The sequence below is a fragment of the Lactobacillus sp. ESL0246 genome (assembly GCF_003692965.1).
GTDB lineage: Bacteria > Bacillota > Bacilli > Lactobacillales > Lactobacillaceae > Lactobacillus.
The window spans coordinates 1-57,671 of record NZ_REHC01000006.1 but is presented as its reverse complement, the minus strand read 5'-3'; the positions used below and the strand labels follow the sequence as shown (position 1 = coordinate 57,671).

The following is a 57,671-nucleotide window of genomic DNA, read 5'->3' as shown; positions in this document are numbered from 1 at the left end:
TTTGAACTAATCCTCTTTCTAATTCTCGTGTATCAACAGAATTATCATTATTAGTAGCGGTTAAGCCTGAAATAGGACTGGTTACATAGTGACCATTTTTTAGTAAAACGGTATAACCATTATTACCTGTATCCGTTGTTTGATAAGTCTTGACGCTCGAGCCTGATGATGTCTTGGCATTATTAGCTAAACTTGAATTCTTTAAGTTTCCACAAGCCGTCAAGCTCAGCAGCGTACCCAAAATTGCAATTATCTGCAAATATTTTTTCAATTTACCTGTTCCCCTATTCAACTTGAGCAATTGCCTCTTCTTCAGTCAATAACGTTACTCCTAATTTTTGTGCCTTAGTATATTTTGAACCGACATCTTTGCCATAAATAACATAATCAGTTTTACCAGAAACTGACCCTGTTACTTTAGCCCCTAATGCCTGCAATTTTTCAGTAAATTGACTACGTGTATAGTGCTCCAAGGTTCCCGTTAAAACTACAGTCTTATTTTTAAAGTAATTAGCTGGGATCTCAGATACTTGTTCTTTACTTTCACCAAGATAATCCATATTAACGCCACTAGTTTGCAGATCCTTTATCAGATCCACAACCTCTTCTTGAGCAAAATATGTAGTCAATGATTCCGCAATTGTCATGCCTATTGTAGCGATTCCTGTAATATCCTGCACGTCTGCTTCCATAATCTTTGCTATATTTTTAAAATTTTGAGCAATCAATCTAGCTGCCTTTGCACCAACATGGTCAATTCCTAATCCAGTTAAAAGCAATTCAACTGAATTATTCTTGGACTTATTAATCGCAGTCAACAAATTATTAATAGATTTTTCTTTAAAATGATCTAATTTTTTTAAATCAGTAGCTTGCAAATGGTATAAATCCGCTACATTGTGGACTAAATTTTGCTTAATAAGTTGGCGAACAATTTTAGGTCCTAATCCGTCAATATTCATTGCCGGTCGTGATGCAAAGTGCGTGATACCTTCTTCTATTTGAGCTGGACATGACGGATTAACACAACGCAAAGCGACTTCATCTTGCAAATGAATCAGCTTTTCACCGCAAGACGGACAATACACGGGAATTTGGTACTTTATAGTGTCTGCTGGTCTCTTAGCTATAATAACTTGTGATATTTCAGGAATTATATCACCAGCTTTATGTAGTACCACGGTATCACCTATACGAACATCTTTTTCTTTTAATAAATCCGCATTATGTAAAACAGCATGAGAAACGGTAGTTCCTGCCAACTGAACCGGATCCATGATTGCTGTTGGCGTAACTACTCCTGTTCGTCCCACCGTCCATTTAATTTCTCGAACTATGGTTTCTTGTTCTTCTGGAGGAAACTTATAAGCAATTTCCCACCGCGGAATTTTTACTGTCGCTCCCAGCTGATTTTGCCAATTCAAATCATCAACTTTAAGAACAATTCCATCAATTCCATAGGCTAATTTGTCCCTTTTAGCTGTATACTCATCGATAAAATCAAAAATTTCATCTAAAGTTGCCAATTGACGCCCAGTTTGATTAGTATGAAAACCCAAAGTAGCCAATTTTTCGATTGCTTGATGTTGACTAGTTATTTGTTTTGGAGGATTAACCCAGGTATAAATAAATGTACTTAAATTACGTTTTTTTGTAATTTGTGCGTCTAACTGTCGTAATGACCCCGCTGCAGCGTTACGCGGATTAGCAAAAATTGTCTCGCCATTTTCATCACGCTCTTCATTCAACTTTGCAAAAGCTTGTTTCCCCAGATAACACTCACCGCGTACTTCCATTGTCAGTTTCTCAGGCAAAGTTTGAGGAATATCTTTAATGTATCGCGCATTAGCAGTAACATCTTCACCCACGCGCCCGTTTCCACGAGTTGAAGCACGCATTAATTTACCATTAGTATACTCTAAGTTAATTGATAGTCCATCAATTTTTAATTCTACGTTGTAAACAACTGCATGACCTAACTGTTTTTGAACACGTTGATCAAATTCCACTAATTCTTTTTTTGAAAAAACATCCCCCATAGATAACATCGGGACTTGGTGTGTGACTTTTGAAAGCTCACTATCAAGTTGACCACCCACGTGCTGAGTGATTGAATCTGAACTGATTAATTGGGGAAATTCTTGTTCTAGTTCAACTAGTCGATTATAGTTTTGGTCATAAATATAATCTTCAACTTTGGGCGCGTCTTTTGTATAATACGCATCAGCCCAATCATTAAGTTTTTCTCTAAGTACGGAAACTTCTTTTTTGGCCTCATCAAGAGTTAAATCTGCCATTTTCTTTCTCCTGATAAAAATTATTATTAACTATTATTATACCTTTTTAATTGGAGCAAATGCCGCTAATAGCCGCTTGATTCCTTGATCTTTAAAGGCAATATCTAGTTCCATATCTTCACCTTTACCACTAACCTTAGTCACAACACCTCGACCCCATGCCTTATGCTCAACTTGATCGCCAACATTCCAACCTTTTTTCTCAGCTCCAATTGCTCCTGCTGCTTTAACTTTAGGTGTATAAACTTGTGCTCGGGCTCGTTCATCTATATTTGCAAAAGGAGCAGTCTGAACGTGAAAATCTGGATTGGTAATTCTCTCAGAAACAGAACTTTCCAAATTAAGGTCAGCCTGATCAATTTCTTCTAAAAATTTCGATGGTTGATTATTTTGCATGCGTCCATACATCATTCGTGAATAAGCGTTAGTTAAAAATAACTGTTTTTGCGCCCGCGTAATTCCAACGTAGGCCAATCTTCGTTCTTCTTCTAATTGATCATCTTCTAGCAAAGCCCTTGACAAAGGGAAAAGTCCATCTTCCATTCCAATTAAAAAAACAATTGGAAATTCTAGTCCTTTTGCAGCATGAAGGGTCATCAATGCGACTTGATCATTATTATTTGCTAAATCATCCTGATCACTTAGTAGCGAAACTTCTGCCAAAAAATCACTCAGTGCGCTAGTATCATCACTAGCTTCATACTGATCATCAAATCGCTTAGTAACTGATAAAAATTCATCTAAATTTTCTAGTCTAGTTTCAGCTTCAATAGTTTTTTCGTCTTTGAGCGCTTTTGTATAACCAAAATCTTGGAGAATCTTTTCTGTTAAGCCAGTCACACTATGACTTTCAGCATAGTTAATTGCATCACGAAGTTTTACACCAAAATCACTCAACTTATCTGCAACACGAACCGATAGCCCAGCCATACCTATATGATTAAATGTATCAAGTAAAGACAACCCATTCGTTTGCGCAAATGAAATGAATTTTTCAACACTTACATTTCCAATCCCACGTTTAGGTGTATTGACAATTCGGTTAAAACTCAGTGTATCACTAGGATTAGCTATCAGTTTAAGATAAGCCATGATATCCATGATTTCTTTACGATCATAGAATTTATGTCCTCCTACAATTTGATATGGGATATTTGATTTAACAAATGCTTCTTCAACTGTTCTTGATTGTGCATTGGTTCGATACAATACAGCAAAATTACTATAAGAAAAATGAGCTTTTTCAGTTTTTTCTTGAATTTTGCTAATAATAAAATGAGCTTCATCTTCACCACTCTGGGCACGATAATACGTTATCTTTTCGCCATCACCTTGGTCTGTCCAGAGCTTTTTAGCTTTACGATTACGATTATTCTTAATTACCGCATTAGCTGCAGATAGAATATGCCCGGTTGAACGATAATTTTGCTCTAACTTAACTGTTTGAACACCATCATTTCGATAATCTTGCTCAAAATTCATAATGTTTTCCATATTGGCCCCACGCCAACCATAAATTGACTGATCCGCATCACCAACAACACAAATATTTTTATATTTGGCTGCTAATTTGTGACATAATTCATATTGAGCACGATTAGTATCCTGATATTCATCAATTAGTAAATAACGAAATTTATTTTGATAATAATGTAAAACGGTCTCATCAGTTTTAAATAAAACCAATGTCTGCATAATCAAATCATCGAAATCCATTATTTGATCATGTTTCAATCGCTTTTGATACTCATGATAAATTTGCGCCGCGACCTTTTCAAAGGGCAATGTTTTATTAGCTTCAAACTCATCGGGTGTCAATAAATCATTTTTAGCATTAGAGATGGTTGATAATACACGCTTAGGTTCATATGTTTTAGGATTAACATTTAATTCCTTTTCAATATGTTTGATTAAGGTTAATTGCTCAGCCGAATCAGCAATTGAAAAATTGTTATTATAACCGATTTTTTCAGCGTCTCGACGCAAAATACGGACACACAGAGCATGAAAAGTCGACATCCATATGTCTGCTGCTTGTGACCCCAATAATTTCTGCTCACGCGCGCGCATTTCGCTAGCCGCCTTATTAGTAAACGTGATTGCCAAAATATTCCACGGTAAGACACCTTTTTTTTCGACAAGGTAGGCGATTCGTCTGGTTAAAACAGATGTTTTTCCCGAACCGGCACCAGCAACAACTAATAGTGGTCCTTCGGTGGTTTTAACGGCTTGCTCTTGCTGCGGATTTAACCCAGCCAAAATTGATTCTTCGCTCATTCTGATTCCCTTCACAAAATTTCTATAGCTCTTATATTGTACCAAAGATAAAGACGGTATTCGGAATGGTTTGTCTTTTATTTATCAAATCGATCTAAATGATATTCTTCTATCAATTTAATCAATTTATTTGCATAATTGGGATCAGTAGCATACCCATCCTTAACTAAGGCTTTGGCCTGCGTTTGATAGTCTTTAGATGCTAATACATGTCGATATTGGTGGGCATTCCAACTTGTGCCTTTTTGAAAAAGTCGTGCATGAGCTCTAATTGATGCTTCATATGAATCATAAATTTGAAACCTGGCTTTGACAACAATCCATTTACCTTTTTCGTATTCCTTAGTTATTAAAACTGCGGAAGTATTGGGATTAGTACCTTTAACCCCAAACAAATTATTATACTTTTGCGATAAGCTACTTTGGCCATAATCACTTTCAAGACATGCCTGAGCAATCGTAATACTTGGCAAGAGAGCAAATTCTTGATCTACTTCTTGAGCAATTGGACCTATTTTCTGAATAAATGCCTTATGTTCTCTAATGACTTTGGCCCGAGCTTGCTGGCGAGCAATCTGTTCTTGTCTAAGTTGTTCTGATTGAATTGCTTGTCTGCGATAATACCGTATAGCAATAAACAGAATAATCAATAAGAATAAAATTATAAACACATGAATAATGATCAGCCAACTGGGTTGCTTTTTGTTCTTCCGTCTTTTTACCATGAAATATTCCTTGCTTTTTTAATTGTTACTTTAAGTATAACCTCTTCAACGTTTAAATTATGGAATGTAATTAATTTTTAAAATAAAAAAAGCATTCAAAAATTAACTACTGCTTAAAACTTGAGCACGTAGCATTTTGAATGCCAACATTAATAGACAAAAAAAGGAGCAATAGCTCCTCTAAATAATGCGGGCAAGAAGACTCGAACTTCCACGATCTAAAAACGATCACAAGATCCTTAGTCTTGCGCGTCTGCCATTCCGCCATGCCCGCAAGTACATTCAATACTATAGCGCAAAATTTACTTCAACACAAGTTTTTATTGAACATTTTTTTAAACACTAATTAACCATTTGCTCATTAACATAACGAGCGTATAGGGGATGATTTTTTAACAATTCATGATGCGTTCCATGACCAGTTATGTAGCCATGCTCAATGAAATATATTTGATCAGCATTAACAATTGTTGCTAAGCGGTGAGCAATAACTAACGTTGTTCGATTAGACATCAATTGTTCTAGAGCCTGTTGAACTTTACGCTCAGATTCCGAATCTAAGCTTGCAGTTGCTTCATCAAGCATTAATATCTGCGGATTGCGCAAAAATGCCCGTGCAATTGCTAATCGCTGTTTTTGTCCGCCAGATAATTTGATTCCACGTTCACCAATTTGTGTGTCTAACTGTTGTGGGAACTCACGAACAAAGTTAGCTGCATAAGCAAAATTAAGCCCTTGCCAAAGATCATCATCACTTAATTTTTGCGATAACCCATAATTTAAATTTTCACGAATACTACCTGAAAAAATAGCACTATTTTGTGATACATAACCAAGTTGTTCACGCCAAGCTTGTAAATCAAGTGATTGAATATCACGTCCCTGAATCATAATTTGGCCTGAATCAGGTTGATAAAATCGTTCTAATAACGAAAAAATTGTCGACTTTCCTGCTCCACTCGGACCAACAAAGGCTATGACAGAATTAGGTTTAACAGTAAAAGAAATTGATTGTAAAACCGGTTCACCTACCTGATAACTAAAATTAATATTTTCAAAAGATAATGTTTGATTACGTAAAGTACAGCCATCTTGCACAATACTTACCTCTGGCTGCAAACGAAAAATTGCTTGAATTCTTTCTGTAGATCCGAGAGCCTTTTGAATTTGGGAAAAGAAAGCAGCAAAATTTGCAACAGGTGTGATCACATTAAACAAGTAAAGCAAAAATGCAACCAAAGAACCACTAGTCAAAGTTCCTTGACCAACACGAATAATTCCAAAAGCAAGGATACCAGCAAAAGCTGCCATCATTAGGGTCGTCATCATTGGTTGTAAAATCGCTTCAACTCTGGCATCCAAAATTCCAATTTGAAATATCTTTTCAATTAATTTATTGCCTTCTTGACGTTCATAATTTTCACCATTACTTGCTTTAATTAGCCTAACTTCTGCTAATTTTTCACTAACTTCTCCATTGAATCTGGCCGTTGCAGCCTGTAATTTACGTCCTAAGCGTGTCATAATTCGTCCAACAGGAAGTAAAACTAAAGCAACTATGGGAATAACAATAAACATTAAGGCTGCTAATTGCCAATCCATGACAAATAAAATCACTAATGAAAAAATTAACTGCAATGCACCAGTTATAAAGTTGGGAAACTGTGCTGCAATCACGTCTTTAATGACTCCAGTATCATTGACAAGTCGTGAACTACTTTCACCTGCCTTATTTTCATCAAAGTAAGAAATTGGTAATCTTAATAAATGTGCCCATAACTTCTCTCGTAAAGTTTTCACGACACTTTCACCAAAAAAACGCAAAAGATAGCCACCAATTGTTCCTAGAATTAATTGAAGAACAAAAATAATTACAATCAGCCAAAGAACAAAAAAGTTAACCCTATTCCATTTACTCGTGTCCACTAACTTTCTCGTTAAAAGCGGTAATGCTAAATTGGTGACACTCGTAATTAAGCTTAATGTTAGTCCGGCTACAAAGAGCGACTTTTTTAGTTGTAATTTGCTTAATAATTGCCAAAAACTTCGCAAACTAACAAGCTTGGTCTCCTTTTTATGCGCTTTAAACGCCATAACCTATCTCTACTTTCTTTTTCCGATTTAAACAAAAAGTTTTTCAATTCTGAAAAACTTTTTTATTAATTAACTTTCTTTATCATCTTTTCCCCAAAACTTTTTCCAAAAGTCTTTGTCATATTGATTCATTCGTTCCCCAGAACAATATCTATCTTTAAAACCATGGTGATTAAATTGACAGTGAAAACCATTAGAATTACGTTCCGACATCCGATGACGAATAGTTTCAATTTCTTCCTTTGAAAATTCATGATGTACTGCTGCACTGCGCCATTGTCTAAACGCCTTCATCCGAAAAGTTGGATCAACAAATTTTGGGGCTTGATGCTTAAAGTCATCATCCCAGCCATTAGCAATTTTTTCTAATTTTCGACTAACCTCAATTTGTTCCTCCTCACTCAAGCCAGAGAAAAATGATGAAGTATCATATTCCTGACTTATTTTTTCTAATTTTTCAGCTTCTTTTTTGCCTAGCGCAGTCAAATAAACCCGCTTTACTCGTTTATCATTTTCATCAGTGTTACGTTCAATATAACCTTTAACTTCCATTTTCTTGAGCAGTTCGGCCAAGGAACCTGGTTTTAAAGCCAAAATTTCTGCTAAATAGTTCTGGGTTAAGCCATCTTCAAGCTTAAGAACCGCTAGAACACGTTTCTGTCCGGAAATTGGTTGTTCGCCTTTAAACATGTAATAGCGACCTGCCCGCATAATAAAATAAAGTTGTTTCATTAAATTATCACTTGTTTGACTCATTATAAAATCTCCTTTTCCATTTAGTTAGGTACCTAATCTTATAATTAAATTATAGTTTCTTAATAAATACATTGTCAAACAAAATCATACAAATTATTTAAGAGTAAGTTGAATTAATTTACCACCACAGTTTCCACAAACATAGCGCCTTAAATTGATCCGGCGCACTCGCATAAAGTTTTGTCCACAATCTTGACATAAATAAGCATAACGCACTTTTTTCGTACGCCGTAATCCAATATCAGGAGTAAACTGATAACCACCTACTTGATTAAGTAAAACTTTAAAATCACGGTCTCGATGGTGGTATCCTTTGCCAGCTAGATGAAGATGATAATGAGTTAATTCGTGCTTGATAATTCCAATTAATTCATCACGATATTGTGGTAGCAAAAAATGGGCATTAATTTCCAAATGATGATCGTTTAAATGGTAGCGTCCTCCGGTTGTGGTCATTCGGTGATTAATTTTAACTTGATGTGAAAATTTTTGTCCAAAAAACCTAAAAGAAATTTCTTTGACCAACTGTTCTAATTCATACTGTGTCATTATCTTAAAAGCCTAGCATAAAGTGATGCTTCTTTTGGTGTTTTAATTCTTGCCTTAAGTGCCGTTACAAGCTTGCGCTTTAGCGGCTTTTCTCCCTCCATCCAAGTTCCAGTAAAAACATGAATTGTTTTCGAAGCTGCTGATGGATTGCATAAAACACCGTCAGGATAGAGGTGAATGCCTTGTTTCAGCATTTGCTCTTGATTATTTGGCTGCGCACCGTACTTAGTTTTTAAAATTGTAGAAACAGAGAGAGTATTCACACCGGCAAGCTGATTGCTACAATCAAATACAAAGTTACGATTATCATAATAATCAACCATATCTTTAAGGAGCGGATGCTTTTTTTCAGCACCAAAAACTGCAGTAAACGGATTATCCTTGTTTTCAAATCCAGCAAAAGCACGATCAACAAGTAACTCTTTCAGATTGTCTAAGACCAAAACGTCAGTATCAAGATAAATACCACCATATTCATAAACGGCTTTGGCACGAATATAATCAGATACAAAGGCCCACTTTTTTGCCTGATAAGCTTGCTCAATATACTTATTTTCATGAAGATCAAAATTATCTTCAGACCATTCCATAAATCGATAATCTTGTAAATGTTTATGCCACGTTTTCATGCAACGTTGAATATTTTTGGGTTTCGGATTCCCGCCAACCCAAACATAGTGAATAATTTTGGGAATCATTTTAACTTCTCCTAAAAATTTTTTTGAACAATATTATGATATCCTGATTAAAATCAAGCTTCATCAAAAACATCAAAGTAAAATACAAGCAAGCCATAATAATTGATCTTATTGCCATATTTAAGAAAACTGATGTCACAATTTGTGGTATAACCATTCCAACTATTAGCACAATCACAGAAATTAAAAAATATTTGGGAACTTCTCTAAAAGAGTATTTAAAATCATACCCATCGCGTACAATCCATAACCGCAAAATTAAAACTATCAATTCGGTCGCTAATATGGCAATCATCGCGCCCGTGGCTCCATAATAGCGATCAAGAAAATAACTCAAAATCACTTCCAAAATTGCGCCAACAATTACTGGTAAGGCATAGTCTTGATCACGATGATTAGCAAGTGCAAACTGATTGGCAAAGACTCCACCCATTGGAATCATAATAATTGTTAATGAAAAAAAGAACATTAGTGATGTCATTGGAATATACTTAGCACCAAAGAAAAATGGAACAAATTCTTTTGTATTCGCCATAATAATTACTGCAAACAAGGTTCCTAGCATTACAGTCGCTTCCAGTGATTTTTTTAAAATTATTCGTTGTTCTTCCTTACTTTCACTTGCCATTTTGGGCATAATAACCAAAGAAATACTGGTAACTATCCCTAACACCATGTTTGAAATTCGCTGTGAATTATCATAAAAAGCAACTTGAGTGGAATTTTGAAACAACCCGAGAATCGGTTTATCAAGTGATGTATAAACTTGCGTTGCTATTTGAGGAATCAATAAAGTAATGATTGCCTTAATTGTTGTCTGAAACTGATAAAAATGTTTAACCGGTACACCAATATAACGATGGATATCAAACCAAAAAACAAAGGATCCCAGCATCGTTGAAATAGACATTATCAACATATATTTCCAAAGGTCGTCTGGCTTTTTTACCCATAATAAAATTAGCACAACAGAAACCAGCTTAACAGCTGTGTTCTTTAAAACCACTCGTCCAAATTCCGCTAATCCTTGAAAAAACCACGATATATCAACCTGTGCTGAAATTAAATATGGAACCATTAATAATAAGTAATTCCAATATTTAATGTGGAAAAAACTTACGACTGTGATTAGAAATACAATTGTCACTACGCCAGCAATTGCTTGAAAATACCACAATCCCCAAAACGCATCTGTCAAATCTTTTTGATTGCCGCAAGAGCGCACTTGCGAAATAGTTCTCATTCCAATATATGACACAGATAAAGTACAAAAAATCATCAAAAATTGCACAATATTGTTCACATTACTATAAATACCATATGTTTTAGGACCCAAAATTCTTGACAGATAGGGTACCGTAATTAGTGGAACTAAAACGAGAAAGATCTGATAAACAGCATTATATAAAATATTTAAAAAAGTTCGTTTCACAACTTTCCTCTAATCTTTAGTCATCATCTTAAAAATGGCATCGCAAGCCGAAATGCCTTGAACCTGATTTGTTAAATTATACCAATAATGTCGTTTTGTTTGATAATTATTGGGAGCCGATAAAGCAGCTACCAACTCTTTTTGACTTTTAACACACGGTCCTGGTACTACCTCAGTGTAAGGACCTATTAGTAATCCTCGTTTCTTTTGATATTGTGCCAAAAAATTAGTAATAAAAATTATAGGGCGATCAAACGCAAGATAATCAAAATAAATCGAAGAAAAATCGGTGATTAAAAATGAAGTAGAACCAAGAAGTTCATACAAATCACATTCATGTTCAAACAAATAATCATCATTGAGGAAGGCAATTTGGGAATATTGACTAGTAAAATTTCCGACTAGCTTCTGCTCATACGGATGTAATTTAACCAATAAATATTGATGCTGCCTTTTTAAATTTTGATTTAACGACTCAATGTCAAAATCCGGTAACGCAAAAAAATTACCTGCTTTAATTTGATTTATTATTTGACTATCTTCAAGTTCATAGCGAAATGTCGGCATATAAATCCCAATCTGAGCTTGATCATCAATTTGCTTAAATAAGTCATACAAAAGTTGCTTTTTAGTGATCACTGGATTTTTTAAGGCATCAGTACGAGGAAAGCCGACCTTCTGATACTTACTAGTATCAATTGCGCAACATGCACTCATCATAGTTTCATATAAGTCAGAACTTGAACAAACAATATCCACATTTTTTTGCCATAATTTTACATTGCGCAGATCAGCTTTTCGATCAGTATTATTTGCCATAATACCCATTCGTTTAAGTGGAACACCATGCCAAAATTGCACATTTATTTGCCTAGAATGAATTTTAAATGGCTGATGAGTTGTTACAATAAATTTAGCCTGTCCAATCTTACGCCAAATTGAAAAGGGCAAATGTGAGGAGGGCCACGGCTCTACAACAGTGACTTTATATTCCGGATGATTTTTTTGAAGATACTTCGCAAATATATAACCATTTGATCCAGATCGACCAGCACCATTCAAGATAACGACACTTTTGTTATTGATGCGCGTAAAGCGAGCAACTAGTTTCATTAGGTTTAAATATAGACGAAACAAAAATTTTTTCATTAATAAACTTTCCCAATCCTTATTCTAATTCCAAATTATAAGAAACAACAGACTTAACTCAAGCTTTTTAATGTTGCTTATTACTTTTTTAGCAATTGTAAACTAGTATGGCATGATTCAGATGTAATCTTCAAAATCATTGAATGTTTTAATTACCAGATTCTAATAGTATTGTCTATTTACTACTATATTACCCAAAAAACCAAAAGATGAAATACTAGAAAAGCATTTTTTATATTTACTACAGTTGTAAGTCTTTAAATTGTTAAATTTATCAAAACCAGTTTTTTAACTTTCTTAATTAAAAGATACTTACTGAGTTAATAACAAACAGAACCAAATCTATTAGATCTAGTTCTGTTTGTTATAGTCCAATTTATTACCACCGAACTCGATAAATACGACTTCTCGTTGTAGTCCCAGCAGAATTATGATACGAAATTGTCAGGTATAAATCATTTTGAGCAATTACTTGGATACTTTCAAGCTCCGTTGCATAGCCTGGAATATCAATATCTGCATTATCAAAATCTAAAATTTCCCACTCACGCATATTTGATTGTCCCCAAACACCCCACGGCATTTTAATAATTCTTCTTGGCTTTTTACTGACGCCACCTTTTACTGGACCATACTCACTTGAAATATAAACATTATTATTATCATCCAAATCAAATCCTTGTAATGAGCCAATTTTACTCTTAGCAGTAATATGCTTAATATAAAATTCACTTAAATATGGTATTTCGCCCAAATTAACATAACTACCATCTGTATCATCGAGAGCCTGATTAATCTCGTTTAAATCATATAAAATAAAATATCCATTATCACCTTTAATAAGATTATCTTTTTTTCGATCAACTGTAGCTAACAGAAAAGTTTTATATTGCGGTGAAATTGCCGCATCAAATCTTAGAAAGTCTTTTCCCGTGAACCTACTAAATTCATCTATTCCACTAGTATCATCAACTTTTAACCCCCGTCCGGCTCGGTTAAGATAAGCGAGTCGAGAAAATTCTGTATTACTAAAATGTTGATTTTTAGAAGGAATTTCCACTCTTGCAAGTTGTGTAGACCAGCCAGCTTGATTTTTTTTAGTACCAATAAACCATTTGCTTTTTTGATTAGCATACATAAATGTCTGTGTATGACCACCAGCAATTTTTGATGCACTGAAAACTTTTTTAAAAATAGGATAGCGACGTTTTTTTGCACGATAGACATAATTATGCGGGTCGTATTGATTGTTATATTGCAAAGCATACACATACTTACTGCCGATATTGCCTTTTTGAATAACGTTATTATGCAAACCTTGAAATTTGTTAAAAATTTCATTAACAATTGTTAATGAGAACTCCGAATTGTCGAGTTTAATTGTGGCTCCCTCTTTTCTAAAAGAAACATCATCGCAAATGCAAGCAAATCTATCGCCTACTCTAAACTAGTTCTTGACGCTTTTGCTAAAAGGTTTGATTAATTTAATTATAATACCCACTAATTATAACCTTACTCTTTGATTATTAGTAATCTCTAGCAGTAGCTTCTGCCATTCAAATAAAATAAAAAAGGCTCTTACCTTAACAGCAAAAGCCTTATTTGTTTTATTATTATGTTAAATGTCTACCAATTATATTACCTATAACTGAAAGAGTAAAACAAACAATGAAATATAGCACTGCTAATGCAGCAAACATTGGCAAAATATAATTAGCATTTTGGCCATATATTACTTGTGCATGCTGCATCATTTCTGGAACCACAATAATCGTTGCTAATGATGTATCCTTAATCAAGGAAACAAATTGACTAATAATTGTTGGAATCATATTTTTATAAGCCTGTGGCAAAATAATATGCCATAATGCTTGGACAAACGACATCCCCGTTGAACGAGCGCCTTCCATTTGACCACTAGATACAGAATCAATTCCTGAACGAACAATTTCTGCAATCATACTAGATTCAAAAATTGTCATCGCAATAATTGCTGCAGGAATCGTTTCCGGCCTTAGTCCAAAGTTTGGTAATCCAAAATAGGTAAAAAAGATTATCAATAATAATGGAACATTACGAATAATATCAATAATAAACCCAACTATTTTTGATAAATATTTAATCTTAGAATAGCGAATAATTCCTAAAATTGAACCCAAAATAAAACTTAGAATAACCGAAATCACGGAAATATATATAGTTACCCAGAGGCCCATCAATAAAAAGCGTAAATTAAGCCATGTAAAAGCATTAATCCAATTTTGCATTTGACTGCACCTCCTCTAAGCTAATTTCTTTTCTAGATATTGCATATAGTAACTAATTGGTAGGGTAATAATCAAATATAATACTCCAACTACCAAATAGCTGTTAATTGTATCAAAGGTTGTCGATGCAATCGCATTTGCTTGATACATCAAATCAAAACCTGCAACAAAAGCTAGAACTGAGGAATTTTTAACTAGATTAACAAATTGATTGCCTAAAGGCGGGATAACAATTTTGAATGCCTGCGGAAGGATAATATATTTCATTGCCTGCCAATAGGTCATCCCTGTTGAACGGGCTCCTTCCATTTGTCCGCCTGAAACTGATTGAATTCCTGAGCGAATTGTTTCAGCAATGAATGCTGATGTGTACAGTGTTAGCCCAATTGTTCCTGCGGTAAATCCATTTACTTTAACGATATACATTGGAATAACCAAATAAAAAAACATCGTAATTACAAGCAAGGGTATATTTCGCATAATTTCAACATATGAACGTCCGATTATTCGTGCTACTCGGTTGGGAACCACTTCCATTATTGCAAAAATTGTGCCTATGACTAAACTAAAAAACAGTGCAATAATACTAGATAACACAGTCCAGCCTAATCCTACTAACAACTGATTGCTAAATTTAGAAAATATATTGATCATTGGCGATACAGCTCCTTATAATTAAATCCCGGAACATCGCCAAACCACTTTTTAATCAAGTGATTGTATTCACCACTATGCTGCATTTCAAGAACTGCCTTGTCCACAGCCTTGGTAAATGAGGTTTGTCCCTTATTAACTGCAACTCCATACGGCTCAACAGTGAAAGTGCCACCGCGAACTTCATATCCAGGATTTTGAACTGCCAATCCAAATAAAATACCATTATCAGTTGTTAAGGCATCACCCTGATGTGATTTCAGAGCATTCATTGCTTGAGCATAATCTTGAAGTTCAATTACCTTTGCTTTAGGTGCAACTTTCTTTATATTCTGGACCGAATTTGCACCAACAACACCAATGACCGTCTTACCATTAAGATCCTTGGTACCTTTTATTTTTGAATCCTTAGGGACTAATAATGATTGACCAGCATCAAAATATGAATTTGAAAAAGAGATTACTTTTTTGCGTTCTGGAGTAATCGACATGGTTGCAATTACTGCATCAACATTACCATTTTTAAGTAAAGGTATTCTTGATTGAGAAGTTGTAGTTACGAACTCTGCTTTACCATCTGGTCCCAAAATATGTTTAGTGATATGTTTAGCCATATCAACATCAAAGCCTTTTTGTTCACCATCTTTAACGTCAACTAGCCCAAATAATTTCACATCACCTTTGACACCCCAGGTAATTGTTTTGGTTTGTTGCACACTATTTAAAACAGATTGATCATTCATCTTTTGACCACAACCTGTCAAAAATAGTACCCAAAACATTAGCGGAAATAGCCAAAATTTCTTTTTCATACTTGGCCTCCTTAATGTGAAATGATTTTACTTAGAAATTGTCGTGCTCGTTCCGTTTTCGGATGCTTGAAAAAGCTATCACTATCATCATCTTCAACTATGGTGCCTTTATCCATAAAAATTACCCGATTGGCAACTTCTTTTGCGAAACCCATCTCGTGTGTCACTATTAATGATGTCATCCTGCTTTCACTTGTAACCTTTTTAATGACTTGTAAAACGTCATCAATCATCTCAGGATCAAGCGCGGATGTTGGTTCATCATATAAAATTAATTTTGGCTTCATTGCTAGCGTTCGGGCAATGGCCACACGTTGCTTTTGCCCACCAGAAATCTGTGATGGCATATTGTGTGCCCATTTCTCTAAACCAACCATCTCAAGAAGCTCCATGGCTTGCTTTTTGTTTTCTTCTTCAGGTATGTGACTAACAATTCTTGGCGCTAACATAATATTCTCTAATACGTCTTTGTTTTTATACAAATTAAAGTGCTGGAATACCATGCCAACATCACTACGTAGAATATTTAAATTAGTTTTAGGATCAGACAAATCGTGGCCATTAACTATCAATTTGCCTTTTTGAATTGATTCAAGACCGTTTACAGTACGTACCAAAGTGCTTTTACCAGAACCTGAAGGTCCAATTAAAACCACCGTTTCACCTTGATCTATCTCTAAGTTAATGTCGTGTAATGCGTGAAAATGGCCATAATATTTTTGCACATCGTGGAATTCTATCATCGACACTGTTATCGCCCCTTTCATAGTCAATACAAATTTAAAAACTAAGTATTTAGTAAATTCTACTATAATCTATTAAGAACTTTAAAAAATAAGCTCAATTTTAACAAAAAATTATATGTAATACACAAAAAATTTTATAAAAAACGTTTAAACAGTACTTCTAAAAAACAGCCAGAACATTTTTTATGGCTATACTAAACGATTATAAGAAAAAGCACTGTTTTAAAATTTACATCAAAACAGCACTGTTTTATTTAGGTATATTTAATTTTTACCAGCTAGTCGTTGACAAAACTTTACAATTTCTACGATCACAATCATGCAAACTCCAGCAAATAAGACAATTAACCATTGAGTGGCATTCAATTCAGTTACATCAAAGAATTTAGTCATAAACGGCAATTCAACGGCAGCCATTACAATTGCTGAAATCAGAATAGCCCAATTAAACCACTTATTAGCAAAAATATTCGTATTAAAAATTGATTGATGAATATACTTAGAATTAACTGCATGAAATAATTGAATTAATCCTAAAGTAAGAAACGCCATCGTTAGTGCATCTGCATGCTGCAAATTTGTATTGCCAGTATGCGGGCCAAAATTTAGTCCTAATTGGTAAGTTATTAAAACAAGGATACCTTCTAAAATACCTTGATAAATAATCGAACTCGAAACGCCCCCGCTAAAGAAGTTTGATTTTTTCCCCCGTGGCAATCGCTTCATAATTCCCTTTTCAACGGGTTCTAGTCCCAACGCAATTGCTGGCAATGTATCTGTTACTAAGTTAATCCATAATAATTGCACCGGTGCTAAAATGTCCCATCCTAACATCGTCATCATAAATACAGTTAAGACTTCACCAACATTACAACTCATTAAATATAAGATTGCTTTTTGAATATTACTGAAAACTTTACGCCCCTGCTTGACTGCCTCAACAATTGTCGCAAAATTATCGTCAGCCAAAATCATATCACTGGCACCTTTAGATACTTCTGTCCCAGTAATTCCCATGCCAATACCTATATCTGCTTGCTTTAGGCTAGGAGCATCATTAACACCATCACCAGTCATTGCCACAATTTTTCCTCGAGCCTGCCAAGCTTTAACTATTCTTACTTTATGTTCTGGTGATACTCGTGCATACACACTAAAGTCTGGTACATGTTGCTCTAAATAGTTATCACTAAACTCATCTAATTGACTACCTGTCACAACTTGTTCATCTTGGCCAGGCTTTAAAATTCCCAACCTTTCAGCAATTGCTTGAGCAGTTACCTGAAAATCTCCGGTTATCATAATAGTTCTAATTCCGGCTTGATGAGCTTCGACAATTGCCTCCTTTGCTTCTGGTCTTTCAGGATCGATCATTCCTACTAAACCAGCAAAAACCAAATCTTGCTCAACATTATTAGTTGTAGGTTCTTCATAAAGTTGATCAACTTTTTTATAAGCCAAGCCTAAAACACGCAACGCCTTTTGAGCCATCTCCTTATTACAAGTTAGAATCATTTGTTTTTGTTTTTGTGTAATTGGGACAATTTGCCCATTTTGTTCAATTTGCGTCACGCGCTCAAGTAATTGATCAGGAGCACCTTTTACTGCAACCAAATATTGTTCATCGTCTTGATTAATAGTACTCATCAACTTGCGGCTTGAATCAAATGGCACTTCTTGTCTTCTCTTGTGTTTCTTTAATAATTCAGGTACTGCAATTTGATGATCAATCGCATATTGAATCAAAGCTGTTTCTGTCGGATCTCCAAGCAACGTATTACTATCATCTAATTTTGAATCATTTGCTAATATCATCACCATTAGTGCATGATTAGATTCTTCAATTTTTTGAGTAGCTGTATGCTGTTGATTATCATAAAATACTTGCTCAACCGTCATTTTATTTTGAGTTAACGTACCAGTCTTATCAGAACAAATAATATCGGTTGCTCCTAAGGTTTCAACTGCGGGTAATTTACGCACAATTGATTTATGCTTTGCCATAACTTGTGTACCAAGAGCTAAGATAATCGTTACTATTGCTGGTAATCCTTCAGGTATGGCAGCAACAGCAAGTGAAACTGCAACTAAAAACATGTCAATTGCAAGTTTATCAGTCGGCTCCGTTCCCTTTTTAGTAAAGAAACCGACCGCGAATACAACCACACAAATCAGCAAAATCATAAGTGTTAGAGTTTTACCCAATTGATTCAAGTTTTGCTTTAAAGGCGTATCAGTTTCATCAGCATTATTGAGCATTGCTGCAATTTTACCAACCTCAGTATTCATACCTGTCTGAGTAACAATTCCTTCGCCTCGCCCGTACGTAACGTTTGTATTAGCAAAGGCCATATTAACTTGATCAGCTAATGCAACTTTTTTTTCATCAATTTGAGTATCCGATTTATCGACAGGTACTGATTCACCAGTCAAAGCAGATTCTTCAACTTTCAAACTTTTTGTAACCGATAAACGTAAATCAGCAGGTACAACGTCACCAGCCTCAAATAAAACAATATCACCTGGAACCAAATCTGTACTTGGAATTTCAACAATTTGTCCGTTACGCCGCACATGCGCATTGGGTGTTGCCATTTTCTTTAGCGCATTAATTGCCTCTTCAGAACGGGCTTCTTGAAACACACCAAGAACTGCGTTTAAGATGACAACCACCATAATAATTGCTGCATCAGTCCACTCTCGAGCAACGAATCCCGAAAGTAAAGCAGCGATTATCAAAACGATTATCATAAAATCCTTAAATTGCGCAATAAAACGTTGCCAAATACTAATTTTTCTTTTACTGGCTAAACTATTGGGTCCATATTTTTCCCTCATTTGTTTAACCTGAATGTCAGTCAAACCTTGATTACACGAAGTGGCTAATTGTTTAGCTACTTCTTCAGTTGTTTCATTATAAAAACTTTGGGGCATTTTTGACCTCCTAATATAAAAAAAGAGACTCGTATGCCTGACACACAAGTCTCACTAATTAAGATAAGTCCAGAAGTATTTCTTCGGTTGTTGGGCTTATCGCAGGTAATGCTGTTACTCCCTTATGATTAATTTTATTATAAATAAATTTATTGTTTTTAACAAGAATAATGATAATTAAAATGAGTAAAATAGTCCCGCTAAAGCACCATTAATAATACTGACTGCCGTTGCAACCAAAAACAAACGTAAGGCATGACTTGCAATCGCCTCACCATGTTTGTCATCAACCATTGTATGCATAATTCCCAAAGTTGTTCCTAAATTTGGTAAATTGGCAAAGGAAATTAAAAATACACTTACAATTGCTTGAGTTTTTAGCGGTACAGTATTCATATTAATTTGGTTAATTGCAACGAAAATATTAGTAAAAGCCTTAGTTGCAATTACAGTACCAGCACTAACAATAGAGTGGACATCTATACCCATTAAAAATGTAATTGGAGCACATACATAGCCTATAAGAGCTGTCAACGTTTTACCGCAAACCGATTTAAAGATAATATTAACAAAGGTAATTAAAGAAACGAAACCAATAATTGAAATTGAAATATTAATTGCTAATTTAAAGCCTAGATTCATGCTGTCTATCAGCCTAGTAATGAGAGATTTTTGATTCGTATTTTGAGTAGAAATTTCATAACTGACTTTTGATATATCATAGGGGGCAACGATTTTAGCAACGATAATCGAAGTAAATAGATTAAGGACTAACGCCACAATGATAAATTCCGATTTAATAATATGCATATATGAAGCAAGCATTGTCAGCGTTGTATTTGACAATGTATAAATTGATAAAGTAAATAATTGATTAGGCGACATATCTTTCATTTGATCTTTAAATGGAACAAAGACTCCATTACTTACAATCGGGTAACTTAAAATTGTAAATGCATTAATTTCATCAATATGAAATAGCTTTTTCAGTACTTTACCTACATATTTGATAATGAATGGTAAAATTCGTAGATATTGTAACAATTCAATCAATGCACAAATAAATATCAATGGCAGCAACACATCTAAGAAAAACTGAGAGGCTGCTGCTGGATTTTTCAAATTACCAAAAACAAAGTTAACCCCTTTGCTGCTAGAAGCACTAATAATATTTAAGCTGCTCGACAAACCCTTAATAATCCAGTCACCAACCGTTGTCTTTAATATTAAAAATAAAATTACAACTTCAGTAACAAATAAATATAAAATTGATTTATAATCAATCATTTTACGATCAAAACTGACCCCATAAAGCAACCCTAATACCAATATTATTCCAATTAATCCCATAATTTTCTCCTTAATTGTGCTGCTTCAAGTAGTGTGAATACTCATCAACAATATTATCTACAAATTGATCCGTTAAACGATATTCAGGTACATCATATGTATTAGTGAGAATAACAAAATCATTGGCCCCCAGTTTATAGTTTTCTTGCTTCAAGGTCCAGTTTTGCTTTGTAAATTTCTTATATTCCTGTTGATTTAAATGATAAATTCTAACACCATATGGAATTGTAAAAGAATCAATTACCTGTTTTCTGGTTTTACCTTCTAATTTAATAAAAACTCCCATTTCATTTCTTGCAAATTTTTCTTGTAAAAATTTTATTAGGTAGTCAAGATTCAATGGTGTTTGTAGCCAAGACTGGTAGACTTCTTCACTATAAAATTTGCCAGACTGCATAGGCAGAGTATCTGTTGCAATAACTTCTTCTTGACGTGTACTAATTTCTTTTTGCTCATTAAATTCAAACGCCATGTGACCAAAATAATTTCCACGATATCCTCCTTGAACAACTAAAGTTTGGCCGAGTTGTCCATGGTTAACGCGGTGTTGGTGTCCACAACTAAATCCATCAATTCCAGGTGTATTTGTTACTAATTTAAAAGTTTCATCTTCACCAGTGGCATAATTAATTTCGTTATGGGTAGTGAGATCACGTTCAATTCCACCATGATAGCCAACCAACACCAGATCAACTTGATCCCGTAGAATCGCAACTTGTTTTTGCAGCTCTGGTAACGCCTCTTTAACAATTAATCCTGATGTTACATCATAGTCACTAATCATAGACATTCTGCTTGTTAACAAGCCAATAACACCAACTTTAATACCTGCCACCTCTTTAATTGAAAACGGAGGAAAAAGCAACTCATCATTATCTGAAAACGCATTACAACAGACGTAATCTGCGGTTAAATGTTTAACTTGCTCTTTTAAATAACGAACACCATGATCAAAATCATGATTCCCCGGTACCATAACGTCAAAACCAACTTTATTGGCGTATTCTACTAGCGGTGAGATTGGTAACTCATCGCAAAAAAAAGTTGTCAATGGGTTGCCGACAAAAAAGTCACCACTATCCATTAATAATGAATTAGGATATTTTTGCTTTAATCCTTGCAAAGCTAACGCTGGCGCTTGGGCATTGTTCGCAATAAAACCATGGATATCCGTTGTGGTTAACACATTAATTTTTTTAGTCATCATTTTTTCCTTTACTTTAGCATCAAAGTTAACATTTAATTAAATTCTATAATAAATCGTTCGTAAATATCAACAAAAATTTATAAAAATTACAATGTAAGATGTATTTCAAAACAAAAAGGCTAACTCCCTTAAGATAATAGAAGTTAGCCTCAATCAAAAATAATTAACCGCTTTATTTTAATTAAACAAAATTTACTTTATTCTAAGCCAGTCCATTTCCACTCTGTCACTTCAGGAATATCCTTACCATTATCACGAATATAATCATGGTGTTTAGCTAAAAGCGTATCCATTTGATTTACAAAGCCTGTACTCTTAGAAGCATATCGTGGGACACTTAAAATAGCATCTTTCGCTAAATGGAACCGATCAAGTTCATTGACAACACGCATATCAAATGGAGTAGTAATGTCGCCTTCTTCTTCATAACAATGAATATGAACGTTGCTACGACCGCGACCAAACCAAATTGATTCCATCATTGCCTTATAACCATGCCATGCAAAGATAACGGGAACATCACTTGGGAATAGTTGCTCAAATTCTTCATCAGAAATAGCTTCTGGATTGTCCTTAGTATTCATCAATTTCATAACATCAATCACATTAATGTACCGAATCTTTAAGTCAGAGAAATACTTATGTAAAATGTCAATTGCTGCTAATGATTCCATAGTTGGTTCTGTTTCTGTTGAAGCGAAAATCACATCTGGCTTAGAATTTTGATCGGTTGAAGCCCAATCAATATATGATAAGCCATGTTCAGCAATCCTAGTTGCTTCATCAATCGAGAACCACTGTGGGCGTTCCTGCTTAGATGTTACCAAAATATTGATGCATTCACGATCTGTAAAGGCCTTTTTAGAAACAGCCAAAAGTGAATTAGTATCAGCTGGTAAGTATTCATGAACAAGATCTGGCCGATTCTTTTCATACATATGGGTCAATATGCCTGGATCTTGGTGAGTATACCCATTATGATCTTGTTGAAAAACAGTAGAAGTTGCAACAAAATTAAGTGATGGATAATCCTTACGCCAATACTGTTCTTTGGCTTTTCTTAACCATTTCATATGTTGAGTCAACATTGAATCAACAACCCTGCCAAACGCTTCATAAGTGGCAAAGAACCCATGGCGACCAGAAAGAACGTATCCTTCAAGCCAACCTTCATCTTGATGTTCAGATAATTGTGAATCAATTAAACGTCCACTCGTTGCTAAATTTTCATCATTTGGTGTATGAATTGAACTTTCCCATTGACGTTTTTGCTCATCAATAAATTTGAACAGCCGATTTGACTTTGTTTCGTCAGGACCAAAGCCACGGAAATTATCTGGATTGAGTTCTGCAATTTCGCTTAGATACTTTGCCCATTCCGTCATATCTTCTGCTTCAATTGAACCAGGTTGATCAAATTTTAAAGCGTATTTTCGATAATCAGGTAAACTTAGTCGCCTAGAATTTTTACCGCCATTAGTAATTGGATTCATAGCCATGCGACTTTCACCAGTAACATTATCAGCAGTAACCAATTCGGTTGGTACACCGTTTGAATCAAATAGTTCTTCTGGTTTATAACTCTTTAGCCAATCAATCAACATATCTTTATGCGTCATATCATCTTGAGCTACAGGGATTGGAATTTGGTGGGCTCTAAATGAATTTTCGATTGGATTGCCGTCAAGATCAAATTTAGGACCGGTCCATCCTTTAGGTACACGGAAAATAATCATTGGCCAATTAACAATCGAAGCATCATTATTTTCACGAGCATGTATTTGAATAGCCTTAATTTCTTCAATCACAGTATCCATCAGCTTAGCCATTTCTTCATGAATTTCCATATGATCCTTATAGCCATCAAATTCACCGCCTTGATAGGCTGAAATGATATACGGATGCCAACCCATACCTTCAAAATATTTAGTCAGTTCTTCATCGGTCATCCTAGAAACAATAGTTGGATTCGAAATTTTAAACCCATTAATCTGCAAAATCGGTAAAATCGCACCATCTTTAATTGGATTGATAAATTTATCACTAAACCAACTAGCTGCTAAAGGTCCCGTTTCTGCTTCGCCATCGCCTACTTCAACGGCGGCAATAACATCAGGATTATCCAAAATTGCACCGGTACCATGAGAAATCGAATAGCCTAATTCTCCACCTTCATGCATTGAACCTGGAGTTTCAGGAGCAGCATGAGACGCAGAACCGCCTGGAAAACTAAAACGCTTAAATAGTTTAGTCATTCCAGCTTCATTTTGCTGAATTTCAGGATAAAGCTCACTATATGAGCCATCGAGGTATGAATTAGATACCATCACTTGACCGCCATGTCCTGAGCCTTCAATATAAAACATGTCCAACCCATATTTCTTAATAACCCGATTTAAATGGGCATAGATAAAGTTTTGTGGTGAGATTGTTCCCCAATGGCCAATTGGCTTAGGTTTAACATCGCTTGCTTTAAGATCATCTTTTAACAATGGATTGCTCATTAAAAAGAGCTGTCCGACTGATAAATAATTGGCTGCCCGCCAGTGAGCATCAACGCTTTTAAGAAAGTCTTTTGAATCGTAATCAACTGCCATATTAATTCTCCCTTGTCTTGAAAATTATTTCTTTGTTTATACACAGTATTATAACAGCTTTTGATTAAAGTTCAACCATTTTAAAAATTGGGACGAACCAATTTCTATGATAGGGTTTATACGAATTGACTTCTAATAAGAGTTGAATTCACAATAAATAATTTTTACACTTAAGCATTAATATGGCGAAATACTGAAAAATACTTAATTTAAACACTCAGTGGCTTTAAAGCCATTAATCTTATCAAATTAAAATGTTAAATTAATTGTAGGAGAAGAAATATGACGCAAGAAGAACGACTTTATGAAATCAAACAGCTTTTGAATCAAAAACATCATCTAGTTACCAAAGACTTGGCTTCTTATTTTAATGTTTCCTTCGATACAGCACGGCGTGATATTATACGTTTAACAACAACCGGTCAAGCCATTCGCGTTCATGGGGGGTTAATTTCTGTTAATCGTGATGATGTCCCTAACTTTTTGACTAGAAATAAAATTGATTCACCACTTAAGATAAAAATGGCCGAAAAGGCAAAAAGATTTGTTCATCCCAACCAGTGTGATTTTATCGGTCCATCAACTACGTTAAAAAAATTATGTGAACTCATTAACGGAATTGATGTTCAAATAGTTACTAATTCAATTGATAACACTCTTGAGTTAATGCGTTCAAATCTTCCTCAAGTTCGGTTATTAGGCGGCAAAGTTGATAAAGAACATCGCTTTAATTATTCAGTTACAGCATTAGAATTGTTAAAACGAATGAGCTTCAATACCGCCTTTATCGGAACTTCAAATGTTAAAAGTGATGGGATATACCTTACTAAAATGAGCGATGCTGAACTTATTCGGGTTGCTGCCTCTAGGGCTAAACAAGTAATTGTAGTAGCTGAAAAACATAAATTCGATAGTCAGAATACTTCTCCTTATATGACTATTTCTCTTGATCAAGTTGATGTCCTAATTACAGATGTTTCTTTACCGCAAGAAATCAAGAAGCAGTTTTCGCCAAAAACTCAAATTATTCCTATTTTGAAAAAGTGATTCTTAAATGTATCTAAGTAATAACCAAAATGATAAGCAAGCACTAAACGAGGTTTATCAAATATTAAAACAATTTTACCAAAGCTTTTTTAGTAATATTTATAATGAATTAAATATTTTGAAGTACAAGAAATTACGCGACTCAATTGGATTAGTAATTTATAAATTCGATACTCATGACCATCCTCAAGAATATTGTACAAAATTAGTAATGTTTATTCAGGCATATGTTACTATTCACCATCTTCATTTGTCTTCAAAACAACAATATCTGCTAAAGAGCCTAAGTACCAAATCCAAAGGTATCAGCCTTAGATTTCTTTATACCGGACCTATTATGGACGATCAACAATTTCTCGATAAATAGTTAACTATAACAAAAAAACAGGCAATTGCCTGTTTTATTTGTCTAAATTAACAAAGGTATTAAATCGCATATATTGATAATGTATTCGCATACTTGAAAACTCAAAAGGCGTTCCATCATCAAGGAAAAAGATTCCTTCCATTACTCCAACAGGCTCAGTTGGCTTAAGTCTTAAACATTTCTGATCCTCAGAACTTGAAGGTTCAACCGTAATATTTAAAAAAGCTTTAGTAACAACCTTATTTTGAGTATCTTCTAAGTAATTAAATAACGAATTTTTTAAGTGTTCTGGTTTCAATTCAGGTACCACTTTAATTGGCAAATATCCTGTTTCAATCAAAAAAGGTTGTTTATTTAACAACCGTAAACGGCGAAACTCATACACAAAATCATTTGGATTTAGAAACAAATCCTGAACTATAGCATCTGATGCCTTAATAACTTTAAAATTAAGCAACTTAATTCCTTGAGTTTTTCCTGGTACCTTCAAACTATCTGTTAAACCCAGATTTGAGCCCTCATAACGAAAAAGCGACTGATTTTTTAAATATAACGGGTTAATAAATGTGCCACTGCCTCTTTTTTTAAAAACAATGCCTTGCTGGGAAAGTAACTCCATTGCCCTCTTCATGGATGAACGACTGACCTGGTAATGTTCCGCAAGACTTCGCTCATCAGGTAGACGCATTCCATCGTACTTATTCTCTAATATGTTCTGCTTAATATCATGCATCACTGTTCGATAAACAAAATCTGCCATGCTTTACCTCAATTACTTCACTTTTCTGATTGCATCGATTAACCACTCTGCAAAAGCTACTTGATCTACTTGAACTCCGACCTGCGCATTAGCAGGCTTATTAAAGAATTTATCAAAGTCAATCACTGATGCACCATACGCATTGGGACTTTTTGTATCAACAACTACATATGCTGGCTTAAATTCATACATTTGCGGTTTAAGCAGCATTCCAACTGCCAACGCGTCATAAATTTCACGTCCGTTGGTTTCCGTTTTATCATTTAACTTAGATAACAAATGATAGAGCATATCACCCGCACGACCTAGTTTTTTAACTTTTTCCATTGTAGTTTGGGTAACAAAAGCTTGGTGACCAAGTTCTAAGGGTGCCAATAAAATTTTAACATTACTTGAAAAAACAATTTGTGCTGCCTCTGGATCACCTGCAACATTATATTCACTATATGGACCCCAATTTCCTCGACCAATAGCACCACCCATAATTACTAATTGGTCAATTCTTGACAAGTCTTCCGGATATTGCCGAAAGTAAAGTGCATAATCTGTTGCCGGACCAATCTGCACAAGAGTAACTTTTTCTTGACTATTTGCTACAACTTCATGGATAGCTTCAGCTGCTAGCTTAGATTGCAACAAACTTGTATCAGGTTCAGGAAAATCATAGCCATCCATTCCACTTTTACCATGAACATCGGATGCATCAATCAAATTTCGTAGTAAGGGACGGGAAGCACCTGAAACAACGGGGACATTTGTTTTTAAAAAAGTTTCCAATTTCAAGGTATTATTCAAAGTTTTATCCAATGGAACATTACCCCAAGTTGCAGCAATCAATTTAACATCAAGTTCACCAGAAAAAAGCGCAATTGTAATTGCAACAACATCATCGATTCCGGGATCAGTACTAATAATTACAGGTTTTTTAGTCATTTGCTTCTCCTCTTTTAAAAAGTTTATAAAGTTATCATACCAAATCTATCACCTAAATGACGTGAGAATTTAAATACCATTTAATTATTAGTTCTAAATTTTATAGTTATTTAAATAAATCATTTTTTTCGATCCTCAATTTCACCATTTGCATGAGCAATAATTACTTCATCGCACATCTTTAAAAACAAACCATGTTCTACAACACCGACTGTTTGGTCCAAATAACAAGCTAGCCCCTCAGGAATTGGAATCGGATCAACATGTAAATCAATAATAAAGTTTCCATAATGGGTTACAAAACGCTTATTATTTTGCACCCGCCATTCTGGATTTAGACCCGCATTTTTAAAACGTCTAAAATTTTGTTCACATGAAATTGGTAAAACTTCAACTGGTAAAGCAAAGTCGCCTAAATGTGTACACAATTTAGATTCATCCACAATCCACATTACTTTTTGAGAATTAACAGCTACATTTTTTTCCATTGTTAAGGCGCCGCCACCGCCTTTAATACCATCAAAATTAGCAGCAAACCGATCTGCTCCATCAATTGTCAGATCTAATTGCTCAACATCCGCTAGTTCATCAATTTTGAAGCCCCAACTTTCCATTTGCCTTTTACTTCGACTTGAAGTAGTAACAATGTTAGCTAGTTCTAGTCCTTCTTCTTTTTTACGCCTTCCCAATTCATCAATTAAAAATGCAACTGTTGATCCTGTACCGATACCCAACCGCATTCCGGATTTAACAAAACTTGCCGCCTTGACTGCCGCTTGTTTTTTTAGATTATCTTGTTCTTGTTTATTCACTATACATACCCTCTTTTCTAACCAATTAAGTACCCGTAAATCATTCTTATTATAGCAAAGATTATGATTAATTAAGACACAAAAAAAGACAAGTAACTACTTGTCTTTGATTAAATTCCTATTCTGGATCAATTTCAGGTGCTTGATTAATTTCACCAGACATCATCCAAATCCGTTTTTCAATGTCAGTATGAAAACCTGTCAACATATCATTAGTTGAATAGTCGCCTTCATTATCACTAACTTCAATACCTTTTTCATAAAGTTTGTCAAGATATTTGTATCCGGCAATTATTTTGGCATAGCGCTGATCAATTGTCTCATTCCAGTTGCCCTTTTCATCCTCAATCTTTGTCTTTTCAGCGATTTCACTTAAAGTCGACACAGGCGAACCATCAAGTGTAATTAATCGTTCTGAAACTTGATCTAATTGATCAGCTAACTCATCCATTACCTTATCCAAGTATGGATGCAACTTTAAAAAGCGATTACCACGCATATACCAATGATGTTGATGAACAATCATATGCATCTGAGTTAAGTCAGCAACTAATTGGTTTAAAATTTCTTTAGTTTGAGTATATTTCATTTATAAGCCTCCATGTTAAGTTTATTACTGAACTAATCATAACAAGAAAGCGAACACATTACCAAAATTTGGTTTTATCAAACCTTAACTCATTCTTTGCTTAATCATATTTAAAGCCTCTGTAGCCTTTATAGACGTATCTTCAGAATGATAAATTCGATCTCGAGCGATTGATAAATATATTTTTTGACCATTGACTAATTCTAATTCAAAACCGAATGGATTCAAGTGCATTGAAATAATTCCCATAAAATAAATATGCATCATATCAAAAGGTAATGGAAATGATATCTTCTTAATTTCATTTTTTCCAACAATTCGAACATTTTTAATATCAGCAAGTTTAATGTGCTTTTCTGGGGCATTATTACCTAAAAATAATAACTTAAACTTTTGATAGCGATCACCATAATCATAAAATATTATTTCTTGATCAGAAATCGTGAAGTAATTGAATTCATCCTGCAAAACATTTGGGTAATAAATTAATGTAATAAATAAAAAGACCGAGATTCCCACTAATGCACTCCAAATAACCGTGCGAAAATTCCATCCTAACTCTTCCGAAGTCATTAATAGTATTAAGTTAGACAGGTATCCAAAAAACAAACAACAAAATAGAGCAATTAATAATGGACGAAAATTTAATTTTTTACCAAAGGTTAACATATATAACACACTCTCTTTTTTAATAAAGTAATATACTACATTTTGTTAAAATTAAAAAGTCACCTATAAATTATAGGCAACTCCTTAATTTTAATAACCTTATTCAGCTGTTGCTGCCTGCTCTTTCTTTAATAACACATTATCATAGTGCTTAATGAATGGATACCAAACAAGGAAAGCAACAATTGCACACGCAATTGCCAAAACCCCTCCTTGCCAACTAGCAGTAGCAATAAAACCACCTAAGCCAACAGGTGTAGGCCATGGCTGTTGCACAATAATTTTTGGCACCAAATGCGAGCTAATTCCCAAATATGCCACAATACCTGAAGCAAGCGGTGCACAAACAAATGGAATCATTAAATCGATATTATATACAATCGGTAATCCGAAAATTAATGGTTCGTTAATATTAAAAATTGCCGGAACAATTTCAACCTTTCCCAATTCCTTTAATTGAGCTGAACGTGCTCCTATTACTAACCAAATAGCAACACCTAACATCGCTCCAGAACCACCGATGGTAATAAATGAGTTGGTGGGATCACCCGCAAAAAAGTGATGCGCCCCCTTAACGTTGGCAGCCATGTTTGCTAAAACGATTGGAGTATAAAACGAACTAATAATTGTTGCTCCATGAATTCCAAACCACCATAAGAAATGAATTAAGAAGATAATAATCAAAAAGCCCCACCAAGTATCAGCAATATCACTGATGAATGAAAATGGAATAAATAGCAGTTTAAAGAGATCAGTCCCTGCCATAACAAGTGCAGCATTGATTGCCGCAATAATTACAGCAATACAAAAAGCTGGAATTAAAGCACTAAAAGAGTTAGCAACGCCAGATGGAACTGATGCTGGCATCTTAATTTGCCAGTTATGCTTAATGGTATAGCGATAAATTTGGACAGTCAACCAAGCTACAACTAACCCAATAAAGATCCCAACTGCACCAATCCGATATATACCCGAGTTATTGGCCTCATAACCGCCAGCAACCATCTGAGTTTTACTGAAAACTTGCACGAATTCCATTCGCCCATTTTTCCAGACCAACTCAGCTACCGTGATAAAGAAGCCCATTAAAAACATCATTAACCCATTCATCGGGACTAAGTTAATTTTTTCCTCATCATGATAAATTTTAGTATACGAATAAGCAAAGGTGCCCGAGAAGACCAAGGCAATAATCCCCATTGTCGCGTTATACACAGATTGGAATAAATTTGAAAACCGGCCAATCGTATTCGCATAAAAGCTTATAAATCCCGGTGTATTAATAATCTGTGGCAACACCGTCAAAATTAAGAAAAACGCTCCAACAATTGAAAACGAGATCACACTGTAACCAGCATCCATAATTGCCCGCACAAATCTTGTTGCCGCAAATTTTCCAGCTGCGGCGGCAATTCGCTCCTTAAGCGGTTTCTTACTTGCTTCTGTCATTTTTAAAACTCCCTTCAATATAGCATATCCTTAATATACTACATATAACTATTGTAATCGCTTTCTTAAAAAATACAAGCAATTATTTAACTTTTTTAAATGTATCAATTGTTTTGATATATCTATCTTTTCCGATTCGAATGTTATGAATTCGTCGCTCACAAACATAAGCCAAAAGTATTCCACCAAAAAGCAATCCTAAAATTAAATAGCGGATATCACTTGTAGTGATAAATGGGAAAAAATTATCATTTATTGGCAAAAAGATAATAATTGCCAGTAAGCAGTTAAAAATAATTTGAATCATTAAATAATGCCGAGTCAGTGGCACATCTGCTTTACGATTGTGCATTTTAGTTAACTGCTCAATTGCAGCCATACCAGATAAAATAGTGTCTATGCCCGCGAAAAGAATACCTAACCATTTTTGATATTGTATTAAAATCAAGAGCCAGATTAAATTAGTGAATAGAAAAACAACAACACTATACCGAATCATCAAATAACGGCTAAAGTACAAATACTTAATATTATCTTCTTGCTTTTTGCGTTCGTAATCTTTTTGTTCTGCCATAGAATATACCTCGCTTTGTCACTAATAACATTATAACGCTATTTTTTTAATCATTTTCATTTTAACTTGATGGATATATCATAATTGGTATAAAATATATTTGTTAGCGCTATCTATAATAGTTATAAAAAGGAGATACTTATGTATTCAGCAAAAATGCCAGAGGGATTTTTATGGGGCGGTGCCGTTGCTGCTCATCAATTAGAAGGTGCTTGGAATGTTGACGGCAAAGGAATGTCAATTGCCGATGTAATGACTGTTGGGTCAGCAACTAAGCCACGTGAAATTACCGATGGCGTCATTGAGGGAAAGAATTACCCAAATCATAGTGCCATAGACTTCTATCATCACTATAAAGAAGATATCAAATTAATGGCAGAGATGGGTTTTAAGGCTTTTAGAACTTCAATCGCTTGGACCAGAATTTTTCCTAATGGTGATGACGAAGAGCCTAATGAAGCAGGTCTGAAATTTTATGACGATTTGTTCGCAACTTGCCATCATTATGGAATTGAACCTGTAGTGACTCTTTCACACTTTGAAATTCCATTCAATTTAGTCAAAAAGTATAATGGTTTTACCAATCGAAAGTTGATTGACTTCTTCATTCGTTTTGCCACCGTTTGTTTCAATCGATACAAAGATAGTGTCAAATACTGGATGACATTTAATGAGATTGATAATCAGTCTGCGTATAATGAAGACTTTTTAATGGTTACAAATTCAGGAATTATTCTTAATAATCTCAGTGAGAAAGAAAAAGAGGCAGCCATGTACCAAGCTGCTCACTATGAATTAGTAGCTTCTGCGTTAGCAGTTAAGGTTGGTCACAAGATCAATCCTAAGTTCGAAATTGGCTGTATGATTAATTATTCACCTGTTCGGCCATTAACGCCATCTTCAGATGATGTTCTCTTGGCAGATAAATTTGAACAACGCCGCGATTGGTTCTCAGATGTCCACGTTTTTGGTGAATATCCTAAAGAAGTTGAAACTTATATTAACAAAAATGGTTATCGGACAGACATTACCGATGAAGATCGAATTGTCTTAAAAGAAGGAACTGTTGACTACGTTGGTTTTAGCTACTACCAAACAACTACTGTTTCCGCGAAAAACGTTGAACCAGATAAATTAAACGATTTATCTAAAGCCATTGCTAAAAATCCAACTTTAGAACGTAGCGATTGGGGTTGGGAAATTGATCCAGAAGGTTTAAGAATTGCCTTAAATCATTTAACAGATCGTTATCATAAGCCATTATTCATCGTTGAAAATGGTCTTGGTGCATACGATAAAGTTGAAGCAGATGGCTCTATTCATGATGATTACCGCGTTGATTATTTGAGAAAACATATTTCTGAAATGGAAAAAGCCGTAGAAATTGATGGGGTTGACTTAATGGGTTATCTTCCTTGGGGACCTATTGATCTTGTTTCTGCAGGTACTGGTCAAATGGATAAACGTTATGGCTTTATCTACGTAGATAAGAATGATGCAGGTGAAGGAGACCTGAGTCGTTCACGTAAAGATTCCTTTGCTTGGTACAAAAAAGTTATTACTACTAATGGCTTAGATTTAGATTAATTACCAGCAATTCAACCAAAGAAGACTCACAATTTTTTGCGAATGCAACAGGAGATAATTTTCTTTATTTGAAAATTATCTCCTGTTTTTTTATTTAATGATGAGTTATTTAAATAATACAGTTAATGGTTTAAAACTACATAAACCTATTAATTTTGGCTCATCCTATTGATAGATATCTTAATCTAGTTTCTATGATTATTCTATATAATAGGTTTCTCTAGGCAAAAAAGAGGTCCTAAGCCCTCAACAATAAAATTCATTGACTCTACTCTTCAAATCTATTTAGGAGTTTGCTTCTATCCTCTCTTTAATTGTATTGAACTTTTGCTCAACATTAAAAACCTTAACCTCGCAGTTACTAATTAGGTTGCCGAAACTGTTAACAGCATTGCAATAAATGTAATCTAATCGCCCATGGTCATTCGACTCACGTTTGGCACAATCACAATGACCAAGTTTTATTGTTTGTATTTGATTTATTGGTCTAATTGTGAAATTAAAACTGAAAATAGGGCGCTTACACCTTTGTATATATTATTTGCCAAAAACCATGTTGCCTGAAGCCCAAATAATATAAAAAAACAAAATAACACAAATAATTAGAGCTAATAACTCACCTAAAAGCATACTTATAATAAAAAGAATATGTTGGCGTTGAAAAAATGTCGTAAATAAGTCCCCTAAAGTTAGCCAATGAAAGCCTAAAACACCAACGCTTAAATCCATAAGCTTGAAAAGCGGTAAGATTAAAACTAGCAAGAGTTCGCATAGTGAAATAATCCGTACAACTTTATAGGCATGATCTGTTAACAGCTGTTCTCTCATTGTAGGCTTGTTTTTTGTCATTATTATTGTTAGCTCCAATCTTTATATTGCCAAGATCTAACCTTAAATATTCCCCAAATATTGTTTTAATTATATTTTTGGCATTTGCATATGTTTTCATGACTTACCTTTCAGTAAAATAAAGTTTATCTACTTTCCAATAGAAGTTATTTTCTTTTTTCATATCAACCCCTATTGCTTTTCCTTTGATTTCTGTACCATACAAATAAATATTTTTATCTCCACCTTGGTAATCAGAAGTATTTTTGCAAGAATCATTTTTATTAAGATGTACTAAAAATAAATATATTTTTTTATTATCTGATACTTTTTTCATTTCTTTAATATCGTGATTTTTAATCATTGCATTAATTTGATAATCTAATTCATAAGAGATATAAGTTTCAGAACAAAAAATATATATTCCTAATAATATAATTATTGTAATCACAATATAAGTTAATTTATGACTATTATTTATCAGGATCACCACCAGTTAGAGCATATCTCTTTTATTTATAATGAAAGCAAGTTTTGGAATTTAGTATATAATAAAAAATCATTTTTTACAATTAGTTTAGTAGGTAGTATGTGAAGCGTTAAAACAGAGTATAATTACATTGATTGCTAAAAAAGCAATGTGTTTTAGTAATTAATAATTCAAAAATACTGAAGTAACCAACTGCCAAGTACAGGAAATTAAAATATTTATAAATATTTACATCATTTGACAAAGAGCTTTAATTTGACACACAAAAAAAACGAAGTCGTAAAAACTTCGCTTTTTAACTTTTATTCAACGTTTTTATTTTAATACATCCGCTTTATACAATTTTTCATATAAGTCGACCATTTCACCAGCCAAGTCTCTAAAAGTAATTGCGTTCATCAAATGATCCTGTGAATGAACAACTAACAAAGTAACCTGCGTATGATTGCCTTGCGCTTCTTGCGTTAACATCGCAGTTTGAGAATTATGAGCTTCAGTTAATGAATCATCTGCTTCCTTTAATTTAGCACGTGCGCCATCAATGTCGCCCTTTTTGGCTAATCTAATAGCTTCAAAAGCCAGACTCTTCGCATTGCCACCATTTGCAATCAGCCCCATAGCTGCTTGCAAAGTTTCCTGTTCTTTTTGTTCAGCTGTCTTTTGTTCTGCCATCATAATCCCCCAATTAGCCGTTAATTAAATCTTGAGCTTGTTGCAAAACCTTCTTGCCATCCATCATGCCATAGGCTTGCATATTGATAACACCAAGAGGAATATCTTTTCCGTCCTTACCTTTGCCCTTAACTTTATTAGCAAAATCATCTTTCATATAACTGACTTGCGGTCCCAGCAAGACACAATCAATTTCTTCTTGATCAAGATGCTGTGAAGCTTCTGAAGCTGGACAAGCAAAAATTTTAACATCAAGTCCTTGCTCCTCAGCAGCTTGTTGCATCTTAGTTACCAATAAAGACGTACTCATACCAGCACTGCAATTTAGCATAATTGTTTGTTCTGCCATAATAATATTTCCTCCTAAATGTATCATAAGTTTATTCTATTATATCACTTATATCACTTTTTTGGATAGCGCTTTCCATTTTTTTGATGATTAGTGCAATTATTTCTCAGCTCCGAATTACGCCCAGCTAGATATAAAAATTTAAAATGGATGAACGAGACCTGTAATTCCTATCCCTAATAAAATAATACCGAAAAAGAAAGAATAACCTATTGCTGCTAAAGAGAATCCATTGTCCGTCCCCTTGTGTAAAATACCATTCGTGTACCGTACAGCATTAACAAGCTCATATACTGATAAACAAATAAATATAATTCCTACCATTCTACTAAAAATAAGACTATTAAAAAAGTTATTCATAAATATTACCTTCTCTCAATATTAAAAATCAGACGTAATCTTAAATGCGTCTTTTCATTTATTATTGTATATAATACCACATTTTTTAAATTATAGAACTTACCACAGTTTCAGAAACATAATTTCTTTTAGAAGCTGTAATAAAACAATGTGTTCATACCACATCAATAAAATATTTAACTGGCATTAAATTATAGTTAGTAACTATTCCTCTTTGTTTTTAAAATTATCTATTTCCCATATTATGATATATAAATCGATTTCAAACAAAAAATTTGTATTAACGTACTTATTGGCAATTCTTGATAAAGTAAAGTAAAATGTTATTTGATAAAAAGGAGTGTCTCAATGTCTCAACTTAAAAAACCTGTCGTAATCGGTATTACCGGCGGTTCAGGTAGTGGAAAAACTACCATTGCTCATAAAATTGTCGAACAGATGCAAGAAAATGAACATGTTTTAATTATGACACAAGATTCATATTATAAAGATAATACAGGGATTCCAATGAGTGCTAGACTCAATATTAATTATGATCATCCTAATGCTTTTGATATCCCGCTATTATCGAAACAATTACGCAGCTTACTTAATTATGAAGCTATTGAAATGCCTGTATATGATTTTAAAGAACATACCAGAAGCAAGGAAACCATTCATACTGATCCGGTTGATATTATTATTTTGGAAGGGATTTTGGTTCTATCTAACGAAGAAATACGTAATTTAATGGATATTAAAGTTTACGTTGACACTGATGATGATATTCGTTTCATCCGCCGATTGCAACGTGATCTTCAAGAACGTGGTAGATCAATTGAATCTGTTATTGAGCAGTATTTAGGAACAGTTAAGCCGATGTATCATCAGTTCATTGAGCCTACAAAGCGTTATGCGGATATCATTATTCCAGAAGGCGGAGACAATGATGTAGCCATTGACATGTTAACAACTAAAGTTCATTCAATTTTAAGTAAGGATATCAAATAAAAAACGAGAGCAAATTTTCTCTCGTTTTTATTTGTAATTAAACGTTTAATCGACTTTTGGCTTTAACGCACGGTCAAACAAATTGGTAATTAGCTTAACTAAAACACCATCAAAAACAATTGATGAAATTAAATTGGTAATAAACATAACCAGTTGAAGCTGAAAACTGAACTTATTCCAGCCATATATTATATAAGAAGATATAAAGCAAGCCAAACCCGCAAACACTGCCCCTGTCAGTACACTTGTCCATGAGAATCTTTGATAACGACTTTTTTTAGGGAAAAAGCCTATTTCATTCGTTGCACCTTGCAGTATTCCGGAAATTAGTGTCATTGCACCCCATTGTCCGCCAATAGCCATTTCTACAATTGCAGACAATAATTCACCAATTGTTCCTGAACCAGGTGCTGGAACAAAATAAATTGCTAACGGTGCAGCTATTAACCATAATCCAGTAAAAACAGTATCCGTCACAGGCGCAAAGCCAGTTGGAATTAATATTAACTTAATTAAATTGTATGCCCAGTTAAAACCATAAGTATAAACCACACCCATAATTATTCCAATGAGTGCGATTAAAATGATTGACTTAACATTCCATTTCGATGATCTTGTAAACATAAAAAATACTCCTATAACTTGAGTCAATAGGAGTACACGTTAAATTTTTTCTTTAACACTTCCCTAGCGCAGGTATTATCCCGTTCAGGTTCAGAGGGTATTTCTCAGCTATGTGGCACCCCTAGTGACTTACTATAATTTATTAAAGTATAACATAAAGAATATTATTTCACCAAATTAATTCTAGAATTTAGTAAAACTATTCAGTTTTTCTTTAGTCATATCGCGAATAATTGCAACAGCTAAATCTACTGAAGCTTTAAAATCATGATATGAACTAAAACAATATGGTGAATGCTCATATCGAACTGGAATTCCAATAACAATTGTAGGCGCACCATTTTCATAGTAAATGGCTGCACCATCTTGTCCCCCACCAGTCCGAACAGAACGTGTATATGGTAAGTGATTCTTATCAGCTAAATCACAAGCATACTGTTGGAATTTAGGATTCGGTAAAAATGTAGTATCCATATCCCTTAACATCGGTCCACGATTAAGACCGGTTTGTGACAACCATTCAGGGGTAAAAGTATCATCGGCTGGGCAAGATTCAAGCACAATTGCTAAATCAGGTTTGACTGCTCGCGCAGTCACATAAGCACCACGAAGTCCAACTTCTTCTTGACTAGAAAGAGCTGCGACTACATTAAAGTTAGTTTCTTCTTCTTTTAAAATTTCAAGAACATCTGCCATTGCTGCTGCACCAAAACGATCATCAAAATCTTTACCAAAGAATAATCCCGTTTTTTCGTTATACTCACATTTTACATCAACAAAAATTGGACAACCCGTATCAATTTTAAAATCATTGATGGTCTCTTCACGCGAACATGAACCAACATCAATTGACATATCAGCAACATCTGGAACATTATTCCTTTCTGCTTCAGTCATAAAATGTGGTGGCTTTGTTGCAACAACGCCGGGAATATATTCGCCATCTTTATTTCTAATTTTTACTCGCAATGCTGGTATATTATATTTTACCCATCCACCTAGGGGAACAAATTTAATCATTCCATTTGGTCTGACTGCCTGAGTAATGAAACCAACAGCATCCGAATGAGCATCTAACTGAATTACTGGCCGTCCAGCTTGATTTTCTTTCTTAGCAGCGTATACATTAAGCATACCATCAACTTTGATATCAGCAAAATCTTTGACAGTTTGCGTGAACAATTTAACAAATTCTTCTTCAAAGCCTGACGTCGCATTTGCATCCGCAAAGGCTTTAAGCATTTTTATTTCTTTTTCTTTTTTCATTTAAATGCCTTCTCTTTAATTTAATATCTTTCTTCATTGTAACAAAAACTTTAGGAATAACTCTATAAATTTGAGTTAATATCCAGTTAATCCTACTATTTTTATTTAATATAATAATTTTGTCCGTAATTTAGACAACTATTGACAAAAAAAGTTTAAAACAGTCTGCTTTTTTAACCATAAAATGATATAATTGATACTATTAGTAATTCAAAAATTTTAAGGTAAAGGGTAAATCAATGCCGAAAAACGACAATATTAACAGTATTATTGACCATCAGTTGTTTACCGAAAACGACATTCATAAAATGTGCGTTAAACTAGGCAAACAGCTAACTGAAGATTATGCGGGAAAAAATCCTCTTATTGTAGGTGCACTTAAAGGCGCAATATTCTTTTTAACCGACCTGGTACGAGAAATGGATGTTAAAGAAGAAATTGACTTTCTTGATGTTTCCAGTTATGGCAATGGGTTTGAATCTTCTGGAAAAGTTAAGTTGATTTCAGATCTCACGACTGATGTCAATGGTCGCGATGTACTTATCGTCGAAGATATTGTTGATACTGGTCTTACTTTAAAGTATATGAAGAATCTGCTCAAAGAACGAGGCGCCAAAAGTGTCAAATGCTGCGTACTACTTAATAAAGAAACTAACAGACGAACCGATGTTGATATTGAATATTATGGTTCAAAAGTAGGCAATGAATTTGTTGTTGGTTATGGACTAGATTTTATGAATGCCTACCGCAATCTTCGCTACATTGGTGTACTTAAGCCTGAAATCATTGGACGCGTTACCAATAAATAAAATAATCAAATAAAAAGAAGACTGTTAAGTTAACCCTCTAGATGGATTTTGGTCCAATCTAGAGGGTTAATTTTATTTTGGCTAGTTATGGTAGATTCTTTCGTAAAACTATAATTGTCAGCCGCATTTAAAGCGGAGGCTTGATATTTAGAAGGGAAGTCTTGTTTTGCAAGATTTCTTTTTCTTTACAGCTATATTGTGTCATGAATAGCATATTAGTTTAAGGTCCAAGTCCTTGATTTCTAAGTTGTTTTTATTGTTTAATTAAAGATTTAAACTTATCAAAATTTTTCTTTTTGCTCAATACTATATTCGGTAGTATTGAACAAATTCTTCAAGAGACAATACTACAACAAAGTATTACAATGGAATCTAATAGGGCAACAATAATTTCAGTCAGTAATGCACTTGATGCGGGTGTTTCTGTAATTGTTTTGTCAATTAATAGTTATATATCAGATAATTTTAGAATTGGTAGTGCTTAAATTTTTTAGCAACTTTAGGGATAGTTTTATTGGGAATAAGCTATTTGTTAAATAGAAAGGCAGTAAGAGTTAATGGAGCATAACATTACATTAGATAAGTACGTGGATTCTAGAGGTAGAGTGAAAATTTGGCCGGGAAAAGAAAAAATCGATTACTTGTCTTATCTTATTTAGCGACTAAATTTGAGCCTGAAAAGAAATACTCTGAACAGGATGTAAATCTCATTTTAATGGGACTTATAGATAATTATGTTACAAGAAGACGTGATTTAATAGAATATAACTTTTTGAATAGAACGGATGACGGTAGATTATATTGGAGAAGTAAATAAATTATTTGAAAAGTAGTACTTTTGAAATGAACACCAAAAGCCTGCTTTTTCTATCGCCTTGTGATAATAGAAAGATTAATAAACGATTTCAATTTTTTTCTATATCGTATGAAAGTTGCGCGATTGATACCAGTTAATTTTACTACTCTGGTGTCGGTCATATCACTCTTATAAAGTCTAAAAACGTGTTGCAATTGTGGACTATCTTTAGAATATTTAGGCTTACGCCCATGATAGCGACCTTCTGCTTTAGCTATCTATTTCGATACCTTGACGTTGGCGCTCCTTAATTCGTTCATGATCACTTTCTGCCTGATATTTATATACTCAAGAATAAGATTATTTTTTAGTTGCCGCAAATTGGGATCTTCAATACCACACAAAGAGGGTAAATTTAAAATATTAAGTGTTGCACCCTCGTCTTTATTTTTGTACAAAAAAGCTAGAAACCACTCTCTTTCGCGGTGATTTTTAGCTTTCAAGTTAAGTCATTATAGTCACGGATAAAATTAACAACCTCGCGTAGCCTATAAGCGACAAGTTTGTTAACATTTACAATATAAATTGTTGATAACAAGAGTACTTAACATAATCATGTGATTTATTAAAAAGCACTTATTGTACCCTTTTTATCTTTCCACCAAATAATTATTAACCACGGAATTAGTGTTACAACAAATGTTAAACATAGCAAGGCTAAATCCTTAACAAAGGATTGTCTAGTTAACAAATCATTGACTGCACTAAAGATATAGTGAAAGGGAAACATTTTTTGCAAGTTAGTGAGCCATTTAGTGAAAGTATCTTGTTTAAATAATTCAAAGGGACTAATCACCATCATCATAATTAGCATTAAGAAAAAAGTTAACTCATCAAGCGTGTCTTCTTGCAAGAGCATTCCTAATGTAAAGCCGATCACACTACTATAAATACCAGCGCTGCTTAATAGCAGCATACAAATAATCAATTTATCATCAAATTTTATCTTAGAGCAGCCAACACCGATAATAATATTCGCCATAATGATAATTAGATTCAGAATTAATTGCAGCAATACCTGATCAAACAAATAATGTCCCAGGGAATAAAATGATGTTTTATCTTTTAATGCATAATACTGCTTGCCCGTATTGATTCTTTTGCCAAAAGTTACAACTGAGTTGCCGACAATCCCCCACAAACAGGCAATTAAGAAAATTGCATAATTGATACCAGTGTAAGAAGGAATTGCATTCAGCATCAATATATACCAGCAAATCGGAATAATAATTGTAAACACTATGAAGCGAGGATTGTGCAAAATGTTTTTTAATTGTAGCCATTTAATCATTATTAGTCTCCTTGCCATCGTTAAAATGCCGGTACTACTGTTCAATTGTCTGATGATGCTGGTGAATTTCATCAACATTGACATTCTGAGCAATTTGCCCATCTTTGAGCAACACAACTCGAGAAAAATACTTATCAATCTGGTTAAAATCATGAGTTGTCGTTAAAACCGTGCTGTTAATATGATCCAGCTGCTGCCAAAAAAAATCGATTGTTTTTAAATCCATTCCAGCTGTCGGCTCATCGAATATAAAAAACTTACTCGGCTTAATCAAAGTTAACAAAAGAAGTAATCTGCGTTTTTGACCACCAGATAGCTTTTTAATAGCAAGTTTAGCCTGCTGCTTAAGATTAAATTTTTCGAGTAGTGCATCAATTTTCCACTCATCATAAACCTGATCGATTGCGGCTTCTAATTGCAGCTGTTCGGATACCCTTAGCGTGTCAATCAAAACATTTTCCTGAGGCATAATGCTTAAATCGGTCTTGGGATCATAAAACAATTCAACCTTACCACTATCTGGCTGCAACAATTGAGTAATTATTTTAATTAAGGTTGATTTGCCCGCACCATTACTGCCCAACAATGCAATACGGTCTCTCGTTGCAATCGTTAAGTTAACCTTCCTTAATACCGGATAGGCAAATGACTTATGCAAATCAGTAACTTTCAACAAAAGATCCCGTTTAGTTGATACACCTGCCAATAAATAATCCAGTGATACACCAAATATCTCGGCTAAGTTAATCAGCTTAGTAATATCCGGTTCAGTTTCTCCTAACTCCCACTTAGAAACGGATTGCCGCGAAACGTACAATTTTTGCGCCAAATCATTTTGGGATAATCTTTGTTTGCGTCTCAATTTATTTAATTGCTCAACAAAAATATTTTCCATCACAATCATCCTTTCAAATTTGTTAGCCTAATTATCTCCTAACCCTCCTTTTTGCCAAGCAAATTTGTGATGCGTAACTGACAACCTACAGTTGCCAAAGCTGCTACAAGTCTCGAAAAAATCCATTACACAAAAAAACGCTCAGATTAATATCCAGCGTTCTTTCAATCTTCAGAATATATTTTAAAAATTTGCCCAAATCAAATATCTATTAAATAAGATTCAAGTTCATTCAACACCTTGATAATTTTTTATAACCTGTATTAAACCATGGGCTAAAATATTTATTTTTGAATACACTTAATTGCATCGGCTAATTACCTTCAATTAACGAACCGACCGATACCTTCAACATCTTGTACTGACTGATTCAATCATTTAGTTGCAGGAAAAGATAAAATACCAAATTAAGCAAGTTTATATTTTGGCTTTTAATTAAATTTGATAAATAAACATTTTATTATGCAGTATATTCTATTCAACAAAATCTAAAAAGTGGGTTTTAGCTGCAATAAATATTTCATATAATACTCTATGTTGTATGCAAAGTTTCGGTAAACACAATGCTTTTGCTATAATTAAAGTTGAATTGATAGCAAATTGTTTTGAGGGCAATCAGCTGTTTTACTTGAAAGAAGAGGGTGCTTATGGCACGAAATCTTTAGAAAGGTGTACATAACTGTGCGTTTATCATGCGCTAGAATTAGCGTTGACATTTGCCTCATTTATTATTGTCTTGTTGACTTATATCTATCTACTTTTTATTTTAAGTAAACTGATCTGTTTGGTTAAGCTTCAATTGTTTAACGATAAACCAATTCATAAATCCTTGTTCACGTTTCTCTAACTTAAACTCAAAATTATCAAATTCAACAGTTTCATTTTCTTTTAAATCGGGATAATGCTCCATCATATAACCACCAAGAGTAATAATATCACTATCTTGGAATCTCTTTAAATCACTTCTAAAGTAACGTGCAAAATCGTATAGAGTTGTTTTACCAGAAATATGAATGTTGCCATCTTTATCCTTAATAATATAATCGTCAGAAACGTCATCAATTTCATCCTTAACCGTTCCAAACAGTTCTTCATAGATATCTTTATCTGTTACAATTCCACTTGTCCCCCCGTACTCATCAACGACTAGAACAATTGGGGTATGCTTTTTAATCATCAAATGCAAAATATCCTGAATAGGCATCGATTCTGGAACAGTGATCATGGTTCGTATAATTCTAGTCACTGGGACTTGAGCATCAACTTGACTCTGCTGAATGACATCAAAAGCATAAATATAACCCACAACATCGTCTTTATTGTTTTCACGAACAACCGGTAATCTACTAAAGCCATCATTTAAATACATGTTTAAAGCATGTTTAATTGATTCAGTCGAATTGATCGCTAAGATTCTTGTACGATCTGTCATAATATCTTTAGCTATTTTATCGTTAAATTCAAATGCTCTTGTCATATAAGTAAGATCATTTTTATCCAGTGATCCACCATGAACAGCCTTGCGTGATAATTTAATGATTTCAGATTGTGAATAAATTTGATTTTCTTCATCAGCAGGTTCAAAACCTAATATTTTTAATAAACCATTAGAGCTTATATTAAGAAGCCAAACAAATGGATAAACCAAAGTATGAAAAAATTGTAGTGGTGAGGTAATTTCAAGTAAAATCTTAACCGGCATATCAATAGCAATATTTTTAGGTACTATCTCAGTGATAACAACTTCTAAATAGGTTAGCAAAATTAGACCTAAGATTGCACTGATAGAACGTAAAATTGAATAATTTACCTGTGTCAAATTTAATAGTCTCTCAAAAAGTGCCGCAAATGTATCTGCTGAAAACCACCCTAAAACAACTCCCACTAAAGTTGTACCGACCTGTGTTGTTGATAAATATTCATTCAAATTATGGGTCATGTGCAATGCACGCTTAATTTTATGACGGTTGCCCTCGTTATTTGCTAGCATATCCTCAAGCTGACTTGATCTGGTTTGAACCAAAGCAAACTCAGCTGCCACAAAAAACGCTGCAAAAGCAAAAATGACTAAAGTAGCTATCAAATTAATAACTATACGGGTATTGTTCAAAATTTATATCACCTTTTAATAAAACTTCTACCATATATCTTAACATCAATACCCCTGTTTTTATAAAAAATCCTCAAACTACTTAACCAATTTATAAATTTCCTCAAATGGCAATCGAGCAGGAATATATTTATCATCATTTACTTCAGCAGTATTATCTTTATATCCTAATCCAATAGCCATTCCAATTAACTCATCTTCGGAAATATGACCATACTTACGAACTAATTCTGGATACGATACCATTGAATGTGCTGGCATAACAGATAATCCTTCATTAATTGCCAACAACATTATACTCTGCGAGAAAATTCCCAAATCATAAACCGACCAGACAGGAGACGCCTTAGGAATAGTAACAAATACAACATCCTGAGCATTAAACATAGTATTATTAGCATTAGTAAATAAATCCATTTTATTATTAAAAAAGTATGGTTGTGATGCTCCTAAAGCCGCCATATTTTGACTAGGATATGGGTCCCAATTAAGTGATAGCATTCGCGCAAAATCTTCATGTGGTTCAACTTTTAAATCAAGCTGTTTTTTTACTTCTTTCTTTAAGCCACTGAGGGCATTACCAGTCAATGTATATGCCTTCCAAGGCTGAGAGTTAAGCAGTGATGGTGATTGTTGTGCCCGCTCAATTATTTGAGCAATCATTTTTTCATTAACTTTACGATTAGTAAACTTTCGCGTTACTCGTTCATGATTATAAACGTCATTAAATTTCATTTTGCCTCAATTCCTTACACGTTAGCAGATTTTAGATTTCTGCCGTGCTACCCAAAAAAGTTAATTCTAAGTGATAGTGCATCAATCTATTATACTAAATATATCTATTTTAATAATACGCAAAATTAAAAATGTAATCAATACACTTAGCTAAGTTTTTCACAATTAATTTGTTTGCCTCCATTTTAACAGAAATAATATTATGTGATCAAAATTTGATATATTAAAAAAGTTTGACTATAGATATAATCAAACATTTTTTTAAATCTTATACTGTCTTCGTAAATCTCGTTCTTGATCGCGCTTTTTGATGGTCTCACGCTTATCATATTTTTTCTTTCCTTGACCCACACCAATTAATACTTTAGCAAAACCATGCTTCAAATAAACTTTAAGTGGAATGATTGCAATTCCACGTTCGGCCTGCTGTTTTGCCAAACGAGTAAGCTCTTTTTTATGTAAAAGTAACCGTCTACTCCGAACCGGTTCATGATTATAACGATTCCCCTGTTCATATTCACTAATATGTACATTTTCTAAAAAGGCAGAACCTCTAATAATTTGAACATAACCATCACGTAAGTTGATCCGTCGTGCTCGTACTGATTTAATTTCAGTTCCAGTTAAGGCTATCCCTGCTTCAAACGTTTCTTTAATGAAATAATCATGATGTGCTTTTTTATTTTGAGTAATTAAATTGTCATTTTTTTCGTTTTTCAATTTTCTAACCTAATGCTTATATTTACTAAAATGAGGATGATTAGTATTTTGATGAAAATTGCTTCGATTGCTATTACGCCGACCACGATCATTGTTAAATTTACGTTTATTACCCCCATGATCATTTTTTGAATGTATCTTTTGGGACGAATTAGGGTCATAAATTTCAAAATCTAGCTGATGTTGATCAACATTGGCATTGATTAATGTAACTTTTATTGGCATCCCCACGTGATATTGCTTATGAGTTCCCCGCCCCGTCAAAGTCATATTCTTTTCATTAAAACTATAAAAATCATCGTTTAAATTTGAAATATGTATCAGACCTTCAACTGTGTTAGGTAACTGTATAAACATTCCAAAGCTTGTCACTGAAGAAACCACTGCCTCGAAATGTTGACCAACCTGATCAGCCATATATTCAGTCATTTTTAAATCATTAACTTCACGCTCAGTATCAATTGACATCCGTTCTTGTGTTGAAGTTTGATCAGCGACGTCAGGCAAGTAATTAGCAAAATGGTCTTGAACATCCTTACTCAATCCTTGTTCACTGTAAAAATGTATCATTCGATGAACCATTAAATCAGAATAACGCCTAATTGGCGAAGTAAAGTGTGTATAAAACTGTGCTGCTAATCCAAAATGACCAAGTGGCTCTTCAGAATAATGTGCTTGTTTCAGACTACGTAACATCATCATTTGAACAACTGCTTCTTCTGGTGTACCTATTGTTTTAGTAACCACTTTTTGTAAGTCAATTGGTTTAACATGATTAGGATCAGCTGTAATATTCAGCCCAAATGCACTACAAAATTCAAAAAAGCTCTTAATTCTTTCACCATCAGGCGTTTCATGAACACGATAGAGAAATGGCACATGTTTTTTATAAAAATCTTCAGCAACCGTTTCATTGGCCATCAACATAAATGATTCAATCATTTTCTCAGCTGTTCCCCGATCATGAAGAACAATATCTAAGGGTTTACCATTCTTATCAACAACTATTTTAGCTTCTGGTTCCTCAAAATCGATTGCCCCACGTTGATGTCTCTTTTGATAAAGCACATTATGTAATTCTGCCATTTCTTGCAACATTGGTGCAAGGTCTTGATATTTTTTCTCCAGTACCTCGTGGTTTTCTGGGTCCAAAACCTTGTTAACATTATTATAAGTCATCCTGCCATGTGAGCGCATAACTGACGGATGAATTTGATAATTTACTCGGTCACCTTCTGGTGTGATTTCCATTTCACACGATAAAACTAACCGATCTACACCTTCGTTTAAAGAACAAATTCCATTAGATAGTCGAAACGGTAACATTGGAATTACCCGGTCAACAAGATAAGTACTATTACCCCGTGTAAAGGCTTCTTTGTCAAGTGGTGTATTTTCCCGAACATAGTGTGCTACATCAGCAATGTGTACTCCAAGATGATAATTACCGTTAGGCAATTTCCACAAAACGACCGCATCATCAAAATCTTTAGAATCATCCCCATCAATTGTCACCGTTGGTTGATTTCTAATATCTTCACGGTTGACCATTTCACTTTCAGTAACGTGATCTGGAATTTTATTAGCTTGTAATTGTGCTTCCTCATCCCATTCAGTTTTAACATCATGATCAGCAACAATTGCCATAATGTCAACACCGGGCATATTTTTATTACCAACAATTCCAATGACTGCTCCCACCATCGCATCAGGATTATCTGCATTTGGATAATCGCTGACTGTTACTTTAACAATATCCTTTGGTTGGGGATGTAAACCATTCTCACCCACGTACACACGATAATTAGTTAATTTTTTATTCGTACTTGAAACATAACCAATGAAGTGGCTAACTTTAACTTGAGCATCTGTTAAAGCATAAAATTCACCAACTAAGGTCTTAAGCCCGTGTTCGATAATTGCCTCAACCTGTCCTTCAGGACCTTTGCCATTCCAAGGATTGCCCCCAGCTGTAATTTTAACTCTAACTTGGTCGCCATCAATTGCGTAGTTAGTGTAATCTCTTGAAATAAAAATATCATCTGTATCCTCATCATCAAGTTTAACAAAGCCAAATCCCTTACTATTAGCCTTAAAAGTTCCTTCTACAATGATATTTTCTTGAGCTAATTGATAGTGTCCATGACCATCAGTAATAATTTTCTTTTCCTGTTCCAAAAAAGATAGAGCCTTAACAATGTCAGAAAATCCCCCTAAACGATCACGTCGCAGAAGACGTTCAATTTGTTCTACTTGATATTGTTTTTTAGGATTATGGCGAAAGATTTCTAAAACATTAGCTAAAATTTTCTCATTTTGTGCCATGCACTAAATCTCCATTTCTTATAAATAGATAAAAAAAGTCCTCCCATCACTTGATCGGGAGGAACTGAAACTTACTTTGAAGACAAATAAGCTAATACAATAGCAAAAGCGAAAAAGAGAACCAGTAAAACGGCCGTCACCTTTTCCATAAATGCCTCAAAACCACGTTTTTTCGTTTGGCCACTAAAAACTGCACCGCCAGATAAGGCGTTCAATGCATCTTGCTGCTTTTGCGGCTGCATCATTGTCACAATAACAATTAAGATTGAAACAATAATTAGTAGCGTCATAAATAAGTTATACAATACGCTGCCTCCAATATACAGATACGATTACTGATAAATTTTAACACAAAATATATATTATTTCGAGTTTTATTTTTCTAACTCTGGCGCATTAGTTTTAAACATCTTTTGTGTCGTTTTTTTATGGTGACGATACCACAGCGATGTCTTATCTTTAGAATATAAATTTTTTAACGCCACTTCTTTATTATAATCATAATCATGCGATTTAACCCGTTTAAACCACTTGGGTTTATAAAAACGCAACAAGTTTCCAGTAATTACACGATCTGACAAAGACAATTGTGTCGTTACTTTGTTTGAAAGCGAAATTAACTCTTTCTTTAATTTTAAATCCGGGTTAACAATTTCATCACCTGTTTTTGTGTAAAAATAGGCACTGCCAACTTTAGCATATTGCGGAGTAATAAAATCACCATTTCGTTGAGCCACTATTTGCGGGGCTTCAGAACTAAGTAAATCATGACCAAATTGAATTGTAGAGTAATTACTAATTCCTAATAAATTGAGTAGCGTTGGTAAAACATCTATTTCTCCACCATAAGTTTTACTAATCCCACCTTTCAACCCCTTCATATGAAACATCAAAGGTACACGTTGAAACTTTAAATTATCAAAATTGTTAAATTCATCTTGACCTAGTAATTCTGCACTAGCCTTATGATGATTACCCGAAATACCATAATGATCACCATACAATACTAGAAGTGTGTTTTTATCAAGCCCCGTTTTCTTTAACCAACTGAGAAGTTCGCCAATTGCTTGGTCCAAATAATGAGCGGTTTGCACATATCCATCAACTGTTTCATCACCTGTATCAGTACGTGTAATTGTTTGATTCTTTTTATCTAAATCATATGGGTAGTGGTTTGTCACAGTAATCAGCTTAAGATAAAAGGGTTGTGGTAAACGTTCTATATATTTAATTGATTGAGAAAAGAAAATTTTGTCCTTTAAACCGTAACCAATATAATATTTAGGTTTATTTTCATAATATGAAAGTGGCATAAAATATTGATAACCAAACTGCTTGTAAGCATTATTACGATTCCAAAACGAACCGGCACCACCATGCATTACTGCTGTTGTATAACCTGATTTTTGTTGAAGAATCGCTGGAGCACTTTCAAACGTATTAGAAGTACCATAACTTGACATAGCCGAGCCGGATTGTAAACCATACAGCGAGTTTTCCAACATCATTTCAGCATCAGATGTCTTACCTTGCCCTACTTGATTATAAAAATTTGCAAAACTTAGCGTACTTTTGGAGTGGTATAATCTATTCAGATTAGGGGTTACTTCTTTACCTTTCCACTTATAGCCAATCAAAAACTGTTGAAAACTTTCAAGGTGAATAACTAGAACATTTTTACCTTTTGCAACTCCAGTGTATTCTGCATTTGGCTTAATGTAGTTTATTTTTAAGTATTTTTTTACTGAACGCAAATCTGAAACGTTTGCCTTTGCCATTTGTTCACTAGTTTGAGCAGTTTTAAAACCATCATATACCGCATATTCGTTAATACCGAGGTACTTAACAATATAACTATTATCAAAAGTTCTCGTTAGTAATCCTGAGCGATCTTTTTGTGCCATCAACAAGTTAATTCCAATTAATACTATAGCTAAACTTTCGACTAACAAATTAAACTTGACTTTTAATGGTCGTAAATCGTAGTGGATAATCTTACTACATAAAAGAGCAAAAATTGCCACAACATCCAGAAAAGATAGAAAATCAGTCGCATGTGTAATTCCCACTATGCTCTTACCTAAATTATCAGCTGTTGAACCAGAAGTTTTAATAATTGAAAATGATAAAAAATTAGAAAATTCGCGATAATACAAAATATTTGCAAATAGCCATAAACTTAACAAAAAATCAATTATAATAATAATCCAATATGACTTACGTCCCTTAAAGAACAGCCCTATTCCTAATAGAAGTATTCCCGTTGGAAGAGGATTAAGTAATAAAAGGAAATTTTGCATTGCCCCGACTGCGCCCAAATTAAATTTGGTTATGTATATTAAGTAAGATTTTATCCAAAATGATATTAAAACAATGGTAAAAAAGCCTAATTTGTTTTTGGTTAACCATTGTATAAAAGACTTAGTCCGTGTCATCCTTTTATCTCCCCATCTTGCTAAGATACTACATCAAGTAAAATTAAGGTTAGTAATTTTAGTGAAAATTAATCATTTTGTTGATCTACGACCCTTTTGGGTTTAAAAATCCATCCCCCAATCCCGATAATCATTCCAAAAAAATACGTAACAAATCGCCAAAGAAACATTCCCACAATTAGCGATTCTTTAGAACTAACAAAACTTGCAAAAAGCTTTTGGAAGCTATATTCCGCTCCTCCCGATGCTCCTGGAATTGGGACAACTGCCATTAACATAGTAATCATAATATTCATTTGGGTCACATTGATCCAATCTGCTGAAATATTAAGTGCTACCAAAATCATGAAAGGAATTGAATAAAAGCAAAGTAGCTGTAATATCGTCAACCCACAACACAAAAGTAATTTCTTTTTTTCTTTTTTTAATTTTTGACTTTCTTGATAAAAAGAATCAATTTTGGCCATAACATTTTTTTGCCAACTTGCGACGCGTTTAGCATCAACAAATTTTGCCAAAAAAGTCATTAACACATTGGTAACCTTTTTTGTCCACGTATACGCAAAAAGTGTTGCCAATAAAAAAGCAATAGAACTAATATGAATTAAAAAACCAATTGCAATTAAAAGGGCTAGCCCGGCAAATTTAGTCGCTACCATCTGAAACCCAGTAATAATAGTCACTACATAAGCGAAAAAAACTACAACCTGATAAATAATAAACTTCATCACTAATAAAGAGGTAGCACGCCCGCCCTCAATACCCATTTGGATCATTGCAGCTAATTGCGACGGTTGACCACCAGTTGACATTGGGGTTATTGCATTAAATAAAGCTTGAATAATTGGAATTCTAAAAAATGCCCATTTTGAACGCTGCGGTTCATTTTGACTTTTTGCTAAAACTGCTAAAGTAGTTGCTTCAAACAAGTAAGAAGCAAGCATCAGGCCAAATACCAATAGTAAACCAACTGGATTAATATTTTGAGCAACATGTTGTAATTGTCTAATTGGAATATTGCGTAAATCAAAATATAAAACCCCAACACTGATCGATAAGACAATAATAATTCCCCACAGATATTTTTTATTCATCAGCGAATCTGTCCCAATTTACGACCAAGTTCATACTGTTCATGATAAAAATCACTCCAAATTCGAGCCAAATTATCTTCTGAATATTTCTCACTAGCCATATTAGATAAATTACTATATTTATTCAAAAGCGTCTTATCATTGGCAACCTGATGCAATCGCGCGTTCATCTCAGAAAAATCATTACCCTTTAAATAATATCCGCTGATAATTGCTTTGTATAACTCAAGGTCACGAAGCAAGACAGGTGTTCCGCAACTAAAAGCTTCCAAAACGGACATTGGAAATAATTCATCAAATGATGGCAAGACAAAGAGGTCAGCAATATTTAAGTAATCCACCAATTGTTCACGATCAATGATCCCTGTAAACTTTAAGTTCTTCGGCGGATGATCAACCAATTTTTTAAAGTGATCATAGCCGTCAGTAATTTTACCAAAGGAAAATCCACCAGCCCAAATAAACTGCATTTCAGGATTGGCCTGAGCCATTCGCGCAAAGTCATCAACACCTTTACGTTCCTGAACTTGACCATCACCAAAAACCACAAATTTATCTAATGGTATTTTTAATTGATGACGAAAGGCATTCTTTTTTTCTTGGCTTTCAATATAAAATTCACTTTTTGCAACAAAATTGGGAATATACTGAACATTTTCACGTTTAATTCCATATTTGACTAATTTATCAATAAAAATCGGGTTAACTACAACGATCTGATCCATTCGTTTATAGAAATTAATCACATAATTGTAAAAAATATTCTTGGCACATGAGGGTAATTTAACTGAACCCTCAAGTGTTTCTGGTAAAAAGTGAACGTAACCGATTTTGCGGCCACGAGCGGGGGAAAAACTATTAACGAAATAAGTGGGATTAATCGTGTGATAATGAGTCAAATCACTCTCACCATACTTATTATTTGTTACATAAAACTGATCCACTAAGCGCTTTCTAAGCAGACTAATAAGTTCGTTATAAGCAGAGCCCACACCTTGACCTTTAACAGAAGCAGCCTGTGAAAACATATTAATTCTAATCATTGCTATCCTCTTTGAGATTTACTTGATAGTTTTCAATTACGTCTTTATAAAATTGGTGAACCTCACTTCCAAATCGTTTGGCGGAAATTTGTTCAAGTTTTTTAGATAATTTCTTTTCTGGAATTTTTATAGGATCTTCTCTGAGATATGACAATATCTCATCCCTCATTTGATCAGGACGTGTAAAAACCTGTCCAAAATCCTTATCATCAAACACGTGCTCTGTGTAATCTGTATCATAAACAACACATTTAGTTCCAGCAGCCAAAGCTTCTATATAGGTTAAACCTTGTGTTTCTGTATCACTAGCCGAAATGAATAGATCGGCCATTTTATAAAAGGCACCTACATCTTCATGTAAAACATCTCCAGCAAAAATTACATTATCCTCAAGCGTTAATCGTTCTACTTGCTCATTCAAAGTTTCCACATCAGGACCATCTCCAGCAATCACCAAACGCAGCTGAGGAAATTCATCGATGATTTCTGGCATCACATTTAAAATCCGGTCAATCTTTTTTTCTCCAGCAATTCGGCTTAACGTTAATAAAACGGGGGCATTGTCCGCTATTCCCAATTCATGACGAACATTGCGGTTAACTGGCGTATTAAGGCTTTTAATATCAACTCCAGTAGGAATAATTTTTAGTGGAATAGAAACTTTATACCGTCGTAAAAGCTCCTCAACGCGCTTACTAGGAGCAATTACACCATCCATACTTTTAAGAAAGACATTCGTAAACTGCTTAACATGGTAAGGCCGCAACAAATGACCATTTAACACGTAGTGTAAATAATCTTCATACATTGTGTGATATGTATGAATTGCTGGGATTTTTAGTTGGTGTGCAACATATTTGCCAATCATTCCTAATGCAAATTCTGTCTGTGTATGAACGATATCCAGTTTAACCTCTCGGGCAACTTTTGTTGCCTCAAAAAAGCCTCGATAAGCAACTCGGCGATCTGTAAACGAAATAAATGGCATGCTACTAAAACGAAAAACATTTGCCTCGACTGTCCCTTTAGCTACGTGTGGATCAGTTGTTGTAAAAATAAATACATTATGGCCTTGTTCTTCAAGGGCATCCTTCAGCGTCTTGATAGAAGTGGCCACACCACTAATCTGTGGAAAATATGTATCGGTAAAAATACCAATATTCATTTGAATACCTCCGTATAAAGGTATTATAAAGATTCCACATAACATGTGCAATTTTTATAAAGAAAAATTTATAAACAAAAACAGCTCCATAGGGAGCTGTTAAAAATAGCGGTGATCGGGGTCGAACCGATACGTCCTAAACGGACACCAGATTTTGAGTCTGGCGCGTCTGCCAATTCCGCCACACCGCCATCGTCTAATATTATTAACTAATAGTTCAATGACTGAACCTTAAGGCGGGGATCGGATTTGAACCGACGATTAAGGTTTTGCAGACCTCTGCCTTACCACTTGGCTACACCGCCATTGAATATTTTATTAATAGATTGGGATAGCTGGATTCGAACCAGCGCATAATAGAGTCAAAGTCTAGTGCCTTACCACTTGGCTATATCCCAATGCTAGGGCGGAATATGGGATTCGAACCCATGTATGCCGGATCCACAAACCGGTGTGTTAACCCCTTCACCAATTCCGCCATGAAGTTAAACAGGGATAGTAGGAATTGAACCCACACTAGCGGTTTTGGAGACCGATGTACTACCTTTATACGATATCCCTATTATGGAGGAGGGTGGATTCGAACCGCCGAACTCAGAGAGAGCGGTTTTACAGACCGCCGCGTTTAGCCACTTCGCTACTCCTCCAGGCTGATGGCGCGGGACGGAATCGAACCGCCGACACAAGGAGCTTCAATCCTTTGCTCTACCGACTGAGCTACCGAGCCATCTTACGGTCCATATCAGATTTGAACTGATGATCTTCTCCGTGACAGGGAGACGAGATAAACCACTGCTCCAATGGACCATATTGCGGGAGGTGGATTTGAACCACCGACCTTCGGGTTATGAGCCCGACGAGCTACCATACTGCTCCATCCCGCGATGTTATTAAAGGAGGATGTGGGATTTGAACCCACGCACGGCAAGACCGTCTAACGGTTTTCAAAACCGTCCCCTTAAGCCACTTGGGTAATCCTCCAAATGTAAATGTACCAACTTAATGGTAATGACCCGTACGGGATTTGAACCCATGTTACCGCCGTGAAAGGGCGATGTCTTAACCACTTGACCAACGGGTCATGTTCGTTATTATTAACGTCACATGACGCTTAATTATAATACCTAACTTAGCTGAATTTGTCAACTACTTTTTATTCCTGATTTCAACGCTTAACTGCTTTTTTAAATCAACAACGTTATTTATAATACAGGAATAATTTGAATCTTGCAAGAGGTTTTCACAAAAAAGTTAACTTTTTTTATTTTACATAAAAATAATGTAGCAATAACGTCTCTTATAAAGTTTATAACATATAAAACCTCAATTTTTTAACTTTTCTGCTAATGATTAATATCCCGATAGCTATACCACAGAATATTAATAACTAACTTCAACAAGATCATTGAACTGGATACCTTATCTCCTAAGTTAAAATAGGTTTTAGAATCAAAACTAGCAATTTGCCAAAATTATTATTGTGTAAAAAAAGGCACAAACAAAAAAGCAACTTAAGTTACAATATTGTTGTGATAAAATGAAAACATTTGAAATACAACCTGTCGTTGGGATATAAAGCAATAATGGCAACATGAAAGACAGATTATTAGCTAAAGATAAACTTAGAAATAAACTTTAGAATAAAAAACAATTATCTTACTTTCTCAAAGAATTAAATTAAGAACAAAAAAAGACTATTAAAGAATAAGCTTAATAGTCTTTTTTGTTCTTAACGGAGACTGAGGGATTCGAACTCTCGCACCGGAATAACCCGATCTACACCCTTAGCAGGGGCGCCTCTTCAGCCACTTGAGTAAGTCTCCATAAATATATATGGGCCTAAATGGACTTGAACCATCGACCTCACGCTTATCAGGCGTGCGCTCTAACCAGCTGAGCTATAGGCCCCCTATAAAGCGGGTAACGAGAATCGGACTCGCGACTAAAGCTTGGAAGGCTTTCGTTTTACCACTAAACCATACCCGCACTTAAACTAAAATGGCGCGGGACGGAATCGAACCGCCGACACAAGGAGCTTCAATCCTTTGCTCTACCGACTGAGCTACCGAGCCATCTTACGGTCCATATCAGATTTGAACTGATGATCTTCTCCGTGACAGGGAGACGAGATAAACCACTGCTCCAATGGACCATATTGCGGGAGGTGGATTTGAACCACCGACCTTCGGGTTATGAGCCCGACGAGCTACCATACTGCTCCATCCCGCGATGTTATTATTAAATAAATGTACAAAACCTACATTGGTTATGGACCTTGTAGGACTCGAACCTACGACAGGACGGTTATGAGCCGTCTGCTCTAACCAACTGAGCTAAAGGTCCAAGCTCTAGCGAATAGCGGCGGGGGGGATCGAACCCTCGACCTCCCGGGTATGAACCGGACGCTCTAGCCAGCTGAGCTACACCGCCAACAAATGTAACCATAAGATATAAAGATTACAAATCGGGAAGACAGGATTCGAACCTGCGACCCCCTGGTCCCAAACCAGGTGCTCTACCAAACTGAGCCACTTCCCGTAAATATGCGCCCTGAAGGATTTGAACCTTCAACCTTCTGATTCGTAGTCAGACACTCTATCCAGTTGCGCTAAGGGCGCATCATTAAATGCCGAGGACCGGAGTCGAACCGGTACGGTTGAAACCAACCGCGGGATTTTAAGTCCCGTGCGTCTGCCAATTCCGCCACCCCGGCAAGTAATGAAAGCGGAAGACGGGATTCGAACCCGCGACCCCCACCATGGCAAGGTGATGTTCTACCACTGAACTACTTCCGCGTAACTATGTATGCCGATTATACGATTTGAACGTACGACCCCCTGTTTACAAGACAGATGCTCTACCAACTGAGCTAAATCGGCATGATGTAAATATGGTATAAATATTGGCGAATACGGGTGGTGGGACTTGAACCCACACGTCCGAGAACACTAGAACCTAAATCTAGCGCGTCTGCCAATTCCGCCACACCCGCAAAATGGGGTCATGAGTCGTGACGGGCTTGAACCGTCGACCCTCTGATTAAAAGTCAGATGCTCTACCGACTGAGCTAACGACTCGGTATGGAGGATACAGGGCTCGAACCTGTGACCTCCTGCTTGTAAGGCAGATGCTCTCCCAGCTGAGCTAATCCTCCATAAGCACGGCAGCTTCCTACCCTCGCAGGCAGTCTCCCACCAACTACTCTCGGCGTTAAGAAGCTTAACTGCTGTGTTCGGCATGGTTACAGGTGTTTCCTTCTTGCTTTTGCCACCGTACTTTCTCT

Annotated in this window: 50 protein-coding genes, 28 tRNA genes, 1 rRNA gene, 1 pseudogene and 1 riboswitch (1 of these 81 running past the window's edge); of the genes and pseudogenes, 7 read left to right on the top strand and 73 right to left on the bottom strand. The window is 34.8% G+C overall.

From position 1 onward, the window contains the following. The 20 genes from F5ESL0246_RS02090 to F5ESL0246_RS01995 form a co-directional block, all read right to left on the bottom strand. A protein-coding gene (locus F5ESL0246_RS02090) for a CamS family sex pheromone protein (RefSeq protein ID WP_122018164.1) crosses the window boundary here: on the bottom strand, positions 1 to 271 show its start. Its footprint begins 869 nt before the window's first position; 271 of the gene's 1,140 nt are visible here — the first part of the coding sequence; it begins with the start codon at positions 269 to 271; its stop codon lies beyond the left edge, outside the window. A 13-nt stretch (positions 272 to 284) separates the two neighbouring features. Beyond that, positions 285 to 2,297 (bottom strand): NAD-dependent DNA ligase LigA, encoded by a 2,013-nt coding sequence (gene ligA / locus F5ESL0246_RS02085; protein ID WP_122017876.1) that lies wholly within the window; start codon positions 2,295 to 2,297, stop codon positions 285 to 287. A 36-nt stretch (positions 2,298 to 2,333) separates the two neighbouring features. Beyond that, complete coding sequence (pcrA, locus tag F5ESL0246_RS02080; protein WP_122017875.1) at positions 2,334 to 4,574, bottom strand: DNA helicase PcrA; 2,241 nt, start codon at positions 4,572 to 4,574, stop codon at positions 2,334 to 2,336. A 77-nt stretch (positions 4,575 to 4,651) separates the two neighbouring features. After that, positions 4,652 to 5,299 carry a glycoside hydrolase family 73 protein gene (locus tag F5ESL0246_RS02075; RefSeq protein WP_122017874.1) on the bottom strand — a complete coding sequence of 216 codons (648 nt, stop codon included), beginning with the start codon at positions 5,297 to 5,299 and terminating at the stop codon, positions 4,652 to 4,654. A gap of 188 nt (positions 5,300 to 5,487) precedes the next feature. Continuing rightward, positions 5,488 to 5,573 (bottom strand) — tRNA-Leu (locus F5ESL0246_RS02070). A 68-nt stretch (positions 5,574 to 5,641) separates the two neighbouring features. After that, positions 5,642 to 7,393 (bottom strand): ABC transporter ATP-binding protein, encoded by a 1,752-nt coding sequence (locus F5ESL0246_RS02065; protein ID WP_122017873.1) that lies wholly within the window; start codon positions 7,391 to 7,393, stop codon positions 5,642 to 5,644. 69 nt (positions 7,394 to 7,462) lie between these two features. Next, positions 7,463 to 8,149, bottom strand: coding sequence for a MarR family winged helix-turn-helix transcriptional regulator (locus F5ESL0246_RS02060; RefSeq protein ID WP_122017872.1), 687 nt, complete (start codon positions 8,147 to 8,149; stop codon positions 7,463 to 7,465). 93 nt (positions 8,150 to 8,242) lie between these two features. Beyond that, complete coding sequence (locus tag F5ESL0246_RS02055) at positions 8,243 to 8,698, bottom strand: SprT family protein (protein WP_122017871.1); 456 nt, start codon at positions 8,696 to 8,698, stop codon at positions 8,243 to 8,245. Continuing rightward, positions 8,698 to 9,396 (bottom strand): glycosyltransferase family 32 protein, encoded by a 699-nt coding sequence (locus F5ESL0246_RS02050; protein ID WP_122017870.1) that lies wholly within the window; start codon positions 9,394 to 9,396, stop codon positions 8,698 to 8,700. Before F5ESL0246_RS02050 ends, F5ESL0246_RS02055 begins: the two co-directional genes overlap by 1 nt. Position 9,397: 1 nt before the next feature. Next, a complete protein-coding gene (locus F5ESL0246_RS02045; protein WP_122017869.1) occupies positions 9,398 to 10,828 on the bottom strand; it encodes an oligosaccharide flippase family protein in 1,431 nt (476 codons plus the stop codon). Positions 10,829 to 10,837: 9 nt separating this feature from the next. Then, on the bottom strand, positions 10,838 to 11,977 hold the full coding sequence (locus F5ESL0246_RS02040) for a CDP-glycerol glycerophosphotransferase family protein (protein ID WP_122017868.1): 1,140 nt from the start codon (positions 11,975 to 11,977) through the stop codon (positions 10,838 to 10,840). A gap of 379 nt (positions 11,978 to 12,356) precedes the next feature. Continuing rightward, a complete protein-coding gene (locus F5ESL0246_RS02035) occupies positions 12,357 to 13,313 on the bottom strand; it encodes a helveticin J family class III bacteriocin (protein ID WP_255409424.1) in 957 nt (318 codons plus the stop codon). Positions 13,314 to 13,590: 277 nt separating this feature from the next. Then, a complete protein-coding gene (locus F5ESL0246_RS02030) occupies positions 13,591 to 14,244 on the bottom strand; it encodes an amino acid ABC transporter permease (protein ID WP_122017866.1) in 654 nt (217 codons plus the stop codon). A 15-nt stretch (positions 14,245 to 14,259) separates the two neighbouring features. Beyond that, positions 14,260 to 14,898, bottom strand: coding sequence for an amino acid ABC transporter permease (locus tag F5ESL0246_RS02025; protein WP_122017865.1), 639 nt, complete (start codon positions 14,896 to 14,898; stop codon positions 14,260 to 14,262). Then, the gene (locus F5ESL0246_RS02020) at positions 14,895 to 15,710 is read right to left on the bottom strand and encodes a glutamate ABC transporter substrate-binding protein (protein WP_122017864.1); all 816 of its coding nucleotides are present in this window, start codon (positions 15,708 to 15,710) and stop codon (positions 14,895 to 14,897) included. The genes F5ESL0246_RS02025 and F5ESL0246_RS02020 overlap by 4 nt, the downstream gene beginning before the upstream one ends. A gap of 11 nt (positions 15,711 to 15,721) precedes the next feature. After that, positions 15,722 to 16,459, bottom strand: a complete 738-nt coding sequence (locus tag F5ESL0246_RS02015) for an amino acid ABC transporter ATP-binding protein (protein WP_305021739.1) — start codon at positions 16,457 to 16,459, stop codon at positions 15,722 to 15,724. 261 nt (positions 16,460 to 16,720) lie between these two features. Then, entirely contained in the window at positions 16,721 to 19,390 is a 2,670-nt protein-coding gene (locus F5ESL0246_RS02010; protein ID WP_122017863.1) for a calcium-translocating P-type ATPase, PMCA-type, read from the bottom strand. 177 nt (positions 19,391 to 19,567) lie between these two features. Continuing rightward, positions 19,568 to 20,740 (bottom strand): nucleoside transporter C-terminal domain-containing protein, encoded by a 1,173-nt coding sequence (locus F5ESL0246_RS02005; protein ID WP_122017862.1) that lies wholly within the window; start codon positions 20,738 to 20,740, stop codon positions 19,568 to 19,570. A 10-nt stretch (positions 20,741 to 20,750) separates the two neighbouring features. Then, positions 20,751 to 21,947: a bifunctional UDP-sugar hydrolase/5'-nucleotidase gene (locus tag F5ESL0246_RS02000; RefSeq protein WP_122017861.1), complete on the bottom strand. Its 1,197-nt coding sequence runs from the start codon at positions 21,945 to 21,947 to the stop codon at positions 20,751 to 20,753. Between the two features lie 197 nt (positions 21,948 to 22,144). Next, complete coding sequence (locus F5ESL0246_RS01995) at positions 22,145 to 24,544, bottom strand: phosphoketolase family protein (RefSeq protein WP_122017860.1); 2,400 nt, start codon at positions 24,542 to 24,544, stop codon at positions 22,145 to 22,147. Positions 24,545 to 24,826: 282 nt separating this feature from the next. On the opposite strand from F5ESL0246_RS01995, the gene F5ESL0246_RS01990 reads away from it, so the two are divergent. After that, positions 24,827 to 25,591, top strand: a complete 765-nt coding sequence (locus F5ESL0246_RS01990; RefSeq protein WP_122017859.1) for a DeoR/GlpR family DNA-binding transcription regulator — start codon at positions 24,827 to 24,829, stop codon at positions 25,589 to 25,591. A 7-nt stretch (positions 25,592 to 25,598) separates the two neighbouring features. Next, positions 25,599 to 25,958, top strand: coding sequence for a bacteriocin immunity protein (locus F5ESL0246_RS01985; protein WP_122017858.1), 360 nt, complete (start codon positions 25,599 to 25,601; stop codon positions 25,956 to 25,958). A 34-nt stretch (positions 25,959 to 25,992) separates the two neighbouring features. Here F5ESL0246_RS01985 and F5ESL0246_RS01980 read toward each other — a convergent pair whose 3' ends face one another. The 7 genes from F5ESL0246_RS01980 to F5ESL0246_RS01950 all read right to left on the bottom strand — a co-directional run bounded on the left by F5ESL0246_RS01980 (position 25,993) and on the right by F5ESL0246_RS01950 (position 31,744). Then, complete coding sequence (locus tag F5ESL0246_RS01980; protein ID WP_122017857.1) at positions 25,993 to 26,718, bottom strand: GntR family transcriptional regulator; 726 nt, start codon at positions 26,716 to 26,718, stop codon at positions 25,993 to 25,995. A 12-nt stretch (positions 26,719 to 26,730) separates the two neighbouring features. Next, a complete protein-coding gene (locus F5ESL0246_RS01975; protein WP_122017856.1) occupies positions 26,731 to 27,651 on the bottom strand; it encodes a nucleoside hydrolase in 921 nt (306 codons plus the stop codon). A 119-nt stretch (positions 27,652 to 27,770) separates the two neighbouring features. Further along, positions 27,771 to 28,463: a ribose-5-phosphate isomerase RpiA gene (gene rpiA / locus F5ESL0246_RS01970; protein ID WP_122017855.1), complete on the bottom strand. Its 693-nt coding sequence runs from the start codon at positions 28,461 to 28,463 to the stop codon at positions 27,771 to 27,773. 118 nt (positions 28,464 to 28,581) lie between these two features. Further along, positions 28,582 to 29,052, bottom strand: coding sequence for a DNA starvation/stationary phase protection protein (locus F5ESL0246_RS01965; RefSeq protein ID WP_122017854.1), 471 nt, complete (start codon positions 29,050 to 29,052; stop codon positions 28,582 to 28,584). Positions 29,053 to 29,136: 84 nt separating this feature from the next. After that, entirely contained in the window at positions 29,137 to 29,625 is a 489-nt protein-coding gene (locus tag F5ESL0246_RS01960; protein WP_147441055.1) for a hypothetical protein, read from the bottom strand. A gap of 195 nt (positions 29,626 to 29,820) precedes the next feature. Beyond that, positions 29,821 to 31,170, bottom strand: coding sequence for a PTS cellobiose transporter subunit IIC (gene celB, locus F5ESL0246_RS01955; protein ID WP_122017852.1), 1,350 nt, complete (start codon positions 31,168 to 31,170; stop codon positions 29,821 to 29,823). Positions 31,171 to 31,252: 82 nt separating this feature from the next. After that, a complete protein-coding gene (locus F5ESL0246_RS01950; protein ID WP_122017851.1) occupies positions 31,253 to 31,744 on the bottom strand; it encodes a PTS cellobiose transporter subunit IIA in 492 nt (163 codons plus the stop codon). A gap of 141 nt (positions 31,745 to 31,885) precedes the next feature. Between F5ESL0246_RS01950 and F5ESL0246_RS01945 the strand changes: the two genes are divergently transcribed. Next, positions 31,886 to 33,331, top strand: coding sequence for a 6-phospho-beta-glucosidase (locus F5ESL0246_RS01945; RefSeq protein ID WP_122017850.1), 1,446 nt, complete (start codon positions 31,886 to 31,888; stop codon positions 33,329 to 33,331). 537 nt (positions 33,332 to 33,868) lie between these two features. On the opposite strand, the gene F5ESL0246_RS01940 is transcribed toward F5ESL0246_RS01945, so the two are convergent. The 4 genes from F5ESL0246_RS01940 to F5ESL0246_RS01925 all read right to left on the bottom strand — a co-directional run bounded on the left by F5ESL0246_RS01940 (position 33,869) and on the right by F5ESL0246_RS01925 (position 35,670). Beyond that, positions 33,869 to 34,180, bottom strand: coding sequence for a hypothetical protein (locus F5ESL0246_RS01940; RefSeq protein ID WP_122017849.1), 312 nt, complete (start codon positions 34,178 to 34,180; stop codon positions 33,869 to 33,871). 103 nt (positions 34,181 to 34,283) lie between these two features. Beyond that, on the bottom strand, positions 34,284 to 34,610 hold the full coding sequence (locus tag F5ESL0246_RS01935) for a hypothetical protein (protein WP_147441054.1): 327 nt from the start codon (positions 34,608 to 34,610) through the stop codon (positions 34,284 to 34,286). Between the two features lie 354 nt (positions 34,611 to 34,964). Next, a complete protein-coding gene (locus F5ESL0246_RS01930) occupies positions 34,965 to 35,324 on the bottom strand; it encodes a PTS lactose/cellobiose transporter subunit IIA (RefSeq protein WP_122017847.1) in 360 nt (119 codons plus the stop codon). Between the two features lie 10 nt (positions 35,325 to 35,334). Further along, positions 35,335 to 35,670 carry a PTS sugar transporter subunit IIB gene (locus F5ESL0246_RS01925; protein WP_122017846.1) on the bottom strand — a complete coding sequence of 112 codons (336 nt, stop codon included), beginning with the start codon at positions 35,668 to 35,670 and terminating at the stop codon, positions 35,335 to 35,337. 708 nt (positions 35,671 to 36,378) lie between these two features. Here F5ESL0246_RS01925 and udk point away from each other — a divergent pair. After that, positions 36,379 to 37,020, top strand: coding sequence for a uridine kinase (gene udk / locus F5ESL0246_RS01915; protein ID WP_122017844.1), 642 nt, complete (start codon positions 36,379 to 36,381; stop codon positions 37,018 to 37,020). 45 nt (positions 37,021 to 37,065) lie between these two features. On the opposite strand, the gene F5ESL0246_RS01910 is transcribed toward udk, so the two are convergent. Together F5ESL0246_RS01910 and F5ESL0246_RS01905 are read right to left on the bottom strand one after the other, a co-directional pair. Beyond that, the gene (locus F5ESL0246_RS01910) at positions 37,066 to 37,644 is read right to left on the bottom strand and encodes an ECF transporter S component (RefSeq protein WP_122017843.1); all 579 of its coding nucleotides are present in this window, start codon (positions 37,642 to 37,644) and stop codon (positions 37,066 to 37,068) included. A 43-nt stretch (positions 37,645 to 37,687) separates the two neighbouring features. Next, positions 37,688 to 37,777, bottom strand: a riboswitch (TPP riboswitch). A gap of 50 nt (positions 37,778 to 37,827) precedes the next feature. Continuing rightward, positions 37,828 to 38,910, bottom strand: a complete 1,083-nt coding sequence (locus tag F5ESL0246_RS01905; RefSeq protein ID WP_122017842.1) for a M42 family metallopeptidase — start codon at positions 38,908 to 38,910, stop codon at positions 37,828 to 37,830. Between the two features lie 239 nt (positions 38,911 to 39,149). On the opposite strand from F5ESL0246_RS01905, the gene hpt reads away from it, so the two are divergent. From hpt to F5ESL0246_RS08475, 3 genes are all read left to right on the top strand, one after another. Then, entirely contained in the window at positions 39,150 to 39,719 is a 570-nt protein-coding gene (gene hpt, locus F5ESL0246_RS01900) for a hypoxanthine phosphoribosyltransferase (protein ID WP_122017841.1), read from the top strand. Between the two features lie 296 nt (positions 39,720 to 40,015). Beyond that, positions 40,016 to 40,204, top strand: a complete 189-nt coding sequence (locus tag F5ESL0246_RS08180; RefSeq protein WP_147441053.1) for a hypothetical protein — start codon at positions 40,016 to 40,018, stop codon at positions 40,202 to 40,204. A gap of 128 nt (positions 40,205 to 40,332) precedes the next feature. Further along, positions 40,333 to 40,536: a DUF2087 domain-containing protein gene (locus tag F5ESL0246_RS08475; protein ID WP_122017840.1), complete on the top strand. Its 204-nt coding sequence runs from the start codon at positions 40,333 to 40,335 to the stop codon at positions 40,534 to 40,536. 50 nt (positions 40,537 to 40,586) lie between these two features. Here F5ESL0246_RS08475 and F5ESL0246_RS01890 read toward each other — a convergent pair. The 40 genes and pseudogenes from F5ESL0246_RS01890 to rrf all read right to left on the bottom strand — a co-directional run. Then, a pseudogene (locus F5ESL0246_RS01890) lies at positions 40,587 to 40,961 on the bottom strand (helix-turn-helix domain-containing protein); the annotation flags it as partial. A 179-nt stretch (positions 40,962 to 41,140) separates the two neighbouring features. Then, the gene (locus tag F5ESL0246_RS01885; RefSeq protein WP_122017839.1) at positions 41,141 to 41,866 is read right to left on the bottom strand and encodes an ABC transporter permease; all 726 of its coding nucleotides are present in this window, start codon (positions 41,864 to 41,866) and stop codon (positions 41,141 to 41,143) included. A gap of 34 nt (positions 41,867 to 41,900) precedes the next feature. Continuing rightward, positions 41,901 to 42,761, bottom strand: a complete 861-nt coding sequence (locus F5ESL0246_RS01880; RefSeq protein WP_122018162.1) for an XRE family transcriptional regulator — start codon at positions 42,759 to 42,761, stop codon at positions 41,901 to 41,903. Positions 42,762 to 43,527: 766 nt separating this feature from the next. Then, positions 43,528 to 44,871, bottom strand: a complete 1,344-nt coding sequence (locus F5ESL0246_RS01875; protein WP_122017838.1) for a hemolysin family protein — start codon at positions 44,869 to 44,871, stop codon at positions 43,528 to 43,530. A gap of 78 nt (positions 44,872 to 44,949) precedes the next feature. Beyond that, positions 44,950 to 45,606, bottom strand: coding sequence for a nitroreductase (locus F5ESL0246_RS01870; RefSeq protein ID WP_122017837.1), 657 nt, complete (start codon positions 45,604 to 45,606; stop codon positions 44,950 to 44,952). Positions 45,607 to 45,867: 261 nt separating this feature from the next. Then, entirely contained in the window at positions 45,868 to 46,326 is a 459-nt protein-coding gene (smpB, locus tag F5ESL0246_RS01865) for an SsrA-binding protein SmpB (protein ID WP_122017836.1), read from the bottom strand. 9 nt (positions 46,327 to 46,335) lie between these two features. After that, complete coding sequence (rnr, locus tag F5ESL0246_RS01860) at positions 46,336 to 48,651, bottom strand: ribonuclease R (RefSeq protein ID WP_122017835.1); 2,316 nt, start codon at positions 48,649 to 48,651, stop codon at positions 46,336 to 46,338. Positions 48,652 to 48,722: 71 nt separating this feature from the next. Then, positions 48,723 to 48,956 (bottom strand): preprotein translocase subunit SecG, encoded by a 234-nt coding sequence (gene secG, locus F5ESL0246_RS01855; protein WP_122017834.1) that lies wholly within the window; start codon positions 48,954 to 48,956, stop codon positions 48,723 to 48,725. Positions 48,957 to 49,025: 69 nt separating this feature from the next. Further along, positions 49,026 to 51,086, bottom strand: coding sequence for an LTA synthase family protein (locus F5ESL0246_RS01850; protein ID WP_122017833.1), 2,061 nt, complete (start codon positions 51,084 to 51,086; stop codon positions 49,026 to 49,028). A gap of 68 nt (positions 51,087 to 51,154) precedes the next feature. Further along, positions 51,155 to 52,180 (bottom strand): lysylphosphatidylglycerol synthase transmembrane domain-containing protein, encoded by a 1,026-nt coding sequence (locus F5ESL0246_RS01845; RefSeq protein ID WP_122017832.1) that lies wholly within the window; start codon positions 52,178 to 52,180, stop codon positions 51,155 to 51,157. Continuing rightward, entirely contained in the window at positions 52,180 to 53,223 is a 1,044-nt protein-coding gene (locus F5ESL0246_RS01840; protein WP_122017831.1) for a glycosyltransferase family 4 protein, read from the bottom strand. The genes F5ESL0246_RS01845 and F5ESL0246_RS01840 overlap by 1 nt, the downstream gene beginning before the upstream one ends. Next, a complete protein-coding gene (locus F5ESL0246_RS01835; RefSeq protein ID WP_122017830.1) occupies positions 53,216 to 54,388 on the bottom strand; it encodes a glycosyltransferase family 4 protein in 1,173 nt (390 codons plus the stop codon). Before F5ESL0246_RS01835 ends, F5ESL0246_RS01840 begins: the two co-directional genes overlap by 8 nt. A 106-nt stretch (positions 54,389 to 54,494) precedes the next feature. Further along, positions 54,495 to 54,579, bottom strand: a tRNA-Leu gene (locus tag F5ESL0246_RS01830). Positions 54,580 to 54,622: 43 nt separating this feature from the next. Beyond that, positions 54,623 to 54,693: transfer RNA gene (locus F5ESL0246_RS01825), tRNA-Cys, on the bottom strand. 21 nt (positions 54,694 to 54,714) lie between these two features. After that, a tRNA-Gln gene (locus tag F5ESL0246_RS01820) sits at positions 54,715 to 54,786 on the bottom strand. A gap of 7 nt (positions 54,787 to 54,793) precedes the next feature. Continuing rightward, a tRNA-His gene (locus F5ESL0246_RS01815) sits at positions 54,794 to 54,866 on the bottom strand. Between the two features lie 12 nt (positions 54,867 to 54,878). Further along, positions 54,879 to 54,949, bottom strand: a tRNA-Trp gene (locus F5ESL0246_RS01810). Between the two features lie 4 nt (positions 54,950 to 54,953). After that, positions 54,954 to 55,035: transfer RNA gene (locus tag F5ESL0246_RS01805), tRNA-Tyr, on the bottom strand. A gap of 7 nt (positions 55,036 to 55,042) precedes the next feature. Further along, positions 55,043 to 55,115 (bottom strand) — tRNA-Phe (locus F5ESL0246_RS01800). Between the two features lie 6 nt (positions 55,116 to 55,121). Continuing rightward, positions 55,122 to 55,195: transfer RNA gene (locus F5ESL0246_RS01795), tRNA-Asp, on the bottom strand. A gap of 3 nt (positions 55,196 to 55,198) precedes the next feature. After that, a tRNA-Met gene (locus F5ESL0246_RS01790) sits at positions 55,199 to 55,272 on the bottom strand. A 10-nt stretch (positions 55,273 to 55,282) separates the two neighbouring features. After that, positions 55,283 to 55,369: transfer RNA gene (locus F5ESL0246_RS01785), tRNA-Ser, on the bottom strand. Positions 55,370 to 55,397: 28 nt separating this feature from the next. Next, positions 55,398 to 55,469 (bottom strand) — tRNA-Glu (locus tag F5ESL0246_RS01780). A gap of 652 nt (positions 55,470 to 56,121) precedes the next feature. Beyond that, positions 56,122 to 56,211, bottom strand: a tRNA-Ser gene (locus F5ESL0246_RS01775). Positions 56,212 to 56,222: 11 nt separating this feature from the next. After that, positions 56,223 to 56,296 (bottom strand) — tRNA-Ile (locus F5ESL0246_RS01770). Between the two features lie 7 nt (positions 56,297 to 56,303). Next, a tRNA-Gly gene (locus F5ESL0246_RS01765) sits at positions 56,304 to 56,374 on the bottom strand. A gap of 13 nt (positions 56,375 to 56,387) precedes the next feature. Continuing rightward, positions 56,388 to 56,460, bottom strand: a tRNA-Phe gene (locus F5ESL0246_RS01760). A gap of 6 nt (positions 56,461 to 56,466) precedes the next feature. Then, positions 56,467 to 56,540 (bottom strand) — tRNA-Asp (locus F5ESL0246_RS01755). Between the two features lie 3 nt (positions 56,541 to 56,543). Beyond that, positions 56,544 to 56,617: transfer RNA gene (locus F5ESL0246_RS01750), tRNA-Met, on the bottom strand. A gap of 40 nt (positions 56,618 to 56,657) precedes the next feature. Next, a tRNA-Ile gene (locus F5ESL0246_RS01745) sits at positions 56,658 to 56,731 on the bottom strand. Positions 56,732 to 56,744: 13 nt separating this feature from the next. Then, a tRNA-Met gene (locus F5ESL0246_RS01740) sits at positions 56,745 to 56,818 on the bottom strand. A gap of 34 nt (positions 56,819 to 56,852) precedes the next feature. Further along, positions 56,853 to 56,926: transfer RNA gene (locus F5ESL0246_RS01735), tRNA-Pro, on the bottom strand. Positions 56,927 to 56,932: 6 nt separating this feature from the next. Further along, positions 56,933 to 57,006: transfer RNA gene (locus tag F5ESL0246_RS01730), tRNA-Arg, on the bottom strand. A 9-nt stretch (positions 57,007 to 57,015) separates the two neighbouring features. Continuing rightward, positions 57,016 to 57,101: transfer RNA gene (locus F5ESL0246_RS01725), tRNA-Leu, on the bottom strand. A 10-nt stretch (positions 57,102 to 57,111) separates the two neighbouring features. Further along, a tRNA-Gly gene (locus tag F5ESL0246_RS01720) sits at positions 57,112 to 57,183 on the bottom strand. A gap of 11 nt (positions 57,184 to 57,194) precedes the next feature. Then, a tRNA-Thr gene (locus F5ESL0246_RS01715) sits at positions 57,195 to 57,267 on the bottom strand. A gap of 31 nt (positions 57,268 to 57,298) precedes the next feature. Continuing rightward, a tRNA-Leu gene (locus tag F5ESL0246_RS01710) sits at positions 57,299 to 57,380 on the bottom strand. Between the two features lie 12 nt (positions 57,381 to 57,392). Beyond that, positions 57,393 to 57,465 (bottom strand) — tRNA-Lys (locus F5ESL0246_RS01705). Positions 57,466 to 57,469: 4 nt separating this feature from the next. Next, positions 57,470 to 57,542, bottom strand: a tRNA-Val gene (locus F5ESL0246_RS01700). Positions 57,543 to 57,546: 4 nt separating this feature from the next. Further along, positions 57,547 to 57,663: ribosomal RNA gene (rrf, locus tag F5ESL0246_RS01695) — 5S ribosomal RNA — on the bottom strand. Between the last annotated feature and the right edge of the window lie 8 nt (positions 57,664 to 57,671).

Bases quoted from the DNA above. Each gene is read 5' to 3' on its own strand.
- F5ESL0246_RS02010 (WP_122017863.1), bottom strand. From the start codon at position 19,390: ATGCCCCAAAGTTTTTATAATGAAACAACTGAAGAAGTAGCTAAACAA.
- F5ESL0246_RS01945 (WP_122017850.1), top strand. From the start codon at position 31,886: ATGTATTCAGCAAAAATGCCAGAGGGATTTTTATGGGGCGGTGCCGTT.
- F5ESL0246_RS02060 (WP_122017872.1), bottom strand. From the start codon at position 8,149: ATGAGTCAAACAAGTGATAATTTAATGAAACAACTTTATTTTATTATG.
- F5ESL0246_RS02075 (WP_122017874.1), bottom strand. From the start codon at position 5,299: ATGGTAAAAAGACGGAAGAACAAAAAGCAACCCAGTTGGCTGATCATT.
- F5ESL0246_RS01975 (WP_122017856.1), bottom strand. From the start codon at position 27,651: ATGACTAAAAAACCTGTAATTATTAGTACTGATCCCGGAATCGATGAT.
- F5ESL0246_RS02020 (WP_122017864.1), bottom strand. From the start codon at position 15,710: ATGAAAAAGAAATTTTGGCTATTTCCGCTAATGTTTTGGGTACTATTT.
- F5ESL0246_RS01980 (WP_122017857.1), bottom strand. From the start codon at position 26,718: ATGGCAGATTTTGTTTATCGAACAGTGATGCATGATATTAAGCAGAAC.
- F5ESL0246_RS01880 (WP_122018162.1), bottom strand. From the start codon at position 42,761: ATGGAAAATATTTTTGTTGAGCAATTAAATAAATTGAGACGCAAACAA.
- F5ESL0246_RS01850 (WP_122017833.1), bottom strand. From the start codon at position 51,086: ATGACACGGACTAAGTCTTTTATACAATGGTTAACCAAAAACAAATTA.
- ligA (WP_122017876.1), bottom strand. From the start codon at position 2,297: ATGGCAGATTTAACTCTTGATGAGGCCAAAAAAGAAGTTTCCGTACTT.
- hpt (WP_122017841.1), top strand. From the start codon at position 39,150: ATGCCGAAAAACGACAATATTAACAGTATTATTGACCATCAGTTGTTT.
- F5ESL0246_RS02030 (WP_122017866.1), bottom strand. From the start codon at position 14,244: ATGCAAAATTGGATTAATGCTTTTACATGGCTTAATTTACGCTTTTTA.
- celB (WP_122017852.1), bottom strand. From the start codon at position 31,170: ATGACAGAAGCAAGTAAGAAACCGCTTAAGGAGCGAATTGCCGCCGCA.
- F5ESL0246_RS01990 (WP_122017859.1), top strand. From the start codon at position 24,827: ATGACGCAAGAAGAACGACTTTATGAAATCAAACAGCTTTTGAATCAA.
- F5ESL0246_RS01885 (WP_122017839.1), bottom strand. From the start codon at position 41,866: ATGATTAAATGGCTACAATTAAAAAACATTTTGCACAATCCTCGCTTC.
- rnr (WP_122017835.1), bottom strand. From the start codon at position 48,651: ATGGCACAAAATGAGAAAATTTTAGCTAATGTTTTAGAAATCTTTCGC.
- F5ESL0246_RS01835 (WP_122017830.1), bottom strand. From the start codon at position 54,388: ATGAATATTGGTATTTTTACCGATACATATTTTCCACAGATTAGTGGT.
- F5ESL0246_RS02050 (WP_122017870.1), bottom strand. From the start codon at position 9,396: ATGATTCCCAAAATTATTCACTATGTTTGGGTTGGCGGGAATCCGAAA.
- F5ESL0246_RS01995 (WP_122017860.1), bottom strand. From the start codon at position 24,544: ATGGCAGTTGATTACGATTCAAAAGACTTTCTTAAAAGCGTTGATGCT.
- F5ESL0246_RS02005 (WP_122017862.1), bottom strand. From the start codon at position 20,740: ATGGGATTAATTGGAATAATATTGGTATTAGGGTTGCTTTATGGGGTC.
- F5ESL0246_RS01985 (WP_122017858.1), top strand. From the start codon at position 25,599: ATGTATCTAAGTAATAACCAAAATGATAAGCAAGCACTAAACGAGGTT.
- F5ESL0246_RS01845 (WP_122017832.1), bottom strand. From the start codon at position 52,180: ATGAATAAAAAATATCTGTGGGGAATTATTATTGTCTTATCGATCAGT.
- F5ESL0246_RS02055 (WP_122017871.1), bottom strand. From the start codon at position 8,698: ATGACACAGTATGAATTAGAACAGTTGGTCAAAGAAATTTCTTTTAGG.
- F5ESL0246_RS02065 (WP_122017873.1), bottom strand. From the start codon at position 7,393: ATGGCGTTTAAAGCGCATAAAAAGGAGACCAAGCTTGTTAGTTTGCGA.
- F5ESL0246_RS01910 (WP_122017843.1), bottom strand. From the start codon at position 37,644: ATGTTTACAAGATCATCGAAATGGAATGTTAAGTCAATCATTTTAATC.
- F5ESL0246_RS01960 (WP_147441055.1), bottom strand. From the start codon at position 29,625: ATGACTTCGGAAGAGTTAGGATGGAATTTTCGCACGGTTATTTGGAGT.
- F5ESL0246_RS02040 (WP_122017868.1), bottom strand. From the start codon at position 11,977: ATGAAAAAATTTTTGTTTCGTCTATATTTAAACCTAATGAAACTAGTT.
- F5ESL0246_RS01840 (WP_122017831.1), bottom strand. From the start codon at position 53,223: ATGATTAGAATTAATATGTTTTCACAGGCTGCTTCTGTTAAAGGTCAA.
- F5ESL0246_RS01950 (WP_122017851.1), bottom strand. From the start codon at position 31,744: ATGGCAGAACAAAAAGATTACGAACGCAAAAAGCAAGAAGATAATATT.
- F5ESL0246_RS01905 (WP_122017842.1), bottom strand. From the start codon at position 38,910: ATGAAAAAAGAAAAAGAAATAAAAATGCTTAAAGCCTTTGCGGATGCA.
- F5ESL0246_RS01925 (WP_122017846.1), bottom strand. From the start codon at position 35,670: ATGGCAGAACAAACAATTATGCTAAATTGCAGTGCTGGTATGAGTACG.
- udk (WP_122017844.1), top strand. From the start codon at position 36,379: ATGTCTCAACTTAAAAAACCTGTCGTAATCGGTATTACCGGCGGTTCA.
- F5ESL0246_RS01930 (WP_122017847.1), bottom strand. From the start codon at position 35,324: ATGATGGCAGAACAAAAGACAGCTGAACAAAAAGAACAGGAAACTTTG.
- F5ESL0246_RS01965 (WP_122017854.1), bottom strand. From the start codon at position 29,052: ATGAAATATACTCAAACTAAAGAAATTTTAAACCAATTAGTTGCTGAC.
- F5ESL0246_RS01870 (WP_122017837.1), bottom strand. From the start codon at position 45,606: ATGAAATTTAATGACGTTTATAATCATGAACGAGTAACGCGAAAGTTT.
- F5ESL0246_RS01940 (WP_122017849.1), bottom strand. From the start codon at position 34,180: ATGACAAAAAACAAGCCTACAATGAGAGAACAGCTGTTAACAGATCAT.
- F5ESL0246_RS02025 (WP_122017865.1), bottom strand. From the start codon at position 14,898: ATGATCAATATATTTTCTAAATTTAGCAATCAGTTGTTAGTAGGATTA.
- pcrA (WP_122017875.1), bottom strand. From the start codon at position 4,574: ATGAGCGAAGAATCAATTTTGGCTGGGTTAAATCCGCAGCAAGAGCAA.
- F5ESL0246_RS02000 (WP_122017861.1), bottom strand. From the start codon at position 21,947: ATGATGACTAAAAAAATTAATGTGTTAACCACAACGGATATCCATGGT.